Annotated in this window: 46 protein-coding genes (2 of these 46 only partly in view); 20 read left to right on the top strand and 26 right to left on the bottom strand. The window is 68.8% G+C overall.

What is annotated here, in order from left to right; all coding sequences use genetic code 11:
• Nucleotides 1-530: the 5' portion of a methyl-accepting chemotaxis protein gene (locus CDN99_RS19625; protein WP_088386581.1), read on the bottom strand. Its footprint begins 1033 nt before the window's first position; only the first 530 of its 1563 coding nucleotides appear in the window; its start codon is at nt 528-530; its stop codon lies off the left edge, out of view.
• Nucleotides 531-1134: 604 nt separating this feature from the next.
• Between CDN99_RS19625 and CDN99_RS19620 the strand changes: the two genes are divergently transcribed.
• Nucleotides 1135-2058, top strand: a complete 924-nt coding sequence (locus tag CDN99_RS19620) for a LysR family transcriptional regulator (protein ID WP_088386580.1) — start codon at nt 1135-1137, stop codon at nt 2056-2058.
• Between the two features lie 135 nt (nt 2059-2193).
• Nucleotides 2194-3006, top strand: a complete 813-nt coding sequence (locus tag CDN99_RS19615; RefSeq protein ID WP_088386579.1) for an IclR family transcriptional regulator — start codon at nt 2194-2196, stop codon at nt 3004-3006.
• Nucleotides 3007-3052: 46 nt separating this feature from the next.
• Here CDN99_RS19615 and CDN99_RS19610 read toward each other — a convergent pair whose 3' ends face one another.
• Nucleotides 3053-3973, bottom strand: a complete 921-nt coding sequence (locus tag CDN99_RS19610; protein WP_088386578.1) for a cyclase family protein — start codon at nt 3971-3973, stop codon at nt 3053-3055.
• A 322-nt stretch (nt 3974-4295) separates the two neighbouring features.
• Nucleotides 4296-4724, bottom strand: a complete 429-nt coding sequence (locus CDN99_RS19605; RefSeq protein WP_088386577.1) for an H-NS histone family protein — start codon at nt 4722-4724, stop codon at nt 4296-4298.
• 411 nt (nt 4725-5135) lie between these two features.
• Here CDN99_RS19605 and CDN99_RS19600 point away from each other — a divergent pair, with 411 nt between their 5' ends.
• The 5 genes from CDN99_RS19600 to CDN99_RS19580 all read left to right on the top strand — a co-directional run bounded on the left by CDN99_RS19600 (nt 5136) and on the right by CDN99_RS19580 (nt 11723).
• Entirely contained in the window at nt 5136-6776 is a 1641-nt protein-coding gene (locus CDN99_RS19600) for an OPT/YSL family transporter (protein ID WP_238139609.1), read from the top strand.
• Between the two features lie 10 nt (nt 6777-6786).
• The gene (locus tag CDN99_RS19595; RefSeq protein WP_238139608.1) at nt 6787-7560 is read left to right on the top strand and encodes an AroM family protein; all 774 of its coding nucleotides are present in this window, start codon (nt 6787-6789) and stop codon (nt 7558-7560) included.
• A 75-nt stretch (nt 7561-7635) separates the two neighbouring features.
• Nucleotides 7636-8691 (top strand): S-methyl thiohydantoin desulfurase domain-containing protein, encoded by a 1056-nt coding sequence (locus CDN99_RS19590; RefSeq protein ID WP_088386575.1) that lies wholly within the window; start codon nt 7636-7638, stop codon nt 8689-8691.
• 45 nt (nt 8692-8736) lie between these two features.
• Nucleotides 8737-10902, top strand: coding sequence for a TonB-dependent receptor (locus tag CDN99_RS19585; protein WP_158218893.1), 2166 nt, complete (start codon nt 8737-8739; stop codon nt 10900-10902).
• Nucleotides 10903-10958: 56 nt separating this feature from the next.
• Nucleotides 10959-11723 carry an IclR family transcriptional regulator gene (locus CDN99_RS19580; protein ID WP_088386573.1) on the top strand — a complete coding sequence of 255 codons (765 nt, stop codon included), beginning with the start codon at nt 10959-10961 and terminating at the stop codon, nt 11721-11723.
• 140 nt (nt 11724-11863) lie between these two features.
• On the opposite strand, the gene CDN99_RS19575 is transcribed toward CDN99_RS19580, so the two are convergent.
• Nucleotides 11864-15628 carry a ribonucleotide reductase barrel domain-containing protein gene (locus tag CDN99_RS19575; RefSeq protein ID WP_141100876.1) on the bottom strand — a complete coding sequence of 1255 codons (3765 nt, stop codon included), beginning with the start codon at nt 15626-15628 and terminating at the stop codon, nt 11864-11866.
• Between the two features lie 241 nt (nt 15629-15869).
• On the opposite strand from CDN99_RS19575, the gene CDN99_RS19570 reads away from it, so the two are divergent.
• Complete coding sequence (locus CDN99_RS19570; protein WP_088386572.1) at nt 15870-16538, top strand: hypothetical protein; 669 nt, start codon at nt 15870-15872, stop codon at nt 16536-16538.
• A gap of 73 nt (nt 16539-16611) precedes the next feature.
• Here the strand turns inward: CDN99_RS19570 and CDN99_RS19565 are convergent, their stop codons facing one another.
• Complete coding sequence (locus CDN99_RS19565; RefSeq protein ID WP_238139606.1) at nt 16612-17286, bottom strand: DUF1134 domain-containing protein; 675 nt, start codon at nt 17284-17286, stop codon at nt 16612-16614.
• A gap of 254 nt (nt 17287-17540) precedes the next feature.
• On the opposite strand from CDN99_RS19565, the gene CDN99_RS19560 reads away from it, so the two are divergent.
• Entirely contained in the window at nt 17541-17969 is a 429-nt protein-coding gene (locus CDN99_RS19560) for a hypothetical protein (protein ID WP_088386571.1), read from the top strand.
• Nucleotides 17970-18011: 42 nt separating this feature from the next.
• The gene (locus CDN99_RS19555) at nt 18012-18407 is read left to right on the top strand and encodes a PilZ domain-containing protein (protein WP_088386570.1); all 396 of its coding nucleotides are present in this window, start codon (nt 18012-18014) and stop codon (nt 18405-18407) included.
• A 39-nt stretch (nt 18408-18446) separates the two neighbouring features.
• Here the strand turns inward: CDN99_RS19555 and CDN99_RS19550 are convergent, their stop codons facing one another.
• Nucleotides 18447-19295, bottom strand: coding sequence for an alpha/beta fold hydrolase (locus CDN99_RS19550; protein WP_088386687.1), 849 nt, complete (start codon nt 19293-19295; stop codon nt 18447-18449).
• 121 nt (nt 19296-19416) lie between these two features.
• Here CDN99_RS19550 and CDN99_RS19545 point away from each other — a divergent pair, with 121 nt between their 5' ends.
• The 4 genes from CDN99_RS19545 to CDN99_RS19530 all read left to right on the top strand — a co-directional run bounded on the left by CDN99_RS19545 (nt 19417) and on the right by CDN99_RS19530 (nt 25296).
• The gene (locus CDN99_RS19545; RefSeq protein ID WP_158218892.1) at nt 19417-20592 is read left to right on the top strand and encodes a sensor histidine kinase; all 1176 of its coding nucleotides are present in this window, start codon (nt 19417-19419) and stop codon (nt 20590-20592) included.
• A complete protein-coding gene (locus CDN99_RS19540; RefSeq protein ID WP_088386568.1) occupies nt 20589-21863 on the top strand; it encodes a histidine kinase in 1275 nt (424 codons plus the stop codon). The genes CDN99_RS19545 and CDN99_RS19540 overlap by 4 nt, the downstream gene beginning before the upstream one ends.
• Complete coding sequence (locus CDN99_RS19535) at nt 21860-22630, top strand: LytR/AlgR family response regulator transcription factor (RefSeq protein ID WP_088386567.1); 771 nt, start codon at nt 21860-21862, stop codon at nt 22628-22630. The genes CDN99_RS19540 and CDN99_RS19535 overlap by 4 nt, the downstream gene beginning before the upstream one ends.
• Before the next feature lie 284 nt (nt 22631-22914).
• Nucleotides 22915-25296 (top strand): molybdopterin-dependent oxidoreductase, encoded by a 2382-nt coding sequence (locus CDN99_RS19530; protein ID WP_088386566.1) that lies wholly within the window; start codon nt 22915-22917, stop codon nt 25294-25296.
• A gap of 72 nt (nt 25297-25368) precedes the next feature.
• On the opposite strand, the gene CDN99_RS19525 is transcribed toward CDN99_RS19530, so the two are convergent.
• From CDN99_RS19525 to CDN99_RS19510, 4 genes are all read right to left on the bottom strand, one after another.
• Complete coding sequence (locus CDN99_RS19525) at nt 25369-26430, bottom strand: sce7725 family protein (RefSeq protein WP_088386565.1); 1062 nt, start codon at nt 26428-26430, stop codon at nt 25369-25371.
• 368 nt (nt 26431-26798) lie between these two features.
• Nucleotides 26799-28214 (bottom strand): efflux transporter outer membrane subunit, encoded by a 1416-nt coding sequence (locus tag CDN99_RS19520; RefSeq protein ID WP_088386564.1) that lies wholly within the window; start codon nt 28212-28214, stop codon nt 26799-26801.
• Nucleotides 28215-28216: 2 nt separating this feature from the next.
• Complete coding sequence (locus tag CDN99_RS19515; RefSeq protein ID WP_088386563.1) at nt 28217-31393, bottom strand: efflux RND transporter permease subunit; 3177 nt, start codon at nt 31391-31393, stop codon at nt 28217-28219.
• A 29-nt stretch (nt 31394-31422) separates the two neighbouring features.
• Nucleotides 31423-32628, bottom strand: coding sequence for an efflux RND transporter periplasmic adaptor subunit (locus CDN99_RS19510; RefSeq protein ID WP_088386562.1), 1206 nt, complete (start codon nt 32626-32628; stop codon nt 31423-31425).
• Between the two features lie 300 nt (nt 32629-32928).
• Between CDN99_RS19510 and CDN99_RS19505 the strand changes: the two genes are divergently transcribed.
• Entirely contained in the window at nt 32929-33696 is a 768-nt protein-coding gene (locus tag CDN99_RS19505; protein ID WP_088386561.1) for a TetR family transcriptional regulator, read from the top strand.
• Between the two features lie 206 nt (nt 33697-33902).
• The gene (locus tag CDN99_RS19500; RefSeq protein WP_238139620.1) at nt 33903-36338 is read left to right on the top strand and encodes a YgiQ family radical SAM protein; all 2436 of its coding nucleotides are present in this window, start codon (nt 33903-33905) and stop codon (nt 36336-36338) included.
• On the opposite strand, the gene CDN99_RS19495 is transcribed toward CDN99_RS19500, so the two are convergent.
• On the bottom strand, nt 36329-36727 hold the full coding sequence (locus CDN99_RS19495) for a hypothetical protein (RefSeq protein ID WP_088386560.1): 399 nt from the start codon (nt 36725-36727) through the stop codon (nt 36329-36331). The genes CDN99_RS19500 and CDN99_RS19495 overlap by 10 nt on opposite strands.
• Nucleotides 36727-37122, bottom strand: coding sequence for a phage holin family protein (locus CDN99_RS19490; RefSeq protein ID WP_158218891.1), 396 nt, complete (start codon nt 37120-37122; stop codon nt 36727-36729). Before CDN99_RS19490 ends, CDN99_RS19495 begins: the two co-directional genes overlap by 1 nt.
• 162 nt (nt 37123-37284) lie before the next feature.
• On the opposite strand from CDN99_RS19490, the gene CDN99_RS19485 reads away from it, so the two are divergent.
• Nucleotides 37285-39633, top strand: a complete 2349-nt coding sequence (locus CDN99_RS19485) for a GGDEF/EAL domain-containing response regulator (RefSeq protein WP_088386558.1) — start codon at nt 37285-37287, stop codon at nt 39631-39633.
• On the opposite strand, the gene CDN99_RS19480 is transcribed toward CDN99_RS19485, so the two are convergent.
• The 3 genes from CDN99_RS19480 to CDN99_RS19470 all read right to left on the bottom strand — a co-directional run bounded on the left by CDN99_RS19480 (nt 39617) and on the right by CDN99_RS19470 (nt 41951).
• Nucleotides 39617-39925, bottom strand: coding sequence for an ElaB/YgaM/YqjD family protein (locus CDN99_RS19480; protein WP_088386557.1), 309 nt, complete (start codon nt 39923-39925; stop codon nt 39617-39619). The two genes, CDN99_RS19485 and CDN99_RS19480, sit on opposite strands and share 17 nt — an antisense overlap.
• Nucleotides 39926-40141: 216 nt before the next feature.
• Entirely contained in the window at nt 40142-40471 is a 330-nt protein-coding gene (locus CDN99_RS19475; RefSeq protein WP_088386556.1) for a hypothetical protein, read from the bottom strand.
• Nucleotides 40461-41951: a C25 family cysteine peptidase gene (locus CDN99_RS19470; RefSeq protein ID WP_088386555.1), complete on the bottom strand. Its 1491-nt coding sequence runs from the start codon at nt 41949-41951 to the stop codon at nt 40461-40463. Before CDN99_RS19470 ends, CDN99_RS19475 begins: the two co-directional genes overlap by 11 nt.
• Nucleotides 41952-42116: 165 nt before the next feature.
• Between CDN99_RS19470 and CDN99_RS19465 the strand changes: the two genes are divergently transcribed.
• Both CDN99_RS19465 and CDN99_RS19460 read left to right on the top strand, forming a co-directional pair.
• A complete protein-coding gene (locus tag CDN99_RS19465; protein ID WP_088386554.1) occupies nt 42117-42584 on the top strand; it encodes a hypothetical protein in 468 nt (155 codons plus the stop codon).
• 84 nt (nt 42585-42668) lie between these two features.
• Nucleotides 42669-43115, top strand: a complete 447-nt coding sequence (locus tag CDN99_RS19460) for a VOC family protein (RefSeq protein WP_088386553.1) — start codon at nt 42669-42671, stop codon at nt 43113-43115.
• 44 nt (nt 43116-43159) lie between these two features.
• Here the strand turns inward: CDN99_RS19460 and CDN99_RS19455 are convergent, their stop codons facing one another.
• The 11 genes from CDN99_RS19455 to CDN99_RS19405 all read right to left on the bottom strand — a co-directional run bounded on the left by CDN99_RS19455 (nt 43160) and on the right by CDN99_RS19405 (nt 56696).
• Nucleotides 43160-44071 carry a hydroxymethylglutaryl-CoA lyase gene (locus CDN99_RS19455; protein ID WP_088386552.1) on the bottom strand — a complete coding sequence of 304 codons (912 nt, stop codon included), beginning with the start codon at nt 44069-44071 and terminating at the stop codon, nt 43160-43162.
• A gap of 22 nt (nt 44072-44093) precedes the next feature.
• The gene (locus tag CDN99_RS19450; RefSeq protein WP_088386551.1) at nt 44094-46082 is read right to left on the bottom strand and encodes an acetyl/propionyl/methylcrotonyl-CoA carboxylase subunit alpha; all 1989 of its coding nucleotides are present in this window, start codon (nt 46080-46082) and stop codon (nt 44094-44096) included.
• A 13-nt stretch (nt 46083-46095) separates the two neighbouring features.
• Complete coding sequence (locus CDN99_RS19445; protein WP_141100875.1) at nt 46096-47868, bottom strand: hypothetical protein; 1773 nt, start codon at nt 47866-47868, stop codon at nt 46096-46098.
• A gap of 84 nt (nt 47869-47952) precedes the next feature.
• A complete protein-coding gene (bioB, locus tag CDN99_RS19440; protein WP_088386549.1) occupies nt 47953-49035 on the bottom strand; it encodes a biotin synthase BioB in 1083 nt (360 codons plus the stop codon).
• 4 nt (nt 49036-49039) lie between these two features.
• Nucleotides 49040-49774 (bottom strand): dethiobiotin synthase, encoded by a 735-nt coding sequence (gene bioD, locus CDN99_RS19435; protein WP_088386548.1) that lies wholly within the window; start codon nt 49772-49774, stop codon nt 49040-49042.
• Entirely contained in the window at nt 49771-50976 is a 1206-nt protein-coding gene (gene bioF / locus CDN99_RS19430; RefSeq protein ID WP_088386547.1) for an 8-amino-7-oxononanoate synthase, read from the bottom strand. Before bioF ends, bioD begins: the two co-directional genes overlap by 4 nt.
• Nucleotides 50966-52345 carry an aspartate aminotransferase family protein gene (locus tag CDN99_RS19425; protein ID WP_088386546.1) on the bottom strand — a complete coding sequence of 460 codons (1380 nt, stop codon included), beginning with the start codon at nt 52343-52345 and terminating at the stop codon, nt 50966-50968. Before CDN99_RS19425 ends, bioF begins: the two co-directional genes overlap by 11 nt.
• Before the next feature lie 53 nt (nt 52346-52398).
• The gene (locus CDN99_RS19420) at nt 52399-53244 is read right to left on the bottom strand and encodes an enoyl-CoA hydratase/isomerase family protein (RefSeq protein ID WP_088386545.1); all 846 of its coding nucleotides are present in this window, start codon (nt 53242-53244) and stop codon (nt 52399-52401) included.
• Entirely contained in the window at nt 53241-54494 is a 1254-nt protein-coding gene (locus tag CDN99_RS19415; protein WP_088386544.1) for an alpha/beta hydrolase family protein, read from the bottom strand. Before CDN99_RS19415 ends, CDN99_RS19420 begins: the two co-directional genes overlap by 4 nt.
• On the bottom strand, nt 54491-55057 hold the full coding sequence (locus CDN99_RS19410) for a GNAT family N-acetyltransferase (protein WP_088386543.1): 567 nt from the start codon (nt 55055-55057) through the stop codon (nt 54491-54493). The genes CDN99_RS19415 and CDN99_RS19410 overlap by 4 nt, the downstream gene beginning before the upstream one ends.
• A gap of 31 nt (nt 55058-55088) precedes the next feature.
• Nucleotides 55089-56696, bottom strand: a complete 1608-nt coding sequence (locus CDN99_RS19405) for a carboxyl transferase domain-containing protein (protein ID WP_088386542.1) — start codon at nt 56694-56696, stop codon at nt 55089-55091.
• A gap of 238 nt (nt 56697-56934) precedes the next feature.
• Here CDN99_RS19405 and CDN99_RS19400 point away from each other — a divergent pair, with 238 nt between their 5' ends.
• A protein-coding gene (locus tag CDN99_RS19400; RefSeq protein ID WP_088386541.1) for a TetR/AcrR family transcriptional regulator crosses the window boundary here: on the top strand, nt 56935-57671 show its 5' portion. The gene runs 79 nt beyond the window's last position; 737 of the gene's 816 nt are visible here — the first part of the coding sequence; it begins with the start codon at nt 56935-56937; the stop codon falls past the right edge of the window.

Raw genomic sequence — 57671 nt, 5'->3', positions numbered from 1 at the left:
TCATGCGCCGCGGTGAACTTCGCGAAGTCCTCGGTGGCTTGCGACAGCGCCGCGAGCAGGGGGCGGCACTCGTCGTTCATCTTGACGATCGCCTCCTCCTTCTTCCCTCGCAAGGCCAGGTCGACGATGTCCAGGGCCACCGGACCGTATGACTGCTCCACCTTGTCGATGCGCGCGACCAGGTCGAGCGCCGTGGCGTCCGCGTGGCCGGCCTGCGCGGTGGCGGTCTTCAGCGCCGACAGGTACCTGCCGACGTCCGCATGCGCGGCAAGCACCAGCGCCCGCTCCATGTCACGGTCTCGCGGCTGGCTCACCAGCACGAGATTCCGGGCCGCGATGGCCCTGCGGTCGACGGCCGTGCGCACGTGCGAGGCCAGGGCCGCTCGATTGCCTATCCCCTTGACGTGATCGGTGAATCGGCCGTTCGCGCTGGCCAGCGACCTCACGGAGAGGAGCGATACAAGCAAGACGACGAATGCCAACCCGGCAAACGTCAACAGCAGCTTGCCGCGGATCGACAGGTTCTTCATCTCGGACCTCCTGCTATCGGCATACCTCGCTGGACGCGCGATTCGCGGGGTCCACACGCTCGGGCCACGTCGCCGGAGTGGCGACATCGACCGTCTGCGACGGACTCTCCTCCGACCGCGTCGCCGATACAGGTCAGCGAAGGATGCTTCTCCCCCTGGGTGTCAATCAGATATACATCGGGACACTTTGCACCGACGTTCGCCGTCGATCCACCGGCGATCGGAATAAGCTGCTTGCGGTTCTGTTTGAAAGTGGGTGGAAAGATTGACCCGCCTCTTTCACCGGAAGGTCAGAGGGCAGTAGGCATCGAGCCTGCCGCTCGTTCGTTGGTTCGCGCACATGTCCAGCGCTGTCATACGAGATAAGGCCATTCCACCAATCTTGAAAGTATGAGCATCGGGCCGACAATCCATTTCCAGCCGGACGCCGGCCAGGTATCTGACAAGTTGTCAGGCTTTCGAAAGACCCCTTTGTCAAAATCACCAGAAAGCGCTTTCAACGATTTTTGGAAACTCACTTGAAGCATCAGGCAGCGAGGCTCGGCGCAATTGCCCCTACTGCGTCCAGCGCCTCCAGAGCAGTGTTTCGACCAGAAGGTGATTCATGAAGGCGTTCAGTGACCTCCGGCTGTTTTTCAGGGCGGCTCGCTGCACGAGTCTGTCGGAGGCGGCTCGCTCTCTGGACCTGACCCCGGCCTCCGCGAGCGCGGCCATCCAGCGGCTCGAGGACGAAATCGGCGTCCCCTTGTTCGTCCGCTCGACCCGCAGCCTGCGGCTCACGCCGCAAGGCGAGCAGTTCCTCAGCACATGCGAACCCGCGCTGGACACGATCGTCAGCGCCGTGGAGGAGCTGGAGGTCGGTCAGAACGCGCTGTCGGGCACGGTGAACCTGGCGATGCCGTCCGACCTGGGACGGAACGTGGTGCTCGGCTGGATCGCCGAGTTTCAACGGCTCAATCCTGGCGTCCACGTGAAGGTGCATATCTCCGACCATCTGGTGGGGATGTACCGCGACCAGGTCGATGTCGCCCTGCGCTACGGCGCGTGCCCGGACTCCAGCCTCATCGCGCTGCCACTGGCGTCCTCCAATCGACGCGTGTTGTGCGCCGCGCCGAGCTACATCGAGAAGCACGGGGCGCCGCTGACGCCCGGGGCGCTCGTCGAGCACAACTGCCTCTGTTTCATGCTCGGTGACCGCATGCACAACCGCTGGTCCTTCAGGCGCGGGGAGGAGCAACTGAGCATCGACGTCAGCGGTCGATTCCAATCGAATGACGGAGACGCCGTCCGCCGTCTCGCACTCGCCGGCGAGGGGGTCGTGTACAAGTCCGAGATCGACGTGATCGCCGATCTCAACACCGGTGCCCTCGTCCGCCTGTGCCCGGACTGGGAAACCGAAGAATCGCCCCTGTTCATGATGTGCGCCGACCGGCGCATTTTGCGACCCCTCGTGCGCGGCCTGTGGACCCATCTGCTGCAGCACTTCCAGAAGCTTTCCACCTCGTGTCCGAGGATCGATGGACGATAGTTCTCGGGATAGTGCGCCAGTCCTGTCGTCATCAGCTTACGGACTCGGTTGAAAGTGTTTTCGCCTTCGGAAACAGGTGGTCCTTTGCTGAAACGGTCATGATCGTCTGGACAGCATTGCAAGAGAGATGACGCCTTGAAGAGTCCTCCGACCGCCGCTCCCGCGCCAGCGCAGGCGAAGCGTCCGCAGCAGTTGATCGGCTCGTTCGACAAAGGCCTTCAGATCCTCGATCTGGTCGTGACGGCTGGGCAGCCGCTTCGGCTGCAGGACATCGCCAACTCGATCCGAATCGACAAGAGCTCGGCCTCTCGTTTCATGGCGACACTGCAGAAACACGGCCTGGTGGACCGCGACCCTCGCGACAAGACTTTCAGCGTCGGCACCCGGCTGCTGATGTGGTCGAGCAACTTCAAGGCCGGGAACACGATCGTCGCGAAGGCCCGTCCCCACCTTCTGCGGCTGACGCAGATGACTCACCAGACGTCGCACCTGGCCATGCTCAGGGACGGCCGCGTGGTCCTGATGGATGGCGTGTCGTCCGACAGCGCCATTGCGGTGCGGCAGCCCCCCGGGGACTCGGTGCCCCTGCATGCCTCCGCCGTGGGCAAGGCGATCCTCGCGTTCCTGCCGCTGCCGGAGCAGCAATTGCTTCTCGAGCGAATCGACGCACGAGAGGTCGCGCATTCCAGCCCGGGGTCTGGCGATCGATTGCGTGACGAGCTTCGACAGGTGATGCGGGCCCGGCTCGCCTACGACGAGGCCGAAACCATTCCGCATGTGAGCGGCATCGCCGCGCCCGTCCTCGACCGGTCAGGATATCCCGTCGCCTCGATCGGTATCGCCACCATCGCCGCGTTGTATCCGCGAGGCATCAGGCATGAGAAGGCGCTGGCAGATGCCGTGCGACAGATCGCCGACGAGGTCTCGCAAGAGATCGACCCGCCCTGATCACGCCGTGCGCGAAGTCCAGGGCCGGTGGCCAGCGAACCCCGGCTCAGGTCAACGCGACCGGGTTGACGTTGACCTGGGTCGACCCCTTGTACAGCGGGTGGCCGAGCACGAACAGGAACTCGTGGATCCCGTCGCGCAGCAGCGCACGGGTATCGATCAGCTCCAAGTTGTAGATGCCGCGCTTGGCGAGCATGAACTGGTTCACCGGGAACTCCTCGCCGGTCTTGTTCGGATAGATCTCGGAGGCCCAGGTATCGCCGCCGAAGGCCACGATGCCCCGATCCGCGAGCCATCGCGCCGCCTCCATGCCGATGCCGGGCTCGACGCTCAGGAATCGCTCGTTTTCCTTGCCGATCAACCCGAGCCACCCGGTGTTGAAGAGCACCACGTCGCCCTTGCGAATCTCGATGCCCTGTTTCTCGCAGACCGCCTGGAGATCCGCGACGCTGAATTCCTTGTCGTCATCGACCACGTCGGCGCCATAAAACTCGGCCATGTCCAGCACGACGCCCCGCGTGACGATCGGTGGCACCTTCTCCACGCCGAGCTTCGTCACCCCTTCGACCGTGACGAAGTCCTTGGCGTGATGACCGTTGTAGTAGACGTTGTCGATGCCGATGTGCCCGATGCCGTTGAGCTGCGTGCCGACGCCTGTCCATCCTTCGACCAGCTCGTCGTTGAATGTGAACTTGTTCGGCCCCTTGCTGCCGCCCTCCTGCTGACCGGGCTGTATGTTGTAAAGGTGGAAGCTGCGATGACGAAACGCTGGCAGGTGCTTGTCGATGGGCACCGCCAGGGGATACACCTTTCCGGTCTTGACCAGCTTCACTGCGTCGAGCACGACGGAGGGCCCCAGCAGATTAACGGCACCGATCTCGTCATTCGCGCCATAGGCGGAGGGATACCAGGCCTCGTCATTCGGCGCGGATTGTGCTGACGGGGGGAGAGACGATTCTTTGGACATTCGAACTCCTTGTAAGGTTCAAACATCCAGGCAAGCGTTGTGCCGCGATGCCATCGGCCGCAAGGCAGGACCCTCCACGATGTGTTCGACGACTGCAGCGACAACGTCGTTGACATTGAATCAACGCACAAGTCGTTCTTCGCTGCCGAATCCCTGAGCCCTTATCGATAGGTCGTCGATCCATGGATTGACTATCGATGGCCAGAGACGAAGCGGCCCGTTTCGCCTCCGCGGCTCGAGAACTCGGCGGTCGGTCAGGTCTCCCGTGGCGAGGGGTGGGGAGCGGCCTGACGAGGCCCATCCATGCCGGCGCTCAGCCGACCTAGGACCGGATGCCGCGGATCAGGAAGTCCTCCAGGCTCCTGCCCGATTCGATCGCTGCCCGCAGCCAGCGAGGCTGACTACCGCGGCCGGTCCAGCTGTTGCCGGCATCGTCTTTGTATTTGGCGGCCAGCTTCGTGCCTCTGGGGACGCTGGCGTGCCTCGCGGGCGTCGATCCGGCAATCGCACCTTTCGACGGCTTGGATCCCGTGCGCGCCTCGGCTTTCACTCCATGGGTCTTTCTTCCAGGCGCTGCCTTTGTCTTGGAAGCGGCTTTGCCTCCAAAGATGTGCTCCGGCGTCAAACCGTAATGCGCGACGGCAATCCTGATCTTCGCGACAACACCATCGATCTCCTTCGCGAGCAAGGCCTGCTCTTGCAACTGCAACTTGGCGATTTGCTGTCGAATCTGATCAACGGTTTTGGCCATCAGGACGCTCCGGAGGTTGACGATAGATCAACAGTTTATGCGCAGGGAGCCCCCCGTCATGCCCGGTCCGTCAGGTCGATTCGCTCATGAAAAAGGGCATCTCCGGCGCCGTACCCCGCACTCGTCCGAACGACGGGCAGGCAAATTGACTGCAATCAATCCCGGGCCTGTATTTTCTTTCGACCGACGCCATCGACCTGCGCGATTCGGCCTTCGCGGAGCCATGCGAATGGAGCTCGCCAGTTCCAGTGGAATGGCCGCAACTATCCAGGCTCAGGCGGATGCTCGTGCCTTGCAGTGTGCACACAACGTGCGGGTGAGCCCGCTTGACAAGCCCATCCTGCCGACTAGCATTGAACAACATTATTGAACTAGGTTCCATATTTTGGAACCAACGAAACGGGACCAAAAGTGAAGCGCCTTGCGGAGCGGGAACTGAATGCCGGGGGCAGGGCAGCCTCTGCTGGCGTTCGCACGGAAGCATCCAGCCATGAGGCTCATCCAAGAGCGCTGGCGCCTGCCAACCTCGTACTGACAGTGCTGCTGAGCGTCATCGGCGCGATCGTCGGCATCCACATGGTTGTGAGCCTCGGTATTACTCCGAGCACGTCGCTCGTGGGCGCCCTGGCTGCGATGGCGCTTGCCCGGGTACCGCTGAAGGCGTTTCGCGAGTTCCGCTCGCCCCACGCCCAGAACCTGGCTCAAACGAGCATCTCGTCGGCGACCTTCGGAGCAGCAAACAGCTTGTTCCTGCCAATCGGAATCCCCTTTCTGTTCGGACTCCCGGAGATGGTGGCGCCAATGCTGATAGGCGTCAGCCTGGCGATGCTGCTCGATGGATGGCTGCTCTACCGCTTGTTCGGTTCCGAGATTTTCCCAGCTCGCAACCCTTGGCCCCTGGGAGTCGCAGCTGCAGAGGCCATCAAGGCCGGGGATAGTGGTGGGCGCGATGGCCGTCTGCTGCTCGGCGGCCTGGCCGTGGGTGTCGTCGGTTCAATCTGTGCCCTGCCGATGGCAGCATTCGGTGTTGCGCTGATCGGCGGACTGGCGGCGATGACGGCCTTTGGCGTGGGCTTGCTGGTCAAGTCATATGCCCTGTCGTACCTGAACATCGACCTCGCGCGCCAATACATCCCACACGGTTTGATGATGGGAGCCGGCGTCACTGCGCTAATGCAGGTTACGTTCCTCGTCTTCAAGCGCTCTTCACCGTCTCCCCGTAGCGACGTAACGGAAGAGCCTGTCGCACCTGTTGGCAGAACACTTCGGTTCGGCGCCATCGGCTACCTGCTCATCATGGTTGTGTTGGCCCTGGCGACCGGCGTGTACATGGGAATGTCACTCGGCATGCTGGCGTTCTTTGTCCTGTACGGAGCGTTCGCAGCCTTCGTGCACGAGATCATCGTGGGCATCGCCGCCATGCATGCCGGCTGGTTCCCCGCGTTTGCCGTGGCGCTCATCACGCTGCTGGTTGGCATCCTTCTTGGTCTGCCACCGCAAGCCTTGGTCGTTCTCGCCGGATTCTCAGCTGCCACTGGTCCAGCATTTGCCGACATGGGATACGACCTGAAGGCTGGGTATCTCCTTCGCGGAGAAGGTGCGGACAGGGCTTTCGAGCGTGAAGGACGGCTGCAGCAGACGATTGCTGGCATGGTGGGTTTTGGCGTCGCCATCGTTGTTGTCGCGCTCACGTACCAGACATTCTTTTCCAATGGTCAGACGGCACCCATCAACGCGGCCTACGTCGCCGCGATCAAGGCAGGGATCTCTGGCGACACCGCAAGGAACCTGCTGGTCTGGGCGATCCCTGGCGCGCTATTGCAGCTGGTCGGAGGTTCGCGTCGGCAGCTCGGCGTGTTGCTCGCAACTGGATTGCTGATTGGAAACCCCCTTGCCGGGTGGATGGTCGCGGCGGGGCTAGCGACGCGGCTCTTGGCAGCCAAAGTCGGCAAGGCATCTGGCAAGAGCCTGGAGGTATTTGCCGGCGGGGTCATCGCAGGCGATGCACTCCACGGCTTCGTCCATGGCCTGTACGCGACAACGCGGAAGTGAAGGCCGTGCAATGACACCACTGTCGCTAGCCGGCCGTCCTCCTGCCGATGCAGGTTCATCAAGGCACGCCACCGCATCGATCGGCCCAAGAGAAACGTTTCGCGAAGCGCCAATGCTAGGAACGATAACTCTTGGTCAGGCACCGCGCGACGACATCGCTTCCATGCTGCGACAGCATCTGCCGGCACATGTGCAATGTATCCAGGCGGGAGTGCTCGACGGGCTCTCGCTAAGTGAGGTTCGCCAGAGCTATTCCCCGGACATCGACGATCCACAGCTGGTGACCCGCATGCTTGATGGTTCCGCGGTGGTGCTCGGGAAGAGCAAGGTCCTGCCGCTCATTCAAACCCTGATTCGCTCGCTTCGGAGTCGCGGATGCACGTGCATCTTGTTGCTCTGCACGGGTGAGTTTGAGGGCCTCCACTGCGAGAACGCATGGCTTATCGAACCTGACCGTCTTGTCGCGCCCTGTGTGGCAGCCATTGCAGGGAGACGCCAAGTCGGGATTCTCTTCCCCCTCGAGTCCCAGATGCACAGGGAGGGCGACAAGTGGAGCGTGCTTCAAAAAAGGCCGCTTTGTGAGGCGGTGTCCCCGTATGAACCAGAAATCGAGCTACTTGAGCGAGCCGCAAGTGCCTTGCGTGAGCGAGGCGCGGAACTGCTCGTCATGGACTGCATGGGCTACGGAGAGGCGCATCGCGAAGCGGCCTCACGAGCTTCAGGGCTGCCGGTGATTCTTTCCAACTCGGTGGTCAGCCGCATGACCGCAGAACTCCTTTCCTGACCGCCCCGACCAGGGCGCAACCTATCAATCACCTCGCGCTTTAGAGCGCGAGTAGGACCACTTTTTGCCAAAAACATGAAACGAAAACTCACTGAAGACGATGTGCTCGCCGCCGTCTGGGGCGGCGCAATCCTGGGTGGTGGTGGTGGTGGCTTCGCCGAAGACGGGGAGCGAATGGCCCAACTGGCCCTCCAACTCGGCACCCCCGAACTGTGGACGGTCGACGAGTTCAACCAAGACGATCTCACGGCCACCGTCGCCTACGTTGGCGCCCCGGGCGCCCCTGACTTCGAGGTGCTTCCTGCCCACTTTGTCCGGGCCTTGGAACTGCTCCGCGGTCTACTGCCGACAGGCCTGAAGTTGATGGGACTGCATACCAACGAAAACGGCGCAGAGACGACCGTCAACGGATGGGTCCAGTCGGCGCAACTGGGGCTCCCCGTGTTGGATCTGGCCTGCAACGGCCGCGCCCATCCCTCCAGTCTTATGGGAGCACTCGGGCTGCACCGGCAAGACGACTACGTCTCGCTTCAAGCATTCGCAGGTGGCGCGCCTTCCCGATATGTCGAGGGCACAGTTCGCGGACGACTTGACGGTGCTTCAAGCGTGATTCGCCACGCGTCTGTGGCCGCGGGCGGCGCAGTCGCGGTTGCACGAAATCCGGTAACCATCGGATTCGCTAGCCGCAACGGAGCGCCTGGCGCGATCAGCCATGCCATCAAGCTTGGGCGTGCGTACCTTGACGGTGGTCTCGATGCCGTATCTAGCCTGCTGAAGGGAAGCATCGTGGCCGAGGGTGTCGTCACCGAGTACCGCTGCGAGCAAGTCGCCGGCCTCGACGTCGGCGTAGTGGGCCTCGACGACAGTCAAAAGACATCGTTGCCGCTGATCAACGAATACATGTTGCTGGAACGCAATGGGCGCCGCGTCGCCGCCTTTCCAGACCTGATCACAACGTTCTCAGAGGACGGCAAGCCGGTGCCATCAGCGCGGGTTCGCTTGGGGGACCGCATCCGTGTCCTGCACGCTCCAGCCTCAAGCCTGCTCCTATCCCGAACGATGTTCATGCCTGAGCTCTACGCACCTCTCGAGGCATCGCTCGGAGAACCCTTTCACTTTCAGACCCGATAGATCAACTGGCCCCCTGAGGCTCTCACAACCCCGATGGAGATGATCATGACCAGAATTCTTCCCCTTACCGCCGTCGCGGCTGCCATCGCCCTTGTCGGCGCTTCAACTGCCAACGCTCAAGAGGCGCCCGCGCCGGCACCTGCGCCGCAGGCTGCAGCAGCCAGCGAGGCCGGCGAATCCAGCACAAAGCTGGAGGCCGTCGTTGTTACGTCGCAAGGCCGTCGAGAACTGCTGCAGAAGGTGCCTGTCGCCGTTAAAGCCTTCAGCGCGACTCAGATTGAGAACGCCGGCATCAAGAGTACGCAGGACTTCGTCAACCTGACACCCAACATGTCCTTCGACAACTCGTTCACGTATGGGAACTCGTTTGTCGTCATCCGTGGCGTCTCCCAAATCAACAACGCCGACTCGCCCGTGGCCGTTGTCGTCGACGGCGTCCCGCAGAGCGACCAGAAGCAGCTCAAGATGAACCTTGTCGATGTTGCCCGCATCGAGGTTCTCAAGGGTCCGCAGGGCTCTCTCTATGGGCGCAATGCGATTGGCGGAGCCATCGTCATCGACACCAAGGCGCCAACGAACGAGTTGCACGGGTTCGCAAAGGCCGACTACAGCTCCGGAAACACCAGGGAAGTCTCCGGCGGAGTGAGCGGCGCCCTTGTGCCGGACAAAGTACTGTTCCGCGTGGCGGGTCAGACCAAGAGTTCCGACGGTCTGATCAACAACAGTTTCCTGGACAAGAAAGTCGACTTCATTGACCACGACAACCTCTTGCGCGCCAAGGTGATGGTGGTCGCTTCGGAGGATGTCCAGCTCGACTTCCGGGCAAGCACAAACACCTTCAAGGCTGGCGCGACCTGGGACAACCTCATTCGAGATGGCAATCTGAACGCGCACTATGACCCTACCTCGAACTTCCTCGGTCAGACAGAAGGCTCCAACGACGAGTTCACGTTCAAGGCTGACGTCGAGACATCGCTGGGCACGCTGACGGCCATCACCAATCGGACCAAGCTCCGCGAGAAGTTCGCTGGTGATGCCGACTTCACGAATCCGCAGGACACGCTTGGTGGCCTTGCGGGCACACTGAGCCGAGGCCAGGGCAAGGACCGCCGCACGACGCTGACAAGCCAGGAACTGCGTCTGACGTCGCCAAGCAGCAAGCCGCTCCGCTGGATTGCGGGACTCTTCTACATGGACAAAACCATGGACCTCGAGGAGAAGTCTTTCGCAGACATCAACGGTCAAGCCTCGCAGTACGACGCCGCTGCTGTCACCAGGCACAACGTCTTCAAGAACACCGCAAGCGCCGCGTTCGGCCAGGTCGAATACGACTTCACCCCGGCCACGAAACTCTCGGGCGGCCTGCGATATGACCGCGATGCTCGAGTCCGTGATGACACCATCACAGCGGCTCACGCCGAGAAGACCTTCAGTGCCTGGCAGCCCAAACTGACGTTGACGCAGAAGCTCGATGCAGACGCCATCGGATTCGCGACTTACAGCACCGGCTTTCGGTCCGGCGGGTTCAACACGACCGCATCCGATCAGCCAATCTTCAAGGATGAGAACCTGAAGAACTTCGAGCTGGGCTACAAGGGCTCCTTCGCCGATGGTCGCCTGACCTTCAACGCGGCGGCGTTCTACTCCAAGTCCGACGACCTGCAGTACTTCTACATCAAGGTCTTGCCAGGAAACATCCTGTCCGGCCGTATCGGCAACATCGACAAGGTGACGATCAAGGGGGTGGACGTTGACTTCCGCTACACACCGGTCAAGGGCCTCGAGTTCGACGGCGGTCTGGGCATCACCGACAGCCGCATCACGGCCAATGCCGCCGAGCCCGCGACCGTTGGCAACCGTACGCCCAAGGCGTCGCCGTGGAAGGTGACATTCGGTGCGCAGTACACCCGAGCCGTCGCCAGCGGTATCAACGGCTTCGCGCGCCTGGACATCGAAGCGCGCAGCCGCAAGTACTGGCTGCCGGACAACCTCCTTGTGTCCGATGGAATGACCCTCGTTGGGCTGCGCCTGGGCATTCAAGATGCCAAGGACCGATGGGCACTTAACCTCTACGGTCACAACCTGACCAACGAGCGATACTACGCGGACGTCAACGGCAAGACCTATGGCGGTTGGGGGGGCCCGATCCAGGCGATTGGCTCGCTGGCAACGCCTCGCGTCGTCGGAGTCGAGTTCGTCTACAAACTCTGAGCCCACCAGCACCTATCATGCTGCGCCGCATAGACCGGAACTAGGAACCTGCTGCTTTGAGTACGCTCGCGAACGCAATGGATGTGTTGAAGTTGATCGTCCGCTTGCGTCGCGACATCACGATGACCGACCTGGTTGCAGAGCTCGACTACCCGAAAAGCTCTGCGTCACGCACGCTCAGTCTGATGGCTGAGCACGGCTTTCTAGAGCGGGACGCCGTCACCAAGGCCTACCGTCCCGGTTCGGTTGTGATGGAGGCCTCTTTCCACTTTCGTTCAAGCACCACCGTCAGCTCCCTGCTTGAGGACGCCCTTGACGCCTTGGTCGCCGACACGGGTTTCACGGGCTACTTGGATGTGCTGCGCGGTAATGAGTCCGTCGTTCTGCAGATGCGCCCGGGCAAGCATCCTCTGCAGGTCTACACCCCACCGGGGACAGGTGGCCCGGCCTATGGAAGTTCCATGGGCCGAGCTCTGCTATCAAGGCTGACGGATTCAGAAATCCTTGAGCTGGTAGGCAACGCGTTCGATGACGCCCGAGGATTGGCGCCGAAGACGCCGAAGGACCTGCTCAAGCGCATCGCCCAGACACGGATTGAGGGTGTCGCTGAATCTCGGGGTGAGCTTGTTCCGCATGTCGCTGGCATCTCGGCCGCGGTGTTGGATTCCGCGACGGGCCAGATTTTCGGGATCGGTATAGCGGTACCCGAACAAGAGGTGTCCGATGCGTTGTTCAAGCGCTTCGCAGCGAGGGTGCGCGAGGCGGCCTTCTCGGTGGGCAAGCGTGTGGGTGACCCCTACTGGCTTCAGTTCGCGGGCTGACAGCGCCCCTTCACCGCCGAGCTCTTGAGCTCAGTGTGACTCGTAGCCGCGCCGGATACGCGTTCAGTTTTCTAGCGTTCTTGTGACGAGAACTTGCGTTGAATGCGTTCGACCTTGCGGCACGGGTATCGTGGACAACTTCACCCGCACTGCCCCACGAACCCACACGCCGTGCAGAACTCGCACCCATCCCGATGGATCAGCGTCGAGTTGCCGCACTCCGGGCATTTCTTGCCGGCCATGGCGATGACTCCGCCTTGCGACGCGGCGGCGCGCGCCGCGCCCGCCCGCGCAGGCGCCTGCTGCAGCAGGCCCATGTCCACGAGCGGATAGCCCTGTTCATCGAGCACGCCCAGCATCGCGTACCGATGGATCACCAGCCGCGCGACATACGCCACCGTCGACGGCCACACCTGCTGGCGGCGCTCGCCTGACAGCGTCGGCACCGGCGCCATGAAGTGCCCCAGCGGCTCGCCGACGTTGAGCAGCTTGCGCAGCTTCATCCCGATCCAGCCGGGATCCAGCACCCGCATGTCCAGCGACAGCAACCGCGCCAGCCCGTCCAGCGCCTTCGGGTAGTTGCCAGAGAACCCCATCGCGCAAGGCCGCGTGACGCTGCCGCCGTCGGGCGTGGGCAGGCTGACTTCCTTCAGTGTCAGCGTGAACAGCTCGCCGGTGGCGGGGTTGTCCACGTCGACGGCCCAGGCCAGCGTCCCCGCGGTGCTGGTGCGCGGCTCCTCGCGCGAGAACATCGCGTCGAGCACCGGCGTCGGGCCGCCCTCCTGCAGCGCGCCCAGTTGCTCGCAGCGCCAGCGGATCACCGCCGCCGTCGCCGCGACGACGCCGGGGAACAGCCGCGGCTCGCCGAGCGGCGGGATGGGCATCTCGAAGGCACGTTCCTCGGCCACGGTCGCGAGCGCGTCCAGCTTCAGCCGCAGCCAGGCGGCGTCGTTGGCCCGCAGGTCCATCGACAGCGTCTTGGCCATCGCGCTCAGGCCGCGCGGCTGCTCGGCGCCGTTGACCCAGACCTCGAACGGCAGCGTCCGCCCGAAGAGCCCGGCCTCCGGCCCCTCCGCCGGCAGCTCGCCGACGAACAGCGCGAAGTCCCCATGCGGGTGGCGGATCATGGTCGACCAGGCCGGATTGCCGCCGGGCAGCTCGGGCCGGCTGGGCCAGCGCAGCGAGGCGAGCACCGGCTTGGGCAGGCGCTCGACGCGCAGCCGTTGGTTGGGGCCGATGTCGGCCTTCAGCGGCTCCGGCTTCGCGACCGGCTCCACGCTCAGCACCGCCCCCAGCACGCTGTTGGGCCGGTAGGTCGCCAGCCCCTTCAGCCCGCTTTTCCATGCCAGGGCGTAGAGGTCCTGGAAGTCGCCATAGGGATAGTCCGCCGGCACATTGACGGTCTTGGAGATCGACGTGTCGACATAGGGCGCGACCGCCGCGACCATCGCCTCGTGATCGGCCGCCTGCAGTTCGAGCGCGGTGACGAACGCCTCGGTCAGCGGCGCGTCGGTGCCGAAGAGGTGACGGTAGAGGCGCCAGGCGTGGTCCTCGACGGCGTACTCCTTGAAGCTGTTGTCGGGCATCCGCTTCTTGCGGGTGTAGCTCCAGGAGAAGGCGGGCTCGATGCCGTTGCTCGCGTTGTCCGCGAAAGCCAGCGAGATGGTGCCCGTCGGCGCGATCGACAGCAGATGCGAGTTGCGCAGGCCCTGGGCCCGGATCTTGTCCTTCAGCCACGGCGGCAGCCGCGACGCGAAGCTGCCGCCTGACAGGTACAGGTCGGCGTTGAACAGCGGGAAGGCGCCGCGCTCCAGCGCCAGGTCCGCGGAGGCCTCGTAGGCCGCGTCGCGCATGACCTCGCTGATGCGCCGCGCCATCGCCCGCGCCGGCTCGCCGTCATAACGCAGGCCGAGCATCACCAGCGCGTCCCCCAGGCCCGTGAACCCGAGGCCGACGCGCCGCTTGTTGGCGGCCTCCTGCGCCTGCTGCGGCAGCGGCCAGGGGGTGACGTCGAGGACGTTGTCGAGCATGCGGGTGGCGACCTTGCAGATCTCGGCGAACTCCGCGTCGTCGAACGCCGCCCTGGCCGAGAAGGCGTCCTTCACGAACGTCGTCAGATCGATGGAGCCCAGACAACAGCAGCCATAAGAAGGCAGAGGCTGCTCGGCGCAGTTGTGGACCATCAGACCATTGGCGTCGAAAGCGTGCACCTGCTCGACGGTCACATCAAAGACCGGCTCGATGCCATCGGGCTCGACCGAGGCCACCGTCGCGACGAAGCGCTCGCGGTTGGGGCGCCGCTTTTGAACAGCAAGTCGTTCGGCCAGTCGCCGCGACTTGCTGGTGTCCGCGAAGCCGATACGGTCGGCGAAGACTTGGAGGTTGTCGAGGGCGATGACGAGTCGCCTCCCTCGCGGAGAGCCTTGAAGCGCACTCGCAATACCAAATCGGAGCAGCATTCGCTGCACGCGCTCTTGATCTTCGGAAGAGAGGCCAGGCAATGCAATCGTGCAATCACTGCCGCCATCGCTGTCCATCACGGCGATGTCGCCGAACAGACGCGCCAGGCGCACGGCCTGAATCGCCGACGATGCCATTTCCGAGGACGGCGCTATCGTGCGGACGGCCTCGGCGAAGCCGTTCGCGACGGCGAGTGGCTCCACTTCCTGGACCTGGGATTGGCCCCATCCTTCAAACGCGCGATGGTTGTGCAGCACGACCTCGTCCCCAGGCTGCAGCGCGCCTGCCTGCACCCAGTCCATCTCGACGGTCTCGACGGTGCGCTTCAGCACCCGCCTCACCAGATGCTCCGCCGTCAACCGCAACGCGTGTCCTTCGGTGGTCCGGAGCGCCAGCACCGGCTTCGTCCCGGTCGGAAAGAACCCGGCCGACTCCGTTCGGTACGCCTTGCCATCGACCATGGCCAGGAACGGCGTGCCGATCAGATCGGTCACCTGCCGCGGCCCGTCGCTCGTCAGCACCCACGTGTCCGCGGTCACGCAAGGATTCGTCGCGCTGATCGTCTCGCAGTAATGCAGGTTGTTGTCCGCGTTGATCCGGTCCAGGAACAGCACGCCCGGCTCCGCGTGGTCGTAGGTGGACCGCATGATCTGGTCCCACAGCTTGCGGGCCCGCATGCGTCGGTAGACCCACAGGCCGTCGGCGCGCTGCGTCGCTCCGGCCGCGCGCTGCTTGGCGCCGGGCGCGGCCTTGTGGACCAGCTCGATGTCCGCGTCCGCCTCCACCGCCTGCATGAACACGTCGGTCACGCCGACCGAGATGTTGAAGTTGCGCAGGTCGCCCTCGTCCTTCGCGTGGATGAACTCCTCGATGTCCGGATGGTCGCAGCGCAGCACGCCCATCTGCGCGCCGCGCCGCGAGCCGGCGGACTCCACCGTCTCGCAGCTGCGGTCGAAGACCCGCATGTAGCTCACCGGCCCGGAAGCGCTCGACTGCGTCGACTTCACGTAGGCGCCCTTGGGACGGATCCGCGAGAAGTCATAACCGACGCCGCCTCCGCGCCGCATCGTCTCCGCGGCCTCGGTCAGCGCGGTGTAGATGCCGGGCACGCCGTCTTCCATCTCCGCGATCGCGTCGCCGACCGGCTGCACGAAGCAGTTGATCAAGGTGGCCGAGAGCCCCGTCCCCGCCGCCGAGGCGATCCGCCCCGCCGGCACGAAACCGCGCCGCTGCGCGTCCAGGAAGCGCCCCTCCCAATGCGCGCGCTGCTCGGGGGACTCGGCCTGCGCCAACGCCCGCGCCACCCGCGCCCGGACTTCCTCCAGGCTGCGCTCGCCCCCCTTGGCGTATTTCTCCAGCAGCACCTCGGCGCTGATGTCCTGCGGCGGCAAACTCTCCGCGGTGGCCTGCACGGGCAGGGACAAGGGGACGGTCGGCTGGTTCATGCGGAACTCCATCGGACGACGCGGTCCATCCTAGTCCCGTCCCGTCGCCGCGGCCCGACCGGTCCCTCGAATCCGTCATGGCCACGTCACGATCGGTCAACGCGGTATCCACAGGTAAACGGTAAGCACGCACTTGCCGGCAAATCCCGCGCCGGATGGGTACTTTTGGCCGTATTCATGGCGTTTTCCGCTGGCAAGCCCCTATGGGCTGGTCGCATTGCGGACGCTATTCTTTTTGGTTATGAACCCTGACAAGGTCTTGCGCTCCAGCCCCGGAACCCTGGGCGATCTGGAACAAGGCTGCGCCGATGCCCGCCGTCTGATCGCCGACGGCCAGCCGGACGCGGCGCGCTCGCGCCTGGACGAGCTGCGCAAGACCCACGGCGACGAGCACGCGCCGTTGCAGGAGGCGCTCAGCGCGATCGCCGAGGCGCATGGCGACCTGGCCGCCGCGCTGGCGCATTACAAGCGTTTCCATGCGCTGGCCATCCAGGCCGGCGTGTCGTCGCCGCTGGCGTCGCGAGACCAGTTGCTGGCCCGGCTGGTGGAGCGCCAGCAGCAGCACGCCCCGGACATGACCTGGTGCCTGGTGGCGCTGGCCGCGGCGCGGGCGCCGGCCGGCGCACTGCCGCACATGCTGCGTCAGCAGTGCCGCGCGCAGGACGTGCTGGCGCTCGGCCAGGGCGAGGCGATGCTGATGCTGCTGCACGACGTCGACCTGCCCACCGGGCGCAAGGTCTGCGAGCGTTTCCGTGCCGTCTGGATGCAGCAGCAACCGACCGCCGGTCCGCTCAGCATGGGCCTGACCGCCTGGCGCGGCCCGGGCGATACCGGCAGCGGCCTGCTCGGCCGCGCCGAAGGGGCGCTGGCCCGTAGCCAGCGCGAAGGCGCGCCGTTCCGGACCGGCTGACCCGACGCACCGTCGGACGCCCCCGACCGGTGCGCCGAGCTCGAGGCCGTCGAGCCGGGCGGGATCGCGGCGATCAGAACGGATTGACCGACTTCTCGCGCCGATAGTGGATGTAGCCGACGCTCGCCCCGGCGCGCAGGCCCACGCCCAGCCGGATCGGCGCCAGCGTGATGCCGTCGGCGCGCTGGTAGTTGATGCCGGCGCCGCCGATGTAATACAGGCTGCCGTCCACGCCGGGAAAGCGGCGGTAGATCGCGCTCGCCTTCGGCAGCTTGTAGACCAGCGTGAAGACCTTGGACGCGTTGGCGCCCAGGTCGAAGCCGACCGACGGCCCCGCCCAGTACACCTGCGCGCTGCCGCCGCGCTTCATCATCAGCGTGCCGTCGCCGTAACGCAGGCCCACGGTGATGGCGGCGCCGGCCTCCTGGCCCTGGATGTAGGCGTTGGGGCGGCCCTGCTCCTTGAAGGCCTTCTCGATCACCTTGGCCAGGCCCTCGGTGGTCTCGCCGAAGAAGTCGGTCGCGGCCTTCAGCACCGAGTCCTGGTCGTAGGTGTCGTCCTCGCTGTTGGCGGCAAGGGCCGGCAGCGCGGCCAACCCCGGCGGCAGGATCAGGCCGGCGGCGGCATACCGCCCCAGTCGACCCAGCGCGTCGCGGCGGGCCAGCGCCGCGCCGATCGCGGCATCGGCCGTGGCATCGGCGGGGGACGTTTCGTTCATCGACAGGCGGTCGTCATCGAGGCGGTTCATGCGCATCTCCGGGTTAGTCTGAATGGCGTCGGACACTCGTGCCGCGGCCGGCAGTGCATGCCGGTGGGCAATCCAGGTGCCCGCACTTCGAACACGACGAATGCTACGCCTGCGCGTGACAAACGGCGTGCGCGTCGTCACCTGGCCCCTATACACTCGCCGTCACGCCGTCAGAGAGGGATCCCGAGACCAAGAAGGAGCGGCGATGCATGCAAACAGCAGTCGTGACAAGAGTGCGTCAAGGAGGACATGCAGTGAGCAGTGACCTGCCCCGTCTGGCCCGTGCGCTGGAATACCTGGACATGGCGTCGGCCCTTTACCTGGCTGGCGGCGCCGATCATTCCGCGCAGCTGCTGGCCGCCGCCGGTGAACGCCTGCTCGGCGACCTGGCCCGGCTGATCCAGTCGCCGGAACACGGCCACGAGGTCCAGCAGTTGCTCGCGCGCCTGGCCCAGCACCACGTGAACCAGCCTGTGCCCGAGGTGTCCGGACACAACCAGTCCCGCCAGCTCCAGGCCATGCTGTCCCGCCAGGAAACCCCCGAATCGACCGAGTTGCGCCAGGCCACGTCCGCGTTGCTGCGCGCCGCCTGGTACCTGCTGGAAACGATGGGCCTGGAGCCGCTCGCCCCGCCGCGTTTGCATCAGGCGATCGAGAAGAGCACGATTTACGCCGAGCTCTGATTCCGGCCCGCGGCCGGCCTCCCACCTCGAGAGCGCCCTCCCATGAGCAACGACTCCTCCGCCGGACCCGCCGACCGCCGGCACTTCTCGCGGATCGCGTTCGCCGGTCCGGCCCAGTTGGTGACCGTCGACCAGCGCCTGCCGGTCCAGGTGCTGGACCTGTCGCTCAAGGGCGCGCTGCTGCTGTTGCCGGAAGCCTCGGACATCGAGGCCGGCTCCTTGTGCCTGCTGGACCTGCCGCTGGCACCGCACGAGGGTCGCATCACGATGGCCGCCCAGTTGGCCCACGTGAACGGCGACCGCGCCGGACTGCTCTGCCTGGGCATCGACATCGAGAGCATCACCCACCTGCGCCGCGTCATCGAGTTGAACCTGGGCGACGTCGCGCTGGCCGAGCGTGACCTGAAGGCGCTGGTCGCGCCCGCGGCCCTCGCCTGACCGCCGCCGCGCGCGGCGCGGGCAAGAGCCTTCTTCCCCTTACTCGGCGATGAAGCGCCGCAGCACCGCGAACGCCGCCGCCGGATCGTCGCGCCACGCGCCGTGGCCCACGCCGGGGAATCGCGCCAGCTGACGCCAGCGCTCGGGCAGCGCGTCATGGATCTCCAGCGCATCCTCCAGCGGGCAGACCGGGTCTTCCTCGCCCACCATCACCAGCACCGGGCATTGCGCCTTGTCCAGGCCCTGCAGCAGGCCCAGGTCCTGTTTCTCGCCCGAGACGAAGTGCAGCAGGATGTCCAGGTTGACCAGCGTGCGCGAGCCCGCCTCGGCATCCGCCGCGGGCTGCGTGTTGTAGAGATGGCGCACGCCGGCCCAGTAGGCATCGAAGGTCTCGACCGTCGGCCGGCTCCAGAAGGCCTGCGCCAGCGCGCGCGCCTCGGGCCCGCCGCGGCGCTCGAAGGCGGCCAGCTTGCGTTCCAGCCCCATGTGATGCGAGGTGCTGGACAGGATCACCTTGCCCGCGTGGCCCGGGTGGCGGGCGATGTAGCGCTGCGCGACGAAGCCGCCGAAGGACTGGCCCAGCACGATGGGCTTCTCGATGCCCAGCGCGTCGCTCAGGCGCACGATGTCGTCGGCCCAGGTGTCCAGCGTCCATTCCGACGGTGGGCGCGCATCGCTGCGGCCGTGGCCGCGGTGGTCGTAATAGACGATCTGCGCCAGGTCGGCCAACTGGTTGAACGCCGGCTTGAAGGCCGCGTGGTCGAAGCCGGGGCCGCCATGCATGCAGATCAGCGTGGGTTTCTCGCGCATGCGCGGGCCGTCCGGCACCAGGCCCGCCCCTTCCACGTCCACGAACAGGCGTACGCCGCCACCGAGATGGATCTTCATGGGCGGCGAGTATGCCGCCTGCGCGGACCTCCGTCTCCGGGGGGCGGGACTCGTCCCGCCCTGGCCCGCTTCGTCGCATGCCCGCTGGCGGGGGCGCCGGCCGACGGCCAGAATCGCGACCATGTCCGATGCGTCCCCGCCCTTCCCCGGCCCCCTGGCCGGGACCTCGCCTGCCCGCGCGCCCCGGTCGCCGTGGGACGCCGCGCTGCAGATCTTCAACCTGCGCATGATCGCGATCGCGTTCTACTTCTGCCTGGCCATGGCGGGCGCCCGCTCGCTGACCTGGATGACCGGCGACATGACCGCCGACGCCTGGGCGCTGTCCTGGCTGGCCTTCACCCGGCAGACGCTGCTGACGGCGCTCAGCGTGCTGGCGATGCTGGCGCTGGCCGAGGCCTGGCTGGCCCGGCCCGGCGCGCGCGGCGCGATCGCGGTGCGCGGCGTGGCCATCGCCGCCGGTGCCACGATCGGCTCCATGCTGCGCTACTGGGTCGCCAATCTGGGCAACCCCGGCGCCCAGCTGCATTGGGACTGGATGCTCTCGACCACGATGCTGTGGCTGCTGCTGGGCAGCTTCTCCAGCGCGTTGCTGCAGGGCATGCGCGAGGAGCGCCAGGCCCAGGCCCAACTCGCCGAGCTGGTGCGCCAGCACGAGCAGTTGCAGGCGCGCCAGATGGAGGCCCAGTTGTCCGCGCTGAACGCGCAGATCGAGCCGCACTTCCTGTTCAACACGCTGGCCAACGTCAAGCGCCTGTATGAGACCGTCCCCGAGCGCGGCCGCGACATGATGACCAGCCTGATCGCCTACCTGCGGGCGGCGCTGCCGAGCATGCGCCAGGGCGTTTCCTCGCTGGGTCAGGAGCTGGAACTGGCGCGCAGCTACCTGACGATCCTGCAGATGCGCATGGGCGACCGGCTGCGTTTCGACATCGAGACCGATGCCGCGCTGCTGGCCACGCCGTTGCCGCCGATGGTGCTGCCGACGCTGGTGGAGAACGCCATCAAGCACGGCCTGTCGGCGCTGCCCGAGGGGGGCCGCATCGACATCGCGGTGCGCCGCGAGCCGGCCGGCGACGGCCTGACGCTGGAGGTCCGGGACACCGGCCAGGGCTTCGCCGGCAGCGGCGGCAGCGGCGTCGGGCTGGCCAACACGCGCGCGCGGCTGACCGCGATGTACGGGCGCGAGGCCTGGCTTGAGCTCGAGGCCGTCCAGCCTCACGGCGTCGCGGCGCGTATCCGCGTGCCCATGGCCCAGGGCGCGCGCCGTCCCGCGCCGACGGCGAGGGCCGCCGCATGAGCGCGGGAACGACGGCGCGGTCCGACGCGGGCAACGCGGCCCACGGGGTCCAAAGGGTCCAGGCGAGCCATGCGGCCAACGCGGCCCAAGCGGCGGACACGGCCGATGGCGCCAGCGCGCCGCGAGGCGCCGCCGCGCCCGCTGCCGCCGCGCCTCCCGCCACCGCGTCCATCGGCCTGGCCGGCCTGCCGGGCCATGTCTGGCGCTCGTGGCGGTCGCTGCGTGGCGAGGAGCTGTCCTGGTTCCTGCTGATGGGCGTGTTCTACGGGCTCGTCGACGCCAGCAGCATCTTCTACGTCATGGACAACCCGCGCTGGCCGGCCGCGCTGGCCAACCAGATGCTGACGCCGCTGCTGGTGGCGATGGTGATCCTGTCGCTCTGGCTGCCGACCAACCGCGGCGCGCCGGACGATCGCTGGCGTTTCGGCTGGCTGGCGCTGGCGGTGCTGGTCGGCGCCTTCCTGTCCAAGTTGATCTACGACGCCGTCATGCCGGCGCTGCACCTGCCGTCCATCGCCGACCTGGCCCGCGAGCGCAAGGAGGAGGCCGACTTCCGGCCGATCCGCTGGGTCACCTTCATCGGCGAATGCCTGTCCATCTTCGTCACCTCCATCCTGTCCGTCGCCTGGTACGAGGTGATGCAGCGCCGCCGCCGCACCCGCGCGCGGCTGGAGCGCATGCTGCACGAGCAAAGCGCGATGCAGCGCCGCGCGGTGTCCTCGCGGCTGGCCGCGCTGCAGGCGCAGGTGGAGCCGCAGTTCCTGTTCGACACGCTCGTCGACGTCGAGCGCGCCTACGATCGTGACGAACCCGGCGCCGGCGAGCAGCTGGAGCGGCTGATCCGTCACCTGCGCGTCGCGTTGCCTCGCCTGCGCGACAGCGGCGTCACGCTCGAATCGGAAGCCGCGCTGCTGGACAGCTACCTGGCCGTCATCGCCGGCCGACAGCGTCGCACCTTGCCCTTGACCACCGACTGGCCGGCCTGGCTGGCGTCGCGACCGCTGCCGCCGATGCTGCTGCTGCCGCTGGCGCAGGCAATGCTGCGCGACGCGACGCGGCTGCCGTCGCAGGCGCGTCTGACCGCGAGCGAGTTGCCCGGCGGCGGCTTGCGCCTGCGGCTGGCCTTGGACGGCGGCGGCCTGTGCGGCGAGGAGAGCGCGCTGCGCGCGCTCAGCGAGCGGCTCGAACGCCTGGACGGCGCCACGCCAGCCCGACTGCATTGCCGCAGCAATGCCGGCGATACCGAATTCACCCTGGAGCTGCCCGCATGAGCCGCCATCACGCCACCCCGACCGCGGTCGTCGCCGAGGACGAGGAAACCCTGCGCCATGAACTGATCGACCGCCTGGAGCAGCTCTGGCCCGAGCTGAGCATCGTCGGCGAGGCGGCCGACGGCGTGCAGGCGTTGCGCCTGCTGCACGAGTGCCAGCCGGACGTGCTCTTCCTGGACATCCAGATGCCGGGCGCCACCGGCCTGGACGTGGCTCGCCAGGTGCAGGGTCGCAGCCACGTGGTCTTCGTCACCGCCTACGACCAGTACGCCGTGTCGGCCTTCGATGAAGGCGCGGTGGACTATCTGCTCAAGCCGCTGGAGCCGGCGCGGCTCTTCACCGCGATCAACCGTGTCAAGCAGCGCCTGGCGGGGCCGCCGGCGGATCTGGGCGCGGTGCTCAGCCAGCTTGGCGCGCAGGCCGTCGCCGCACCGCAGCGCCAGTTCCTGCGCTGGATCAATGCCTCGGTGGGGCAGTCGCTGAAGCTGATCACCGTCGACGAGGTCCTCTACTTCCAGTCGGACAACAAGTACACCCGCGTCGCCACGCGCCAGGGCGAAGCGCTGATCCGCAAGCCGCTCAAGGAGCTCGTCGACGAGCTCGACCCGCAGCAGTTCTGGCAGATCCATCGCTCCACGCTGGTCAACGCCGCCGCCGTCGCCAGCGTCAGCCGCGACTTCCGCGGCCGCATGCAGGTCAAGCTCAAGGAACACGACGACGCCTTGATCGTCGCCGAGAGCTACACGCACCTGTTCCGCCAGATGTAAGAAGGAAGCTGCGGGAGGCCCAGGCCCCTCCCACAGTCCTCGGCACCAGACGGCTGAAGGACGGCGATGGTTCGGGACGGCGGGGCATGGGGTTTTGGCGCTTGCCGCCAAGGCCCCACGCCCCGGCGGCAAACGCGCCGGTCGTTGCAGGTGGGCGGTCGCCCCTTGTCGCCAACATGACCCCGGCGCCGCGTTCGGCCTTCCACAATCGTTCACCCGGGCACCAGCCAGCCCGGCACCGATGCGTCAAGGAACGCGTTGGGTGAACGATTTGGAGACATGCCATGGCCCTCACGGACGCCACAGCCACAGCCGCCCCCGAAGGCACCGACGCCTCGTCCGACGAGGACGCGACCGAGCAGCGCCACTACCGCATCTGCCCGCTCTGCGAAGCCTGCTGTGGCCTGGAAATCCGCACCCGCGCCACGCCGGGAGGCCGCGCGGTCGTCTCGATCCGGGGCGACGCGCAGGACCCATTCAGCCGCGGCTACCTGTGTCCCAAGGGCGTCGCGCTGAAGGACCTGCACGAGGACCCCGACCGACTGCGGCAGCCGATGCGCCGCCGCGACGACCGCTCCGGCTTCGATCCGGTCGGCTGGGATCAGGCCTTCGAAGAGATCGCGCGCCGCCTGCCTCCGCTGCGTGACCGCCATGGCGCCGACGCCGTCGCGCTGACGATCGGCAATCCCGCCTCGCACAAGATCGGCCTGTTCAGCTACTTCCCGCACCTGGCGCGTGCGCTCGGCACGCGCAACCTCTTCTCCGCGTCGACGCTGGATCAGATGCCCAAGCAGCTCGCCTGCGGGCTGATGTACGGCCACTGGCTGAGCGTGCCCGTGCCCGACCTGCCGCGGACCGATCTCATGATCATCCTCGGCGCCAATCCGATGGTCAGCAACGGCAGTCTCTGGACCGCGCCCGACTACCGCGGCAAGGCCAAGGCGCTGCGCGCGCGCGGCGGCCGCATCGTCGTCATCGATCCGCGCCGGACCGAGACCGCGCAAGCCGCCGACGAGCACCTCGCGATCCGCCCCGGCGGTGACGTCTTCCTGCTGCTGGGCCTGCTGCACACGCTGTTCGACGAAGACCTTGTGCGACTGGGTCGGATCGCCGATCACGTCGAAGGACTGGAGGCGCTACGCACCGTCGCCGCCGACTACGCGCCCGAGCGTTGCGCGTCCCACTGCGGCATCCCCGCGGCGACCGTGCGGCAGCTCGCGCGCGAGTTCGCCACCACCGAGCGGGCGGTGCTCTACGGCCGCATCGGCACCTGCACGCAGCGCTTCGGCTCGGTCAACAGCTGGCTGATCGACGTCCTCAACATCCTCACGGGCCACTTCGATGTCGAGGGCGGGTTGATGTTCCCCAAGGCCGCCGCCTTCGCCGCCAACACGATGGGCCGCGCCGGCCAGGGCAAGGGCGTCGCCACCGGACGGCGCCACAGCCGCGTCAGCCGCGCGCCCGAGGTGATGGGCGAACTGCCCATCAGCTGCCTGGCCGAGGAGATCGAGACCCCCGGCGACAGGCAGGTCCGCGCGCTGATCACCGTGGCCTGCAATCCGGTGCTGTCGTCGCCGAACGGCGCGCGTCTGGCCCGGGCGCTCGACGGGTTGGACTTCATGGTCAGCCTCGACCCCTACCTCAACGAGACCAGCCGCCACGCCGACTTCATCCTGCCGCCGCCGTCGCCGCTGGAGGACTGGCACTACGACATGGTGTTCGCGCAGCTCTCCTGGCGCAATCACGCGCGCTGGTCGGGACCGGTGCTCCCGGCGGCCTCGGGTCGGCCAGATGCCGATACCGCTACCGATCCCGATGCAGACCGCACCCGCGACGAACCGCCTGCCCCGCGGGCCGAGTGGGAAACCTTGCTGCGACTGGCCGCGATCCTCAACGGCCTGCCGCCGGACGCCGACCTGCAGGCTGTCGACGACGCAGCGCTGCGCGCCGAGTTGAAGCGCCAGGCCGGAGACAACGCCGACGCCGTCTTCTCGGCGCTCGAAGGCGGCGCCGGCCCGTCGCGATGGCTGGATCTGGGCCTGCGCTCCGGCCCCTACGGCGACGCGTTCGGCGCCCGGCCGGACGGACTCACGCTCGCCAAGGTGAAGGCCGCTCCGCACGGCATCGACCTGGGCGAACTGCAGCCCCGCATCCCGGAGGTGCTGCGCACGCCGTCAGGCCGCGTCGAGCTCGCGCCACCGTCCTTGCTGGACGACCTGACCCACGTCGACGCGGCGCTGCGACGGCCCACCGGCGACGAGCTGCTGCTGATCGGCCGCCGCGAGACCCGCAGCAACAACAGCTGGATGCACAACCTGCCGGTGCTGGCCAAGGGCCGCGAGCGCTGCACGCTGCTGGTCCATCCGGACGACGCCGCGCGCGCCGGCCTCGGCAACGGCCAGACCGCGCGGCTCAGCAACGCGCGCGGCAGCCTGCTGGCACAGGTGACTGTCAGCGCGGACATGCGTCCCGGCGTCGTCAGCCTGCCGCACGGCTGGGGACACGACCTCGCCGGCAGCCAGTTGTCCGTCGCGGCCCAACATCCCGGGGTCAACATGAACCTGCTACTCGACGAGGAAGCGCGCGACCCGGTGTCCGGAACGTCCGTGCTGAGCGGCATTCCGGTGCGGCTCAGCGCGGCGGCGGAGCCGCTGGCGCACGGCTGAACTGCGAGCGCGGCGCGGCACCGCACCGCATCGCCACTCGCCGCATCACCGGACTACCACAAGCATCCGCTCCTAGTCGCCTTGAGGCGCGACCACGGCCTCCACCTGCGCCTGCGCGCTGCGCGCCAGCAGCGCGGCGGGCACCAGCGCCGGGAACGCCGTGGGGAAGCGCCCCGCCAGCACGCCGCTCATCAGCTCCAGGTGGTGCATCACCTCCCACTGCTTGCTGAGCGCGCGTGACGGCGGCGTGCGGTCGATCATGCTGCTGAGGTAGCGCCGCACCGCCTCGGTCGGACCGAAGCACGAATCGCGGCGATCGAGCGCCTTGCGGAACGACTGCAACGCGTGCTGGAAGCGCGCGTCGGCCCCTCGCTCGTCGGAGGCGAACCGACCGCCCATGAAATGCTCGATCCACACCGCGCCCGGCTCGGGCCGGTCGCGATGGAGGTAGCTCAGGCGGAAGGACACCGTCCGCGACGACAGCTCCGGCACATCGGGCCGCGACGGCAACGTCGTGTAGTCCGAGAACCCGACCTCGCCGTTGGCACCGAACCCCAGATGCCGGTCGGAAAAGAAATGCCGCTCCTGCGTGCGCAGTTGCTGCGCTTCCGGCAGCCGCCGTTCCTCGATCCAGACGCACCCGGCGTCGCCGGCCGCGGCGCGCGCCAGCGGCGCCGGCGCGGAGTCCTTGAAGAACACACGCCGCACCGGCACGCGGGCCAGCAGCGCCATCACGTCCGCCAGCGGCGGCGCGTCGCTGCCCACCACCACGCCCACCGGCCGCGTGCCGAAGATATGCACGAAGCGCCGCACCACCTCCGGCGTCAGCGCCGGCCCCAGCATCAAGGTGGGATGGATCCACTGCCGCTGCGGCAACGAGGTGAACAGATTGCGCCCCCAGTCCAACGCCTGCAACGGCGGCAGATGCTCGAAGTCCTGCCGCAGCGGATTGACCACCAGCCAGACCTGCTGCCGATGCGCCTCGCAGGCTTCGAGCGTGTGCCGCAGCGACGTCACCGCCTGCCGCACCGGCTCGACGATCGGCTGCACCTGCCCCTCCGGGCCCAGCGTCGGCGCCAGGTGCCGCAGGGCCAGCACCTCCTTCTGTTTGCCGTGGAGATATGGGAAATACATGGTCAGGACCTCAACGCAGTCAATGGGAGGGAACGGATCATGCGGAGCCCTCGCTCATTCGTCTGCAGTGATCGCCTCCATGCATGAGGCAAGTCAAAGGACTCGCAAAAATGACGCGAAGTTCACTTCTGAAAACCGCACCGTTCCAGAGGACCTCGCCACTGATCCGCCCCTTTCGCGGGACCGTTTGGCGTCCAGGCAACACCTGACCCTCGATGCGAACTTCACGGGCCGCGTCGACGCATCGAGCGATGCACCAGCCCCCTGATCGGGCCACGTCGCGCGCATGAAAAAGGCGCCGGCCGCTTGTCGCGGACCGACGCCTCGGGGCGCGGGCGAGCGGGCCGATGGCCCGCGCCGATGCGGGATCAGGACGGCTGACGCGACGCGTCCAGGCCCCCGCCCAGCACCTTGTAGAGCTGCACCTGGTTCTGCAGTTGCGCCAGGCGCACCTGCAGCGCGAGCTGCTGCGCGGCGAAGCTGGAACGCTGCGCGTCGAGCAGGTCCAGCGTCGACGCCGCACCATTGCGGTAGCTCAGATCCACCAGTTGCAGACGGGTCGCCTCGGCGGCGGCCTGCGCATCCTGGGCGCGCAGTTGCTCGTCCAGCGTGGCGCGACCGGCCAGCGCGTCCGAGACCTCCTTGAACGCCGTCTGCACGACCTTCTCGTACTGCGCGATCGCGATCTCGCGGTTGGCGCGAGCGGCCTCCACGTTGTTGCGCACGCGGCCGGCGTCGAAGATCGGCATCAGCGCGGACCCGGCGATGCTCCAGGCGCTCTGGCTGAACAGGTCGGACAGCGCGCTGCTGGCCGTGCCCACGCTGGTCGTCAGCGTGATGCTCGGGAAGTAAGCCGCGCGGGCGACGCCGATGTTGGCCTCGGAGGCCACCAGTTGCTGCTCGGCCTGACGCACGTCGGGACGGCGCACCAGCACCTCCGACGGCATGCCGGCCAGCAGCGCACCCATGGTCTGCGCGCTCAGCGGCTGCGCCGCCGGCAGCGTGTCCGGCAGGCGCTGGCCCACCAGCAGCGTCAGCGAGTTCAGGTCCTGCTGGCGCGTGCGCTCGGCTTGCGCCAGCGTGGCGCGGGCCGATTCGTAGGACGACTTGGCGGTGCTCAGGTCGAGGTTGGACGCGGCGCCGTTGTCGAACTTCAGCTGCATCAGCTTGAGGCTGTCCTCGCGCGTAGCCAGCGTCTGGCGGGTCAGCGCCAGCAGTTCCTCGTCGGCCTGCACCGCCAGGTAAGCCGACGCGACGCCGGCCACCAGGCTGATCTGCGCCGACCGCGCCGCCTCGCCCTGCGCCATGTAGGTGGCGAAGGCCGCGGCGCTGCTGTTCTTCACGCGGCTGAACAGGTCCAGCTCATACGACGTGATCTGCAGGCCGGCCTGGTAGACGCTGACGATCTGGTTGCCGCCGTTGGCCGTCGCCTGCGGGCCGCGCTGGCCGGACAGGCCCAGGTTGACCGTGGGCCAGCGGCTGGCCGCCGCGACGCCCGCCTGGGCGCGCGCCACGTCGACGTTCAGCAGCGCCATGCGCAGGTCGCGGTTGTTCTTCAGCGCGAGGTCGATCAGCTGCTTGAGCCGCTCGTCGCGGAAGAACTGCTGCCATTGCAGCTCGGTCGCAACCTGGGCGTCGGCCGCCTCGGCGCCCGGGCCTTGCGGCCACTGCGCCGCCACCGGCGCCTCGGGACGCTGGTGCTCGGGCGCGAGGTTCACGCAGCCCGCGAGCAGCACCACGGCCGCCGCCGCGGCGCCCAGCAGGGAGAGTTTTCTTTTCATCATGTTCAGACTCCGTCGACGTTCTTGGCCGCGGTGCTCGCGTCCGGGCCGTCGAGTTCGTGCGTGTACATCTTGCGCTGGCGCTCGCTGCCCTTGAAGAAGCGGCGCACCACCAGGAAGAACACCGGCACGAAGACCACCGCCAGCAGGGTCGCCGTGACCATGCCGGACAGCACGCCGGTACCGATCGCGCGCTGGCTGGCCGAGCCCGCGCCGTTCGCGAAGAACAGCGGCGTCACGCCCAGGATGAAGGCCAGCGAGGTCATGATGATCGGACGGAAGCGCAGGTGCGCCGCCTCCAGGATCGCCTCGACCAGCCCCTTGCCCTGCGCCTGCAGGTCCTTGGCGAACTCGATGATCAGGATCGCGTTCTTCGCCGACAGGCCGATGATGGTGATCAGGCCGACCTTGAAGTACACGTCGTTGGGCATGCCGCGCAGCGTCGCCCCGGCCAGCGCGCCCAGCAGGCCCAGCGGCACCACCAGCATCACCGACAGCGGGATGGACCAGCTCTCGTACAGCGCCGCCAGGCACAGGAACACCGCCAGCAGCGAGAACGCCAGCAGGATGGTCGCCTGCGAGCCCGACAGCTGCTCTTCACGCGACAGGCCGGTCCACTCGAAACCGATGCCGGGCGGGAGTTGCGAGATCATGCCCTCGAGCTCCTTCATCGCCTGGCCCGTCGAGGCGCCGGGCGCCGCGTCGCCGGCCAGGCGCATCGCCGGATAGCCGTTGTAGCGGGTGGCCTGCATCTGGCCGGTGATCCAGCGGCTGGACGCGAAGGCGGACAGCGGCACGTTGGTGCCCGAGGCGTTCGTGACGTTGATCGCCAGCACGTCCTCCGGCGTCATGCGCTTGGGCGCGTCGGCCTGGATCACGACACGCTGCATGCGGCCAGCGCTCGGGAAGTCGTTGACGTACGACGAGCCCAGCTGGATGCCCAGCGTGCGCCCGATCGTGTCGTAGCTGACGCCCAGCGCCTGCGCCTTGTCGCGGTCGATGTCGACCTGCAGTTGCGGCGCGTCTTCCAGACCGTCCGGACGCATGCCGGTGATGATCTTGCTCTTCTGCGCCATGCCCATCAGCTGGTTGCGGGCGTTCAGCAGCGCCTCGTGGCCGAGGCCGCCGCGGTCCTGCAGGCGCAGCGCGAAGCCGGTCGCCGTGCCCAGCTCGGGGATGGGCGGGGGCGACAGCGGGAAGATGAACGCGTCCCGCACGCCCACCATCATCGCGCCCATCACCCGGCCGGCCAGCGCCTGCGCGCTGTGCTCGGCGCCCTTGCGCTCGTCCCACGACTTCAGCGGCACGAACACCAGCGCGGCGTTCTGGCCCTGGCCCGAGAACGAGAAGCCGATCACGCCGATGGTGTCGGCCACTTCCGGCTGCTTGTGCAGGAACTGCTCGACGGCGGCGACGGCGGCCTCGGTCCGGTTGGACGTGGCGCCCGGCGGCAGCTGGACGTTGACGATCAGGTAGCCCTGGTCTTCATTGGGCAGGAACGACGTCGGCATGCGCACGTACAGCCAGCCCACCACCGCGACGACCGCCACGAAGGCGATCATCATGCCGCCGCTGCGCTTGAGCAGCTTGGCCACCCAGCCCTCGTAGCCCTTGGCGGTGCGCGAGAAGCCGCGGTTGAACCAGCCGAAGAAGCCGCGCTTCTCGTGGTGGTGACCGGCGTCCACCGGCTTGAGCAGCGTCGCGCACAGCGCCGGCGTCAGGGACAGCGCCATCAGCGCCGACAACGCCATCGACGCCACCATCGCCAGCGAGAACTGGCGATAGATGTTGCCCACCGAGCCGGAGAAGAACGCCATCGGGATGAACACCGCGATCAGCACCGTCGTGATGCCGATGATGGCGCCGGAGATCTGGCCCATCGCCTTCTTGGTCGCCTCGCGGGGGCTCAGGCCCTCCTCGCTCATGATGCGCTCGACGTTCTCGACGACGACGATCGCGTCGTCGACCAGGATGCCGATCGCCAGCACCATGCCGAACAGCGTCAGCACGTTGATCGAGAAGCCCATCGCCAGCATCACGCCGAAGGTGCCCAGCAGCGCCACCGGCACCACCAGCGTCGGGATCAGCGTGTAGCGCCAGTCCTGCAGGAACAGGAACATCACCAGGAACACCAGGATGACGGCCTCGACCAGGGTCTCGACGACCTGCGAGATCGAGATCTTTACGAACTTCGACGAGTCGTACGGGATCACGTAATCGACGCCGGCCGGGAAGTACTTCTTCAGTTCCTCCATGCGGGCCTTGACCGCGGTCGCCGTGCCCAGCGCGTTGCCGGTGGGCGAGAGCTGCACGCCGATGCCGGTGGACGGCTTGCCGTTCAAGCGGGTATAGGTGCTGTAGCTCTGGCCGCCCAGCTCGATCCGGGCGACGTCCTTCAGGCGGACCGTGGAGCCGTCGGTATTGGCACGCAGGACGATGTTCTCGAACTGGTCCTTGTTCTCCAACTGGCCCTTGACCACGATGGTCGCGGACATGGTCTGGTCGGTGGTGTTCGGGCGGTCGCCCAGCACGCCCGCCGGCACCAGCGCGTTCTGCGCCGAGACGGCGGCGTTCACTTCAGCCGGGCTGAGGTTGAACGACTGCATCTTGGCCGGATCCAGCCAGATGCGCATCGCGCGCTCGGAGCCGAACAGCTGCGCCTGACCGACGCCGGCGATCCGCTGGATCTCGGGCACGACGTTGCGCGCGGCGTAATCGCCCAGCGCGATCGGGTCCATCGAGCCGTCCCTGGACGCCATCGTCACGAACAGCAGGAAGTTGGAGCGTGACTTGTCGACGCGCACGCCCTGCTGCGTGACCGCCGCCGGCAGGCGCGGCGAGGCGCGCGAGAGGCGGTTCTGGATCTCGACCTGCGCCAGGTCGATGTTGGTGCCCGATTCGAAGGTCACCGTGATCGAGCCGGTGCCGTTGGCCTGGCTGATCGATTCCATGTAGGCCAGGCCGGGTGCGCCGTTGAGCTCCTGCTCGATGACGGAGACGACCGCTTCGTCCAGCGTCTTGGCCGAGGCGCCCGGATACGCCACCGAGATCACCAGCGAAGGCGGCGCCACGGTCGGGTACTGGGCCACCGGCAGCTGGGTGACGGCCACCCCACCGAAGACCAGGATGAACAAGGCGATCACCCACGCGAAGATGGGGCGATCAATGAAAAAACGAGCCATGTCTTGGTTCCTTCCCGAGCGTCAGGCGCTCAGCGGCCCGCCGCGGCGGACGCGGCGGCACCACTTGCGGCCGGAGCCGAGCCCGAGGCGCCGCCAGCCGGCGCGAAGGGCACCGGGTTGACGGGAGCACCCGGGACGAACATCTTCTGGAAGCCGTCGGCGATGACTTTCTCGCCGGGCTTGAGACCGTCCAGCACCACCCACTGGTTGCCCACGGCGTTGCCGATCTTGACCTTGCGCGGCGCCGGCTTGTTGTCCGGGCCGACGACCAGGACGGTGTCGCCGGCGGAGCCGCGCGTCACCGCCTGCTGCGGCAGCATCATCGCGGCCGGCAGTTCGGCCTGGGCGACGCGCACGCGCACGTACTGGCCCGGCAGCAGCAGGCCGTCGGGATTGGGCACCTCGGCGCGCAGCGTGACCTGGCCGGAGGTCGGATCGACCGTCAGGTCGGTGAACAGCAGCTTGCCCGGACGGGCATAGACGGTGCCGTCGTCGCCGACGATCTGCACCTGCGCGGCATTGGCGCCGGCACTGCGCAACTGGCCCGCGGCCAGCGCGCGGCGCATGGCCTGCACGTCGTTGGCGGACTGGGTGAAGTTGACGTAGACGCTGCTGACCTGCTGGATCAGCGCCAGCTGGGTCGCGTCGGCGGCGCCGACCAGCGCGCCCTCGGTCACCAGCGCGCGACCGATGCGACCGGAGATGGGCGCGTAGACGTGCGCGTAGTCCAGGCTCAGCTTGGCCTGCACTGCGGCCGCCTTGGCGGCGGCGACGTCGGCCTCGGCCGACTTGGCGGCGGCCACGGAGGTGATGTACTCCTGCTGGCTGATCGCCTTGGCGTCGGCCAGCGGCTTGTTGCGCTGGGCCTGCGCCGCGGCCTGGTTCAGGTTGGCCTGCGCCTTGGCGACGGTGGCGTTGGCGCTGTCCAGCGCGGCCTGGTACGGCGCGGGGTCGATCAGGAACAGCGCCTGGCCGGCCTTCACTTCCGAGCCCTCGGTGAACAGCCGCTTCAGCACCACGCCGTTGACCCGGGCGCGGACCTGCGCGACGCGCAGCGCCTCGACGCGGCCGGGCAGCTCGGTCTGCAGCGCCACCGGCTGCTCACCCACCGTGACGACCCCCACGTTGGCCGGCGGCATGCCGCCGCCGTGGGCGCCGGCCGCCGCCTTCTCGTCCTTGCCGCAGGCGGTCAGCACCGCGGCCAGGGACACCAGCAGCGGCAGCAGGTACAGCATGCGCGCGCCGGCCTTCAGGCCTGGGCGCTCCGACCCCGGCAATTCTTGTGACAGAGGGGTAGACATCACGATGGGATTCCTCTCGCAGTACGGGTAAGCAGATCCAGAAACCGAAGATGCGCAATGCGACGCATCTTCTGGCAATACACAGGTTCTCCGCAACGACGCGCGGCGTTGTCGCGAATCGACACGACCCCGCCCCGCGAACGGCCACGGCGCGGCCGGTCGCCTTGAAAAGCGCAGAGTATATACATACATTCGTGCATGTATGTTTATTGACTTCTTCTAGAATCCAGCCCCATGGCACGCCGAACCAAACAAGAAGCCCAGGAGACCCGTGAGCGCCTGCTCGACGCGGCGGAGATGCTGTTCCATGAGCGTGGCGTGTCGCGCACCTCCCTGCAGGACATCGCCCAGACCGCGGGCGTCACGCGCGGCGCGGTGTACTGGCACTTCGAGGACAAGGTGCAGCTCTTCAACGCGATGATGGAGCGGGCCACCATGCCGCTGGAGGAGGGTTTCGACGCCGAGCCGTCGGCCTCCGTGGACCGGCCGCTCGAGGACCTGCGCCTGCGCCTGTTGAATGTCATGCATTGCGCGGTACACAACGCCCGCACGCGGCGGGCGTTCGAGATCGCCAACCTGCGGGTGGAGTTCGTCGGCGAGATGGCTTCCATCCACGGCCGCAAGGTCGCCGCGCACCGCGAGTGGACGGCCCGCAACCGCGACACCTTCGAGCGGGCGATCACCCTGGGCCAGATGCCCAAGGACTTGGACACGCACCAGGCGGCCATCGGCCTGATGGCGCTGATCGGCGGGCTGCTGCATCACTGGATCATGGACCCCGAGGCCTTCGACCTGATCAAGGACGGCCAGGCGCGGCTGGAGCATTACCTGTCCAGCCTGACCATCCCGGTGCCCAACCGCTTCGGCCCGATCACCGACGCGGAACGCCGCGCGCTGGGCCGCCAGGCGCTCTGCGACGCCCCTCGCAAGGACGAGGACATCCCCCCAGAAGCGCTCCGCACACCGCCCGTCAAGCCTCGGGACTCGTCAAATCCGGGCTAAAGCCCTGCAAATATGTGGTCTCCCCTGAGGGAAATCCCAGGGGGAGGCGACAATAGAGGGTTGCCCACGCCCGAGCCGCCGCCGTGTCCGTCACCGTTCCGCCCCCTACTCGTCCGCTGTCCGATCTGAAGAAGACCGGCCAGAAGGCGCTGACCGCGTATCGCCCCTTCTGGGCGAAGCGCTTCGGCCCCGCGCCCTTCCTGCCGATGAGCCGGGAGGAGATGACGCAACTCGGCTGGGACAGCTGCGACATCATCATCGTCAGCGGTGACGCCTACGTGGACCATCCCAGCTTCGGCATGGCGGTGATCGGCCGGACGCTGGAGGCGCAGGGCTTCCGGGTCGGCATCATCGCGCAGCCGGACTGGAACTCGCCGGACGCCTTCCGCGCGCTGGGCAAGCCGAACCTGTTCTTCGGCGTGGCGGCCGGCAACATGGATTCGATGATCAACCATTACACGGCGGACCGAAAGATCCGGTCGGACGACGTGTACACGCCGGGCGGCGGCGCCGGCAAGCGGCCCGACCGCGCGACGCTGGTCTACACGCAGCGTTGCAAGGAAGCGTTCAAGGACGTGCCGGTGATCATCGGCGGCATCGAGGCCTCGCTGCGCCGCATCGCCCATTACGACTACTGGCAGGACAAGGTCAGGCGCTCCATCCTGGTGGACTCCAAGGCCGACCTGCTGGTCTACGGCAACGCCGAGCGCGCCATCATCGAGATCGCCCACCGCCTGGCGCAGAAGAAGCCGATCGAGTCGATCACCGACGTGCGCGGCACCGCCTTCATGCGCCGGCCCGACGATGCGTCGCTGGACGGCTGGTTCGAGATCGACTCCACCGATGTCGACGCGCCCGGCAAGATCGACGCGCTGCTCAGCCCCTACATGACGACCGAGGAAGCGGCGGCCGACCAGGGCACCGACTGCTCGAAGCAGAAGGCCGGTGCCGCCGAGGCGGCTTCCGGCGCATCCGCCGCCGGCGCTCCCGCCGAAGCGGGCATGGCCGAGGTCAAGCCGATCAGGATCGTCCGCCAGACCCTGGCCCGCACCGGCGGCGACGGCCGCGCGCTGGTCACGCCGCGCGATCGCACGGTGATCCGCCTGCCCGCCTTCGAGCAGGTCCGGAGCGACCCGGTGCTCTACGCCCACGCCAACCGCGTGCTGCACCTGGAGACCAACCCGGGCAACGCCCGCGCGCTGGTGCAGCGGCACTCGTCCGGCGGCGTCGACCGCGACGTCTGGCTCAACCCGCCGCCGATCCCGCTGACGACGGTCGAGATGGACCACGTCTTCGACCTGCCCTACGCCCGCAGCCCGCATCCGGTCTACGCGGACGAGCACGGCAGCCACGACGACAAGACCAAGATTCCGGCCTGGGAAATGATCCGGTTCTCGGTGAACATCATGCGCGGTTGCTTCGGCGGCTGCACCTTCTGCTCGATCACCGAGCACGAGGGCCGCGTGATCCAGAGCCGCAGCGAGGACTCGGTCATCCGCGAGATCGAGGACATCCGCGACAAGGTCAAGGGCTTCACCGGGATCATCTCGGACCTGGGCGGGCCGACCGCCAACATGTGGCACATCGGCTGCAAGAGTCCGGAGATCGAGGCCGCCTGCCGCAAGCCGAGCTGCGTGTACCCCGGCATCTGCCCCAACCTGCACACCGACCACGGCCCTCTGATCAAGCTGTACCGCCGCGCCCGCGCGCTGCGCGGCGTGAAGAAGATCCTGATCGGCTCCGGCCTGCGCTACGACCTGGCGATCGAGTCCCCGGAGTACATCCAGGAGCTGGTGACCCACCACGTCGGCGGCTACCTCAAGATCGCGCCCGAGCACACCGAGGGCGGCCCGCTGTCCAAGATGATGAAGCCGGGCATCGGCACCTACGACCGCTTCAAGCAGCTGTTCGAGCAGGCCAGCGCCGCGGCCGGCAAGAAGCAGTTCCTGATCCCCTACTTCATCGCCGCCCACCCGGGCACCGCCGACGAGGACATGATGAACCTGGCCCTCTGGCTCAAGCGCAACGGCTTCCGCGCGGACCAGGTCCAGACCTTCTATCCCAGCCCGATGGCCACGGCCACGGCGATGTACCACTCCGGCAAGAACCCGCTGAAGAAGGTCACCCGCGACAGCGAGCCCGTCGACATCGTCAAGGGCGAGCGCCGCAGGCGCCTGCACAAGGCCTTCCTGCGCTATCACGACCCCAACAACTGGCCGCTGCTGCGCGAGGCGCTCAAGGACATGGGCCGGGCCGACCTGATCGGCAACGGCAAGCACCACCTGATCCCGACCTTCCAGCCGGTGACGGATGGCGGCTATCAGTCTGCGCGCCGCAAGAACTCCACCGACGCCGGCGCCAAGGTCGCGCCCAACAAGCCGCGGGCGGGACAGCTGCTGACGCAGCACACCGGCCTGCCGCCGCGGGAAACCGGCGCGGCCCGGGCACCGCAACGCCCGGCGGGCGTGGGTGCGCGCCCGCAAGCGGCCGGCCAGTCGTCAAACGTGAGCGCGCTTCCGCAAGCGGCAGGCAAGCCGTCGGGCGCACGCCCGAACGGGCGGCCCGATGCGCGGCCGAACAGCGGCACGAGCGGCTCAAGAGGCCCCGGCGGCCGCCCCGCCGCCAAGCGCGGTCAGCGCTGAGGGGCGGCGGGATCCGGAGGCCGTGAGGCCTCCGCCGCCGGCGCCGGCTTCATCCATCGCCAGAGCCGCCATCCCAGGCTGACCCAGGTCCAGAGCCTGGCGATCCGTCCCGCGCCGGACCCCTCCGTCGCGCCGTCGCCGGACCGCCCTTTGCGGCGGAAGGCCCGGAACAATCCGGCCAAGCCGCCCGCGGCGCCGAGCGCCCCCAGCGTCCGCCACGCGCGCGGCGCGCTGCCGAGCAGCCGCCACAGCGCATGGCCGCGCTCGGCCCATTGCATCGGGCGCTCGAGCGCCTGCGCGTCATGGATCAGGCCGAGCCTGAGCTCGGCGCTGCGCAGTTGAAGCTCCAGTTGCCGCAGCCGGAGCCGTTGTCGGGCGGCGTGCCACATCACCGCCGCTCCGTGTCGCTGGACTCGGGATCGAGCGCGCGCCGGTCCCGCGCCAGCTCGGCGACGCTCGCCGCGAAGGGCCGCCCCGCGGTCAGTTGCAGCCTGGCCCAGCGCCAGCACAGCCCGGCCCCGAGCAGGAAGGCCGCACCGAGCGCCGCGCCCAAGGGGGCTCGCCATTCATCGGGCACCCACAGCAGCGCCGCGAAGACCAGCATCAGCAACGCGGCCACGCCCAGCAGCAGCGCCAGCAGCAAGGCGGTCAGCGCGCCGAAGAGCCGCAGCAGCTCCGCCTGCAGCTCCACGCCCAGCAATTCCAGCCGCACGCGCGCCAGTTCCAGCGCCCGTTCGGCGATCCGGCGCAGCCGGTCCGCCAGGCTCAGGTCCTGTGAGTCCATCGATTGTTTCTCCTCTGTGTCCATGCCCTCGTGTTGCGAAAGCTATCACTGAATCGGGGGAAACGAGGGCGTTCTTTCGCAATGCGGTCCAGGAGCGTTGGGCTACAGTGCGCGGTAACGCTTGGTTGCGCTCCGCGCCGCCGGCCAGACAAGGTTCATTCAATGCCTGATCGCCAGCACACGCCGCATCCTGCCGTCGTCGACGACGACGACCTGCTGCAGTTCCTGGACGACCACGATGCCACGCGGGAAGACGCCTCCTCGACACGCCCGCCCTGGCGGGTGCTGATCGTCGACGACGACACCGACGTCCACAAGGCCACCGAGCTCGCCATGCAGGGCCTGCAGGTGGAAGGTCAGCCGCTCGTCTTCCTGCACGCCCGTTCCGCCGCCGAGGCCCGCACGCTGCTGGTCGGCGAGCCCGACATCGCCGTCGTGCTGCTGGACGTGGTGATGGAGTCCGACGACGCCGGCCTGCAGCTCGTGCGCCACATCCGCGAGGAACTGCGCCAGCGCGCCGTGCGCATCGTGCTGCGCACCGGCCAGCCCGGCTACGCGCCCGAGATCGAGACGGTCCAGGCCTACGACATCAACGACTACAAGACCAAGTCGGAGCTGACCCGCACGCGGCTGTACACGGTGCTGACCGCGGCGATCCGTTCATACCGCCAGATCCGCGCGCTGGAAGCCAACCGGCAGGGCCTGGAGATGATCGTCGAGGCCAGCACCGAGCTCGGCCGCCAGCATGGCCTGCACCGCTTCGCCGAGGGCGTGGTGACGCAGCTGTGCGCGCTGCTGGGCACGCTGCCCGAGGGCCTGGTCTGCGTGCAGGCGCAGGACGACGCGTCCGGCGACGCCCGCGTCATCGCGGCCGCCGGCCAGTACAGCTCGCTGATCAACCGGCCGTTGCACACGGTGCCGGTGACCAAGGTGCGGGACCTGCTGGCGCGTTGCCTGGCCGCCGGGACCCACCTGCACGAGGACGGTTGCACCGTGCTGCACTTCGGATTGCCCAGCGGGCGGGCGATGGCGGCGCTGGTGGAAGTGCCGCGCGAGCTCGACGAGCTCGACCGCCAGCTGCTGCGCGCGTTCTGCTCCAACATCGCCGTCGGTTTCGAGAACGTCATGCTCTACACGCAGCTGACGGACCAGGCCTACAACGACCCGCTGCTGCAGTTGCCCAACCGCACCCGGTTCATCGAGCTGCTGGAGCACAACCTGAAGTCGCCCGAAGGCATCACGCTGGCGCTGATCGACCTGGACGATTTCGCCGACGTGAACGACGCCTTCGGCCACCGCTTCGGCGATCAGATGCTGCAGGCCGTGGCGCAGCGCATGGCGCAGCGGCTCGGCTTCAACACCGCGATGGCGCGGATCTCGTCGAACGCGTTCGGCCTGCTCGGCCCCGACGAGATGGTCAATGGCCATCGCATCGGCGGCGTCTTCGACGACCCGTTCACCGTCGCTGGCGAGCGCCTGCAGCTGTCGGCCACGACGGGGCTGGTACGACTCGCGCAGTCGCGCGCGCTGGGCTCGGAGCTGCTGCTCGACGCACAGATCGCGCTCAAGCGCGCGAAGGCGCAGAACCGCGGCGCGTCGCAGTACTTCTCGCCGGAGATGGGGGTCGACGCCCGCGAGCGCTTCAAGCTGCTCAAGGGCTTGCGCGCCAGCTTCGAGGAGCGCCGGCTGTTCGTCGTCTACCAGCCGCAGGTGGAGCTGGCCACGCAGCGCGTCATCGGTGCCGAGGCGCTGCTGCGCTGGCGCACCGCCGAGGGTCAGTTCGTGCCCCCGGACCAGTTCATCCCGCTGGCGGAGCAATCCGGCCTGATCGTGCCGATCGGTGAATTCGTGCTGAGGACGGCCTGCCACCAGGTCCGTCAGTTGCGCGACGCCGGCTTCGACGACTTCCGCATCGCGGTCAACATCTCGCTGGCGCAGTTCCGCCATCCGGCCTTCATCGACACGGTGCGGCGCGCGCTGGCCGACGCCGAGGTGCCGGGTTCGGCGCTGGAGCTGGAGATCACCGAATCGATGGCGATGGAAGAGGTCTCGGCCGTGCTGCGCGTGCTGGCGGAAATCCGCGGCACCGGCGCGTCGGTCGCGATCGACGACTTCGGGACCGGCTTCTCGTCGCTCAGCCAGCTGCGTCGGCTGGACGTGGAGCGGCTCAAGATCGACCGCGCCTTCGTGCGCGAGGCGCAGAGCTCCGCCGCCGGCGCGACGATCGCGCAGATGGTGGTGAACCTGGGTTGCAGCCTCGGCATGCGTGTCGTCGCCGAGGGCATCGAGACCGAGGAGCAGCGCCAGCACCTGCTCGCGCTGGGCTGCCACGAGGGCCAAGGCTGGCTCTTCGCCCGGCCGATGCCGGCCGAGGACCTGGAGCGCTGGCTCGCGGCACCGAAGCCCTGGGAACAGGGCGACGGCGCCACGGCGGCGCCCGCGAGCGCCGCTCAGACCACCGCGTCGGCGTGCGGCACGCCGACGGCGGCGCCGGTCAACGCCCGCGGCTGATCAACAGACCCAGCAGCAGGCCGACACCGGCGGCCACGCCGATCGATTGCCACGGGTTGTCATGCACATAGTCGTCGGTCGCCTTGGCGGACGCCTTGGCGCGCTCGACGGCGGCCGACTGGAAATCACCCAGGCTGGTCTTGGCGCGGTCCAGCGTGGACTGCACGCGGGCGCGCAGTTCCGACGCGCCGGCGCTGGTCTGGTCGGCGGTGGCGCGCAGCAGCGATTCGGCATCGGTCACCACCTGGTGCAGGTCGGACAACAGGCGATCGGAGGGAGAAGACTTGGCCATGGGGGCACTCCTTTTTCGGGTTGGTGATCGAAAGTCTGGTCGGCGCTGGGTCACGCCGTCACAAGGTCGCAGGTCCGGTTGTACGTCTGTCGAGCGCGAGCGGGCAAGTCCGCCGCTGATTCCGACCGGATCGCGCGGTCTTGCGCCAGGGTCGAGGTCTGCTCGACAGGGCACATGGCGCTCCCGCCAGGGGTCGGACGGGGGGCTGCGCGCGCGTCATGGGTCGATCGACTCATCATCGCCGCACACGGCATAGCGGCGCACCAGGAAATAGCTGGCCCGCCGTTCCCCTTCGACGATCAAGACCTGACCCTCCAGCGCTTCCAGTTCCGGGTCGCGGAATGGATGGGCCCCGGCACGGCGCAGCACGAGGCGTTCGCCGTCGCTCAGCGCGAGCAGCACCGCGACGCGGTCGCTCTTGCTGCCGGTATCGACGCGATCGCGGCAGAGCGTGCCGCGCAGGCGCTCGGGCGTCGCGCCGGACGGATCGAGCCCGGCCTCGTCGGCCTTGCCGCGATGTTGGGGATCGATGGGATCAACGGGCATGCATGCGCCTCACGTGCAACAAACGTCCTTCCTGTTCCGTCGCGATCAGCGCCAACAGCCGCCGATCGACCCAGCCCTTGTACACGTGCACGGACCGGTGGCCGGGCGCGCCGACGATGCGGTAGCTGATCCGCTCGCAGCGATCCGGCGCGAGGCCGGACTCGCGCAGCATCGGCAGCACCGCGGCCACGACGGCCGGCGCCGGCGGCGCCTCGCTGGGCTTCAGCCGGGGCAAGGAGCGTGCCAGATTGCGCCCCTCGCGTTCCAGGCGCTCGCGGCGCAGGCCGCGCACGCCGCGGTCCTCCACCGTGGCGAACGCCTTCTTGAAGGCCTTGGTGCGCGCCAGCGCGTGGGCCTGGGCGCTGACCGGCTGCAGCGACGGATCGCCGACCAGGTAGAACTGGCCCAGCGTCTTGAGGTCCATCGGATCGAGGTGCGTGCGCTCGCCGGCGAATCTCTGGCGCGCTTCCAGCAGCGCCCGTCCGGTCGACGCGCCCGCCAGCACGCGCTGCAGGAAATACTGGCAGATCAGGTCGGCCGAGCCGTTGCCCTCGCTCGGACCGTAGGCCACGGTGGTGCTGCCGAGAAAGGCGCAGGCCCCGTCCGCCAGGTAGCGCAGCGCCATCGGCCACTGGCCGTCCGCGCGGGCGGGGTCGAAGAGTTGCGCGCCATAGCAGCACTCGGCCGCCACGACGGTGCCGGCGGTGATGCGGTCGCGCAGCAGCGCCGATCGCATCGAGACCGGATAGTCGTCGCCGTGCTGGCCGTAGTACTCCGGCATGTCCTCCGCCCCGTGGCAGTTGATGAAGTGCATGCGCGGCGCGAGGTCGGCCTTCGTCCACTTCGGGCCGCCGGGCGGCGAGAGCCGCAACTGGTCCGCATGGCCGAAGGTGTTGGTCAGGCTCTGCCGGGTCGAGGCCTGCCAGACCTCGGCGGACAGCCCGAAGCTGTCGAGGAAGGCGTCGCGCGGCAGCGGCTTGTGGCGCGACGCGGCGCGGATCAGCTGCAGCAGCAGATCGGGTTTCCGGGCGGCCGGCAGGTCGGGCAGGCGGCCGACGACACGTGTCGGACCGAGGAAGCGGTTGGGGTCGGTGCCGTAGGCGCCCTCGCAGGCATAGGGCAGGTCGCTGGGCACGACCGGGTCGCTGTCGCCCAGCTCGCCGCCGTGCGCCGGATTCTTCAGCAGCACCATGGGCAGCACGTCGGGTCCGCCCAGCAGCACGAAGTAATGCGGGTTGCGCGCCTTGGCCAGCGCGTCGATGGCGGTCTTGAGCGATCGGGCGTCCGGTCGCGCGGGCACCGCCGTCGCGGCGTAGGCCTTCATCGTCGACGCCAGGTCGACGGGAACCACCGCCGTGTCGATGCCGCGCCGCTTGTCGGCGGTGACCAGCGCCTTGAGCGCCGCGTCGATCTTCGCCAGCGCCGTGGCGCCGTACTTGGCGCGCAGGGCGCCGCGGTGAACGATGACGAGCTTGTCCATGACGATCTCCTCCCTCGCTGTTGCCGGCGACGCCTGACGGCGTCGGACGGCGTTCGAAGGGACCGATTGTGGGCAGTCGCGCCCCGTGCGGCAATGCACGGATTGGGGAGAGCGACACCGACGTGTCATCAAGCCTGAACGGTGGCTGGGGAACATGCGCCGACCATGCAAGCCCCCGCCACCCCGCCCCGCAAGACCGACCTGGCGCGCCAGATGCTGGCGCCGGGCCAGCGCCAGTTGCCCGCGGCGCTGCGCGCGCTGCTGATCACCGTCGACGGCAAACGGGACGCGGACGAGCTGCGCAAGCTCGGCCGCGGTCTGGGCCTGGGCGACGAGGCCCTGACGCAACTGGTCGATCAGGGGCTGGTGGAGATGCCGCGCGCCGTCGACACGCGGGCGACGATGGAGCGGGCGCGACGCCTGGTGTCGTCGAAGTTCTTCGCACTCGACCTGGTGACGCGCATGCTGGCCGGCCGCGAGGGTGAGCTGCGCGATCTGGCCCGCCAGGTCGACACCGAGAGCCGCTTCATGGCCTGGGTCGAGTTGTGCTGCGAGCGGATCGAGGCGCAGTCGGACGCCGAGCGGGCCGAGAAGTTCCGCGCCAGCGTCGCATCGACGCTGACCCGCGACTGAGCCGCGGCCGTCCCCGGAACCCACGTCTTGCGAGGGGCCGGAGGCGGCGCCTATGCTGGCGGCCTCATCCGCCCAGGAGCCGCCATGAAACCCACGCCCGCCGGCTGGCCGCGTTTGTCCAGCGCCGTGTTCTACACCAGCGCCTCGCGCGCGATCCCGTGGTTGTGCGAAGCCTTCGGCTTCGAGGTGCAATTGCGCGTCGACGGCGAGCACGGGGAAGTGGTGCACAGCCAGCTTACCTACGGCGAGGCGCTGATCATGGTCAGCGAGGGCGGCGAGGGTGAGCGCTCCCAGCGCTTCGGCATTCCGCTGCGCAGTCCGCAGGGCGTCGGCGGCGCCAACACGCAGAGCCTCATGATCTACGTCGACGACGCCCAGGCGCACTGCGAGCACGCCCGCCAGGCCGGCGCCCGGATCGTCCACGAGCCCAAGGTCGAGGACTACGGGCCCGAGTACTGGGCGGACAAGAGCTACGGGGTGCTCGATCTGGACGGGCACCTGTGGTGGTTCGTGGAACGGGTCAGGGGCTGATTCCCGCCGCGCGCGGTTGGCGTGGCGGGTCCGCCCGGTCCCGCTCAGCCCTTGCGCTTGGCCAGGATCGCCCGCCCCACCCGCGCCACCGGCTGCCGGCCCAGCACGCCGGAGATGAACGCACCCGCGTCGACCAGCTTGTCCAGGTCGATGCTGGTCTCGATGCCCAGTCCGTTGAGCATGAACACGACGTCCTCGGTCGCCACGTTGCCCGTCGCGCCCTTCGCGTAGGGGCAGCCGCCGAGTCCGGCGACGCTGGCATCGAAGGTGTGCACGCCCATTTCCAGGCAGGCATAGATGTTGGTCAGCGCCTGGCCGTAGGTGTCGTGGAAATGCCCGCTGACCTCGACCAGCGGATAGTGCTTGAGCGCCCGCTCCATCGCGGCCCGCACCTGGCGCGGCGTGCCGACGCCGATGGTGTCGGCCACGCCCAGGTGGTCGACGCCGATGGCCTTCATCAGTCGCACCACGCGCTCGACCTCGTCCGGCGACACCTCGCCCTGGTAGGGGCAACCGACCGCGCAGGACAGCGCGCCGCGCACCTTCAGCCCGGCCTCGTGCGCCGCCGCCACGACGGGGGCGAAGCGCTCGATGCTCTCGGCGATCGAGCAGTTGATGTTCTTCTGCGAGAAGGCCTCGGACGCGGCCGCGAAGACGACGACCTCGTCCGGCTTCGTCGGCAACGCGGCCTCCAGGCCCTTCATGTTGGGCACCAGCACGCTGTGCCGCACGCCGGGCCGGCGCTCGATCGCCGCCATCACCGCGGTGTTGTCCGCCATCTGCGGCACCCACTTCGGCGAGACGAAGCTGGTGACCTCGATCTCCTTCAGCCCCGCGTCCTGCAACAGTGACACCAGCCGCGCCTTGTCGGCCGTGCCGACGTTTTCCTTTTCGTTCTGAAGGCCGTCGCGCGGGCCGACATCGACCAGCGTCACCCGGTTGGGCAGATTCGTCATCGTGGACTCCTTGTGGGGACGATCAGGCCGCGGCCCGCAGGCGCAGCAGCTCGGCGCCGTCGCCGACCTGGTCGCCGATGGTGAACAGCAGTTCCTCCACCACGCCGTCGCGCGGCGCGGTGATGGTGTGCTCCATCTTCATCGCCTCCATCACCGCCAGCGGCTGGCCCTTGGACACGGTGTCGCCGGCCTGCGCCAGGAACGCCACCAGTTTGCCGGGCATCGGCGCAGTCAGGCGGCCGCCTTCGGATCCCCCTTCACCGGCATGGGCGATGACGTCCACCTCGGTGACCAGCGCGGAGCCGTCGGCGCCGAACACCGCCACCTGCTCGCCGACCTTGTAGGTGGCCACCGCGACGCGGCGGCCGTCGAGGTTCAGCTCGTGCCGATCCAGCCCTGTCGACCGGATCGCCAGCGTGATCGCGCGGCCCTGCACCGTCAACGACAGGCCGCCGTGATGGTGGCGCGCCAGCAGGACCTGGTGATGCTCGCCGTCGAGGTCCAGCTCGAAGCGGCGCTGCGCCGCGCCGTACAGGCGCCAGCCGTCGCGGCGGCTCCAGGGATCGGCGGATTGCGTCGTGCCCTCCTGCGCCAGCGTGTGCGCGACGACGGCCGCGGCGGCCTCCGCCAGCGGCAGACCGGGTTGGCCGAACAGTGCAGCCTTCTCGCGCTCGATCAGCGCGGTGTCGAGCTCGGCGTTGGTGAACGACGCCGTCGCCGCGCAGCGGCGCAAGAACGCGACGTTGGTGTGCAACCCCACGATGTGCGTGTCCCGCAGCGAGACATCCAGCAGCGCCAGCGCCTGCTCGCGCGTCTCGCCCCAGACGATCAGCTTGGCGATCATCGAGTCGTAGAACGGACTGATCTCGTCGCCCTCGCCGACGCCGGAGTCGATGCGCACGTCGGAGCGACGGAACGCCGCATGCGTCGGCCAGCGCGCCACCGACAGGCGACCGGTCGCGGGCAGGAAGCCGCCCTCCGGGTTCTCGGCGCAGAGGCGGGCCTCGATGGCGTGGCCGTGCATGCGCAGCTCATGCTGCTTCAGCGGCAGCGGCTCGCCGGCGGCCACGCGCAATTGCCACTCCACCAGATCCTGGCCCGTGATCGCCTCGGTCACCGGGTGCTCGACCTGCAGGCGCGTGTTCATCTCCATGAAGTAGAACCGACCCTCCTGCTCGGCGATGAACTCGACCGTGCCCGCGCCCTGATACCCGACCGCCTTGGCCGCGGCCACCGCGGCGGCGCCCATCTCGGCGCGGCGCTCGGCCGTCATGCCCGGCGCGGGCGCTTCCTCCAGCACCTTCTGATGGCGGCGCTGCACCGAGCAGTCGCGTTCGAACAGATAGACGCAATCGCCGTGGCTGTCGCCGAAGACCTGGATCTCGATGTGGCGCGGGCGTTGCACGTAGCGCTCGATCAGCACCGCGTCGTCGCCGAAGCTGTTGATCGCCTCGCGCTTGCAGGACGCGAGCGCGGCGTCGAATTCCTCGTCCGCCAGCACGGCGCGCATGCCCTTGCCGCCGCCGCCCGCGCTGGCCTTGATCAGGACCGGGTAGCCGATGCGCTGCGCCTCGCGACGCAGCAGCGCCGGATCCTGGTCGGCGCCGTGATAACCGGGCACCAGCGGCACGCCGGCCTGCTCCATCAGGCGCTTGGATTCGGCCTTCAGGCCCATCGCCTGGATCGCCGACGGCGGCGGGCCGATGAACACGAGGCCCGCGTCGGCGCAGGCCTGCGCGAACTCCTCGTTCTCGCTGAGGAACCCGTAGCCCGGATGGACCGCCTCGGCGCCGGTGGCCTGGGCCGCCGCCAGGATGCGCTGCCATTGCAGGTAGCTGTCGCGCGGCGCGGGGCCGCCGATGTGGACGGCCTCGTCGCAGACCTGGACATGACGCGCGGTCGCATCGGCGTCCGAGTAGACGGCGACCGTCTTCACGCCCAGTCGGCGCGCGGTGGCGGCGACGCGGCAGGCGATTTCGCCGCGATTGGCGATCAGGATCTTCTTGAACATGGATGGTGTCTCCTCAAGGTCCGAGACCCAGCCGCGCCAGGGCTTGTGGCCGCACGCGCAGGATCTCGTGGATGGGCATGTCCGGCACCGGGGCCGGGCAGGCGAGCGACATGGGCTCGCCATCGGTGGTTAGCTCGATCGGCCGCCCCGCGGCGCAGGCGGCGCGCAGGGCCTGCCAGGCGCCGACCGGATCGTCGAACGGCGAGACGCCCGCCACGCGGCGGACGTTCGGGTTCCCGCGCAGCACGCGGCAGGCGGGCTGGGAGTCGATGCGGAAGTGGTCCGCCTGGGTCCAGAAACTGATGGCGTCGTCGCAGTCGGCGGCCATCAGCGGCCGCATCAAGGCGCTGACGAGGCGACCTTGCGCGTAGGCCGGCAAGGGCTCGCCCGGCTTCAGCGGCGTGGCGTCGATCAGGTCGCTCCAGTCGCGCAGCAGCGCGCCGCGGAACCCCTGTCGCGGATCGAGCAGCAAGGTGTGCATCGCGCCGGCCGGACCGCCGTCGGCCCAGCGCGCCACCGCCTCGGCATCGATGGGCGCGGTGCTGTCGCGCAGCAGGCTCGCGGCGGCGTCCACCGGGGACCCGGCACGCGGCCGCGCCGACTGGGCCAGCAGCATCAGGACCTGCCCGCACGCATAGGGATCGTCGCCGCGGCCGAAGCCCGTGGGCAAGGTCGCGGACGGCTTGTCGCCACGCACGATCTGGCAATTGTTCAGCGCGATGTCCAGGCGCTCGCGCCAGCGCTCGGCATCGAGCTGGCCGCTCTCGCGCATCAGCAGGCCCGCCATCCAGTCGGCATGGCCCTCGTGGATCCAGGGGCGGTCCTGGTCGGTGCGATAGATGCCGGTGTCCCACCAGTGCGTCAGCTCGTGCGACACGAACAGCCGCGTCTGGCGCAACGCCCCCTCCACGTCCTTCGGCGTCGCGTCGTTGAAGCGCAGGCTCATCATCCGGCCGGCGGTCACATCGCCGTGGAAGTTCGGCACCGCGGGCGATGCCGCCGCCACCACGGCCCAGGGCCCCGCCGGCACCACGCCGTAAGCGCGTGCCAGCCGCTGCGTGACGCCTTCCAGGGTCGAGCGCACCGCGCCCAGGCGCGGCGCGTCCAGCGCGCCGTCGTGGATCAGGACGCCGCCCGGCATCGCGGTGACGTCGGCCTTGCCGACGAAGACATATTCATTGGCGGCCAGCGCGGACCAGCCCGCCGCCGTGCCGCCTTCATCCTTCAGCGCGAGCGCGACCTCGTCGACGCCGATGACGCGGTCGACCGATTGCGACGAGATCCTGCCCGCCACCACCGCGTGCGCGCCCTCGCCGGGTGTCCAGCGCCAGCGCAGCGCATGGCCCGGCACCGCCGCCGCGTAGTAACCGGTGTAGCCCATCACGGCGGTCGGACCGACGGGGAAGGCCGGCTCATAGGTCGCGCTGCGGCTCAGCACGCGCGGCGTGACGCGAAAGGCCACCGACGCGCAGCCTTCGGCGAGCGTGATCGTCGGGCGCGGCTTCAGCGCCACCGTCGCGCAACGATCGACGGGCGCGACCATCTCACCCCAGACCGTCGCCATGGCGCTTGAGCGATTGAACAAGGGCAGCTCGCGCACGCCGTCCGGCGGCGTGTAGCGCACCAGCAGCGTGCCGTCGGCGGCGACGCCCTGCTCGATCAGCAGCTCGCCCGCCGAGGCCGGCCCGGCCCCCGCCAGCGCGAGCAGCGCCACCGGCGCCGCCGGGATCGCCCGCGCGACGACGCGACGCCATCCGCTGAGATCGACCTTCTTCATTCGCGACATGGGTCCCCTCCCTGAACGAACGCGGCGCCGGCCCTGGTCTTGTTGTCTGGCCGGCGCCCCCTTGTCATCGCAGCCGCGCGCGGCTCAGTGACGGTGGCCGCAGGACGCCGGGGCGCCCTCGCCGGCCGGCGCGCAGCCCGCGGCGTCGGCGCTCAGCTCGGCCTCGGTGGCGCAGTGCATGCCCAGGCGGTCGATCAGCTGGCGGTCCTTCTCGGCCTGCGGGTTGCTGGTGGTCAGCAGCTTGTCGCCGTAGAACATGCTGTTGGCGCCGGCCAGGAAGCACAGCGACTGCATGGTCTCGGGCATCTCCTCGCGGCCGGCGGACAGGCGCACCATCGCGCGCGGCATCGTGATGCGGGCCACCGCGATCGTGCGGATGAACTCGAACGGGTCCAGCGCCTGCGTGCCCGCCAGCGGCGTGCCCTCGACCTGCACCAGGTTGTTGATGGGCACCGATTCCGGATACGGATCCAGGTTGGCCAGTTGCGCGATCAGGCCGGCGCGCTGGCGGCGCGTCTCGCCCATGCCGACGATACCGCCTGAGCACACCTTCAGGCCGACACCGCGCACGCGCTCCAGCGTGTCCAGGCGGTCCTGGTAGGTGCGGGTGGTGATGATCTGGCCGTAGAACTCCGGCGAGGTGTCGAGGTTGTGGTTGTAGTAGTCCAGGCCCGCCTCGCGCAGCTGCTCGGCCTGGCCGTCGCCCAGCATGCCGGCGGTCAGGCAGGTCTCCAGGCCCATCGCCTTGACCTCGGTGATCATCTCGCCGATCGCCTCCAGGTGGCGCTCCTTGGGCGAGCGCCAGGCGGCGCCCATGCAGAAGCGGGTCGCGCCGTTGGCCTTGGCGGCGCGGGCGGCTTCCATGACTTCCTCCAGCGGAATCAGCTTCTCGGCCTTCAGACCGGTGTCGAAGTGGGCCGACTGCGGGCAGTACTTGCAGTCCTCCTCGCAGCCGCCGGTCTTGATGGACAGCAGCGTCGACAGTTGCACCGCGTTCGGATCGAAGTGCTCGCGGTGCACCTGCTGCGCGCGGAACAGCAGGTCGTTGAACGGCAGCTCGAACAGCGCGGCGATCTCGTTCACCGTCCACGGGGTGGCGTTGCGGCGCTGCTCGTCGTTGGTGGGGGTCAGCGTCTGGATCTGGTTGACGGTCTGCTTCATCGTCATGCTTTCAAGCCTTCAAGGCATTCAAGGCGCTCAGCAACTGCGGCGGCGCCAGATGCGCGGCCACGGCCGCGGGAGAGGGATCGGTGAGCCGGGGCACATGGCCCCAGCAGGGTGCGCCCACGGCATCGTCGATGCGCGCGCGCAAGGCGGCCAGATTGTCCGCCACATGGGGTTGATGGGGGTCGGCGGTGTTGGCGACCCAGCCGGCCAGCCGCAGACCGCGCGCCAGCACGGCCTCGACGGTCAGCAGCGCGTGGTTGATGCAGCCCAGCCGCAGGCCGACCACCAGCACCACCGGCAGGCCCAGGTCGACCGCCAGGTCGGCGGTGTCCCAGCCGTCGGTGAGCGGCACGCGGAAGCCGCCGACGCCCTCGACCAGCGCCAGGTCGCCCTTGGACGCCGCGCCGCGGATCGCGGCCAGCAGCGCGTCGCGATCGATCGCGCGGCCTTCGAGCCTGGCGGCGATGTGCGGCGCGCAGGGCTCGCGGAACTGCAGCGGGCCGACCTCGTCCAGCGTCATGCCTTCCGACTGCGCGGCGTGCAACAACGCGACGTCCTCGTTGACCCAGACGCCGTCGGCGCCGCGGACCTGCCCCGCCGCGAGCGACTTGATCGGCGTGACGTGCCGGCCCAGCGCGTCGAAGGCGCGCGTCAGGCCGGCGGTGACGCAGGTCTTGCCGATCTCGGTGTCGGTGCCGGTGATGAAGAAGCCGTGGAGCGGCATCGGGATCGCGGTCATGCGCAGGCCTCCAGCGCGGCCACGAGCCGATCCACATCCGCCTGCGCATGCGTCGCGCACAGCGTGATCCGCAAGCGGGCCTCGCCCTTGGGCACCGTCGGCGGGCGGATGCCCGGCACGCGCAGGCCTTCGCGCTCCAGCGCCGCCGCCAGCGCCATCACCTCGGCGTTACCGCCGACGATCAGCGGCTGGATCGGCGATTGCGAGTCGGCCAGCCGCCAGGGCAGCGATGGATGGCGGTCCAGCAGCGCCGCGATGCCCGCGCGCAGCCGCGCCTGCAGCGCGCGCAGGTGCATGCGGCGCTCACGGCCCAGCTCGCCGCGCATCAGCGCCAGGCTGGTCAGCAGCGCATGCTCCACCGCCGGCGGCGACGCCGTCGAGAAGATGTAGTTGCGCGCCGCCTGCAGCAGATAGTCCGTCACCGTCTCGTGCGCCACGACGAAGGCGCCGGCCAGCCCCGCCGCCTTGCCCAGCGTGCCGACCACGATCAGGCGCTCGCTGCGCAGGCCGAAGTGCTCCAGCGAGCCGACGCCCAGCTCGCCCAGCACGCCCAGGCCGTGCGCGTCGTCGACGATCAGCCAGGCGTCGAAATCCTCGGCCAGCGCCAGCAGCGCGGGCAGCGGCGCGATGTCGCCGTCCATGCTGAACACGGCATCGGTGACGATCAGCTTGATGCGCGCCGTGCTGGCGGCCAGCAGCGCGCGCAGCCCGTCGACGTCGCAGTGGCCGTAACGCGTGACCGGCGCCTTCGCCAGCCGCGTGCCGTCGATCAGGGAGGCGTGGTTCAGCGTCTCGCTGAAGATCTCCGCGTCGCCGTCGCCCAGCGCGGTGACCACCGCCAGGTTGGCCATGTAGCCGGTGCAGAAGCCGATCGCGCGGGCATTCGGGATGTGGGGCTCGAACCAGCGGCCCAGCAGCGCCTCGACCTCGTGGTGCGCGCGCGAATGGCCGCTGACCAGCGGCGACGCGCCGGAGCCGCCGCCGTAGCGCCGCGCGCCCTCCGCCAACGCGTCGGCGACCGCCGGATGCGCGGCCAGGCCGAGGTAGTCATTGCTGCAGAACATCAGCAGCTCGCGCGCCGTGCCGTCGGAACCGCGCACCGTCTGGCGCGGCGCGGTGCCGGTCTCGGCGATGCGGGTGAAACGCGTCAGGTCCTGCGCGCGGATCGCATCCAGCTTGGCCTGCAAATGCTCAAGCAGCATGGAGCACCTCCTGCAGCGTCGCGCGCACGGCATCGGCGAGGAAACGTGCCGCCGCCGCGTCGATCAGGTACGGCGGCATCAGGTACACGGTCTGGCCGATCGGGCGGATCAGCAGTTCGTGGCGGCGCGCCGCCAGGTGGAATTTCTCCGCGAAGCGCTCCACCGGCGGCGTCTTCGGATGGAGGTCGAAGGCCAGGATCATGCCGCGCTGGCGCAGATGCGCGACACGCGCGTCGTCGGCCAACGGCGCGAAGGCCTCGGTGAGCCAGGCGGCCTGCTGCTGGTTGCGCGCCAGTTGCCCCGCGTCGAATCGATCCAGCACCGCGTTCGCCGCCGCGCACGCCAGCGGATTGCCGGTGTAGCTGTGCGAGTGCAGGAAGCCCCGCGTCACGTCCTGCGACCAGAAGGCCGCGTACACCTCGTCCGTCGTCAGCACCAGCGACAGCGGCATCGTGCCGCCGGTGATGCCCTTGGACAGCAGCAGGAAGTCGGGCCAGTCCCCCGGGCCGGCGCCGGGCGTCCCGCTCGTCTGCGATGCCCCGGCGCCGGCGGGCGCCGCGCCGGGCAGCGTCTGCTCCCACGCGAAGAAGGTGCCGGTGCGGCCGCAGCCGACCGCGATCTCGTCGGCGATCAGATGGACGCTGAACTCGGTGCACAGCGCGCGCAGCGCCTTCAGGTAGGACGGCGCGTACATCGACATGCCGGCGGCGCCCTGCACCAGCGGCTCGACGATGACCGCGGCGATGTGGTCGTGGCGCGCCGCCAGCAGCGCGCGCATCTCGTCCAGCGCCTGCGCCTCGTTGCCCAGCCGCTGGTCGGGCGAGGCCACGATGTGGCTGCGCATCAACAGCGGGTCGTAGGCGTCGCGAAAGATCGCCACGTCGGTGACGGCCAGCGCGCCGATGGTCTCGCCGTGATAGCCGTTCTTCAAGCAGACGAACTCGCGCTTGTCGGCACGGCCGCGGTTGCGCCAGCTGTGGAAGCTCTGCTTCAGCGCGATCTCGACCGCCGAGGCGCCGTCGCTGCCGAAGAACAGATGCCCCAGCGCGCCGCCGGTGCGGGCGGACAGGCGCTCGGCCAGGCGCACCGCGGGCTCGTGGGTGCAGCCGGCCAGCATGACGTGCGGCAGCGTGTCGAGCTGGTGCTTGATCGCATCGTTGAGGGCCCGGTCGGCATGGCCGAACAGGTTGACCCACCAGGAGCTGTTGGCGTCGAAATAGCGCCGGCCGTCGTGGTCGAAGAGCCAGGGGCCCTCGCCGCGGGCGATGGGCAGCGGCGGCACGTCCTGCGCGCGCGCCATCTGCGTGCACGGGTGCCAGACGGCCGCGAGGCTGCGGCGTTGCCAGTCTTGTCGTACTGCTTCAGACATGGGGATGACGGGAGGAACGGAAGAAGCGGAAGACGGACGGCCGACGCGGTCCGTCAGGCCAGCCACGAGGGCTTGCCCTTCGAAAGGAAACTCTGCACGCCGTCGCGACCTTCCGCGCTGGCGCGGATGTCGGCGATGCGGCGCGCGGTGTCGTCGCGCAGCGTCGGCGTGATCGGCGCATGGGCCACGTCCTGCACGAGCCGCTTGCAGGCGCGGACCGCCATCGGCCCGTTGGCCAGCAGCGCGGCGACGAAGGCATCGACCGTGGCGTCGAGCTGGTCGGCGGCGGCGACCTCGTGCACGAGTCCGAGGCGGTGCGCGTCGGCGGCGGAGAAACGCTCGGCGGTGACGAAGTAACGGCGCGACGCCTGCTCACCCAGCGCGCGCACGACGTAGGGGCCGATGGTCGCCGGCAGCAGGCCCAATCGGGCCTCGGACAGGCAGAAGCCGGCGCCGTCCGTCGCGACGACGATGTCGCAGACCGACACCAGGCCGACGCCGCCCGCGTAGACATCGCCCTGCACGCGCGCGATCACCGGCACCGGGCAGCTGTAGATCGTCCACAGCATCCGGGCGAGGCGTCCGGCGTCGGCGTGGTTCTCGTCCCAGCTGTAGCCGGCCATCGCCTTCATCCAGTTCAGGTCGGCGCCGGCGCAGAAGGCCTTGCCCTCGGCGCCCAGCACGATCGCGCGCAGCGAGGCGTCGCGGCCGAGCGCGTCGAAGACCGCGGTCAGCTCGCCGATGACGGTGTCGTTGAAGGCGTTGCGCACGTCGGGGCGGTTCAGCGTGACACGGGCCACGGCGCCTTCGCGCGTGACGCGCAGCGTGGTCGGGACCGGGAAATCCGTCGCGGTCGCGGCACCATCGGCGATGGCGGCGGAAGAATCAGCGGGAATCATGGCTTGCTCCAGACGACGGTCCGGTTGACGGCATAGAGGCGGCACGGCTCCTCGGCCTGGGCGTTGCGCTCGCACAGCGCCAGCGCGCGCGATTGCGCGTCGTCGCCGAAGGCATACCCCCAGCGCCGGCCGTTGGTGGCGAAGGCGCGCGGCTCCTTCGCCGCGAGGAACTTGCGATACCCGTCGCCCAGCCGGCTGCTGGGCAGCGCGCGCAAGTCCTCCACGTCGACGTCGCCGCCGGTGGGGAACGGCAGCGCGCCGGGGATGTCGAAGCCGATGGGCTTCAGGAAAGCGTCCACCAGCGGCTGCCACAGGTCGTTGCCCTTGCCGAAGAGCTGGTGGCCGTCCTCGCCGAAGGCCGGCAGCTGGCGGGTCTCCACCAGCCCGCCCGCGGCGCGGTAGGCCTCGGACCAGCGGCGTTGATGGCGCGGCGAGAAGTAGCGGTCGTTCTCGGTGAAGACCCACAACGTCGGCACCGGCTGAGGGCGCTGCGCCGCGCGGCGGCCGAAGTCGCTGAAGCGCCGCTGCAGCTCGTCGGGCCGGCAGGGCTCGCCCGGATGCAGGTCGGGATCGCCGCCATGGCCACCGGCGAAGTCGATCGCGGCGACCTCGCCGTCGATCTGCTCCGCGGTGGCCGCGATCGTCGCGAAGCCGCCGACCGACTGGCCGACCAGCAGCACGCGCCGGGCGTCGATGTCGGCGGTCGTCGAGAGTTGCCGCACCACCGCGGCGATCTGCGTCGCCGCGGCCTTGGCGGCGCTTTCGTAGCGCGGCGAGTCGCAGCGCACGCTGGCCTCGGGGTCGCCGAGCGCGGCCAGTTCGCCATAGCCGATGCGCAGCGGCACCGCCACCGCGAAGCCCTTGCGGACGAAGAAACGCGCGGCGGACTCGAAGCGCTGGCGCTTGTACTCGGCGCGCGTCTTGGAGGCGCGGCCATGGCTGATGACCACCAGCGGGAACGGCCCCGGGCCAGGCGGCCGGAAGGTGGTCACCAGCAGGTCGCCGCTGATGTCGCGGCCGAACGCATCCTCGACCGTCACCGGCACGCGCACGACCGCCTCGCGGATGTCGGCGGCCAGGCGCTCCGGCGGGGCCTGCAGTTCTTCGGTAGGCGCCGGGGCGGACGCGCTCTGCGCCCACGCGGGCGTGAAGGCCGAGGCGAGCACCGACGCGAGCGTCAGCAGCAGCGCCCCCCGCACCGAGGGCGCGGGCAAGGGCGAGGAAGGCAACACGCGACGCAGGCAGATCATGCGGACACCTCACGGGAGATGACGGCGCGGTCCGGTGGCGCCGTCAGGGTCTTTCTCATCAGCACGCTGCGGTAGGTTTTGCCGGCCCACTGCACGTCGCCGATCGTCTCGTAGCCGCGGCGCTCGTAGCGGCGCCGCAGCGCCTCGGCCGGCACCGCGGTGTCGAGCGCAATGTGGGCATACCCCTGCCCGCGCGCCCAATCCTCGGCGATGTCCATCAGCCGCTCGGCCAGGCCCAGGCCGCGCTGCCCCGGATGCACCGCGAGCTGCGCCAGGATGGCCGTGTCGGGCCGGGTGTAGCAATCGGGCACGGGGTCGCTCAGGTAGCGACCGTCGGCCGGTTTCGGCGGCGCGACGGTGACGGTGCCGACCAGCACGCCGGCGCGCTCCACGACGAAGGCCTGCCCGGTGGCGACGCGCTCCCGTGTCGTCTCGGCGCTCTGGTCCACGGCGGTGAAGTTCCAGCCCTGCGCAGCCAGCGACGCGTAGGCGGCGTGCAGCAACGCGGTCAGCGCCTCGATCGAGTCATCGGCGTGGAGCGGGCGCAGGGTCAGGTCGTTCATGGGCGTGCGAGACGTCGCGGGCAGTGCCGCGTCACATGCGGAAGACGCCGAACTTCGTGTCCGGGATCTCGGCGTTCAGCGCGGCGGACAGGCCCAGCGCCAGCACGCGACGCGTGTCGGCCGGGTCGATGACGCCGTCGTCCCACAACCGGGCGCTGGCGTAGTACGGATGGCCCTGGTCCTCGTACTGCTGGCGGATCGGCGCCTTGAAGGCCTCCTCCTCGTCCGCGGACCACTGGCCGCCCTTGCCCTCGATACCGTCGCGCTTGACGGTGGCCAGCACCGACGCGGCCTGCTCGCCGCCCATCACCGAGATGCGGGCGTTGGGCCACATCCACAGGAATCGCGGCGAGTAGGCGCGGCCGCACATGCCGTAGTTCCCCGCGCCGAAGCTGCCGCCGATGATCACGGTGAACTTGGGCACCTGCGCGCAGGCGACGGCCGTGACCATCTTGGCGCCGGCGCGGGCGATGCCCTCGTTCTCGTACTTGCGGCCCACCATGAAGCCGGTGATGTTCTGCAGGAACACCAGCGGGATCTTGCGCTGGCAGCACAGCTCGATGAAGTGCGCGCCCTTGTTGGCGCTCTCGGCGAAGAGGATGCCGTTGTTGGCGACGATGCCCACCGGCATGCCCTCGATGTGCGCGAAGCCGCAGACCAGCGTGTTGCCGTAGCGGGCCTTGAACTCGTCGAACTCGCTGCCATCGACGACGCGGGCGATGACCTCGCGCACGTCGAAGGGCTTGCGCGTGTCGGTCGGGATCACGCCGTGCAGTTCGGCGGCGTCATGCAGCGGCGCGCGCGGTGGCTGCGTCAGCAACTGGCCCTGCTTGCGCCAGTTCAGGCGCGCCACGGACTGGCGCGCGATGGCCAGCGCGTGCGTGTCGTTCTCGGCCAGGTGGTCGGCCACGCCGGACAGACGCGTGTGCACGTCGCCGCCGCCCAGGTCCTCGGCGCTGACGACCTCGCCGGTGGCGGCCTTCACCAACGGCGGGCCGCCCAGGAAGATCGTGCCCTGGTTCTTGACGATGACGGTCTCGTCGCTCATCGCCGGCACGTAGGCGCCGCCGGCGGTGCAGGAGCCCATCACCACCGCGATCTGCGGGATGCCCTTGGCCGACAGGTTGGCCTGGTTGAAGAAGATGCGGCCGAAGTGGTCTCGGTCGGGGAAGACCTCGTCCTGGTTGGGCAGGTTGGCGCCCCCGCTGTCGACCAGGTACAGGCAGGGCAGCCGGTTCTGATCGGCGATCTCCTGCGCGCGCAGGTGCTTCTTGACGGTGATCGGGTAGTAGGTGCCGCCCTTGACGGTCGCGTCGTTGCAGACGATCACGCACTCCACGCCCGCGACGCGGCCGATGCCGGCGATCAGGCCGCCGCCGGGCGCGGCGTTGTCATACATGTCCAGGCCCGCGAGCGGGGCCAGTTCCAGGAAGGGCGTGCCGGGATCCAGCAGCATCTCGACGCGATCACGCGGCAGCAGCTTGCCGCGGCCCACGTGCTTGGCGCGCGCGGCCTCGCCGCCGCCCTCGGCGATCTTCGCCAGCCGGGCGTTGAGGTCGTCGATCAGGCCGCGCATCGCATCCGCGTTGGCCTTGAAGTCGGCCGAGCGGGCGTTGAGCTTGGTGGACAGGGCGGGCATGGAGTCTCCTGGGCGTTCTGTTCTGCGGTTCGGCGCGGATGGCGGCCGTTCCCGGCATCAGGCGCGGAATCGAAGCCGTAGCGCGCATATGAGCCGCGCTCAACTCGATGCCCGGACGCCCGTCCGGCAGGCCGGGACGGGATCGCCGCCCGGCGCAAGGCGCGAAGCATACGGCAGAAGCGGACGTCCGCCAAGCCGACTTGAGCTTCACTCAATAAATGCGGAGAATGCGCCCCTCATGAGCCCGCCCGCCCGGATCGCGTCGCGATCGACCGCCCTGCCCGCCCTCGATCCGGAACCCCGGTCGAAGGCGGAGCCGTCGTCCGCGGCGCTGCCCGCGCAGCGGCGCTCTCCGGTCGGCGCGAAGGCGGAGCAACGCGTGCGGGACATCCTGCGCGAGAGTCGCGCGGTCTTCGCCGAGCGCGGCTACGAGCGCACGACGACCACGGAGATCGCGCTGCGGCTGGGGATCTCGGAAGCGACGGTCTTCACCTATTTCCGCGGCAAGCGCGAGCTCTGCATGCGCGTGATCGGCGACTGGTACGACGAGATCATCGACGCCATCGAGACCGGACTGCCACGCGAGCGCTCGATCCGGGACCAGCTGGAATTCGTCGTCCACACCCATCTGCGGTTGTTCCTGATCCAGGGCACGGGCTTGTGCGAGCTGGTGCTGTCCGAGGGCCGCCGGCGCGACGCGCCGGTGACGCGCGGCGAAGGCCAGGACTTCGGCACCGCCTTCGTCGATCTGCAGCGGCGCTACACCGCGCCGCTGATGGATCTGCTGGCGCGCGGCCAGGCCAGCGGCGAGGTGCGGCAGGACATCTCGCTGCGGCTGCTGCGCTCGCTGGTGTTCGGGCCGATGGAGCACATGCTGTGGGAGGTGATCATCGCCGGCCGGCAGATCCAGGTGGACGAGGCGGCGCGCGATCTGGTCGCGCTGCTGTGGCCGGCGCTGCAGGCGCCGGACCAGGA

The organism is Roseateles aquatilis (assembly GCF_002205645.1).
Taxonomy (GTDB): domain Bacteria; phylum Pseudomonadota; class Gammaproteobacteria; order Burkholderiales; family Burkholderiaceae_C; genus Roseateles; species Roseateles aquatilis.
This window is presented reverse-complemented; position numbering and strand designations above follow the sequence as displayed.

Excerpts from the sequence above, each read along its gene's own strand:
- bioD (WP_088386548.1), bottom strand. The coding sequence starts at position 49,774 with ATGACCGCGATCCCGATGCCGCTCCACGGCTTCTTCATCACCGGCACC.
- CDN99_RS19455 (WP_088386552.1), bottom strand. The coding sequence starts at position 44,071 with ATGACGAATCTGCCCAACCGGGTGACGCTGGTCGATGTCGGCCCGCGC.
- CDN99_RS19405 (WP_088386542.1), bottom strand. The coding sequence starts at position 56,696 with ATGCCCGCCCTGTCCACCAAGCTCAACGCCCGCTCGGCCGACTTCAAG.
- CDN99_RS19545 (WP_158218892.1), top strand. The coding sequence starts at position 19,417 with ATGTCCGATGCGTCCCCGCCCTTCCCCGGCCCCCTGGCCGGGACCTCG.
- CDN99_RS19555 (WP_088386570.1), top strand. The coding sequence starts at position 18,012 with ATGAGCAACGACTCCTCCGCCGGACCCGCCGACCGCCGGCACTTCTCG.
- CDN99_RS19510 (WP_088386562.1), bottom strand. The coding sequence starts at position 32,628 with ATGCTGTACCTGCTGCCGCTGCTGGTGTCCCTGGCCGCGGTGCTGACC.
- CDN99_RS19505 (WP_088386561.1), top strand. The coding sequence starts at position 32,929 with ATGGCACGCCGAACCAAACAAGAAGCCCAGGAGACCCGTGAGCGCCTG.
- CDN99_RS19500 (WP_238139620.1), top strand. The coding sequence starts at position 33,903 with ATGAGCCGGGAGGAGATGACGCAACTCGGCTGGGACAGCTGCGACATC.
- CDN99_RS19465 (WP_088386554.1), top strand. The coding sequence starts at position 42,117 with ATGCAAGCCCCCGCCACCCCGCCCCGCAAGACCGACCTGGCGCGCCAG.
- CDN99_RS19415 (WP_088386544.1), bottom strand. The coding sequence starts at position 54,494 with ATGATCTGCCTGCGTCGCGTGTTGCCTTCCTCGCCCTTGCCCGCGCCC.
- CDN99_RS19530 (WP_088386566.1), top strand. The coding sequence starts at position 22,915 with ATGGCCCTCACGGACGCCACAGCCACAGCCGCCCCCGAAGGCACCGAC.
- CDN99_RS19590 (WP_088386575.1), top strand. The coding sequence starts at position 7,636 with ATGAAACGAAAACTCACTGAAGACGATGTGCTCGCCGCCGTCTGGGGC.
- CDN99_RS19425 (WP_088386546.1), bottom strand. The coding sequence starts at position 52,345 with ATGTCTGAAGCAGTACGACAAGACTGGCAACGCCGCAGCCTCGCGGCC.
- CDN99_RS19520 (WP_088386564.1), bottom strand. The coding sequence starts at position 28,214 with ATGATGAAAAGAAAACTCTCCCTGCTGGGCGCCGCGGCGGCGGCCGTG.
- CDN99_RS19605 (WP_088386577.1), bottom strand. The coding sequence starts at position 4,724 with ATGGCCAAAACCGTTGATCAGATTCGACAGCAAATCGCCAAGTTGCAG.
- CDN99_RS19610 (WP_088386578.1), bottom strand. The coding sequence starts at position 3,973 with ATGTCCAAAGAATCGTCTCTCCCCCCGTCAGCACAATCCGCGCCGAAT.
- CDN99_RS19470 (WP_088386555.1), bottom strand. The coding sequence starts at position 41,951 with ATGGACAAGCTCGTCATCGTTCACCGCGGCGCCCTGCGCGCCAAGTAC.
- bioB (WP_088386549.1), bottom strand. The coding sequence starts at position 49,035 with ATGACGATGAAGCAGACCGTCAACCAGATCCAGACGCTGACCCCCACC.
- CDN99_RS19460 (WP_088386553.1), top strand. The coding sequence starts at position 42,669 with ATGAAACCCACGCCCGCCGGCTGGCCGCGTTTGTCCAGCGCCGTGTTC.
- CDN99_RS19595 (WP_238139608.1), top strand. The coding sequence starts at position 6,787 with ATGACACCACTGTCGCTAGCCGGCCGTCCTCCTGCCGATGCAGGTTCA.
- CDN99_RS19540 (WP_088386568.1), top strand. The coding sequence starts at position 20,589 with ATGAGCGCGGGAACGACGGCGCGGTCCGACGCGGGCAACGCGGCCCAC.
- CDN99_RS19420 (WP_088386545.1), bottom strand. The coding sequence starts at position 53,244 with ATGATTCCCGCTGATTCTTCCGCCGCCATCGCCGATGGTGCCGCGACC.
- CDN99_RS19585 (WP_158218893.1), top strand. The coding sequence starts at position 8,737 with ATGACCAGAATTCTTCCCCTTACCGCCGTCGCGGCTGCCATCGCCCTT.
- CDN99_RS19550 (WP_088386687.1), bottom strand. The coding sequence starts at position 19,295 with ATGAAGATCCATCTCGGTGGCGGCGTACGCCTGTTCGTGGACGTGGAA.
- CDN99_RS19495 (WP_088386560.1), bottom strand. The coding sequence starts at position 36,727 with ATGTGGCACGCCGCCCGACAACGGCTCCGGCTGCGGCAACTGGAGCTT.
- CDN99_RS19475 (WP_088386556.1), bottom strand. The coding sequence starts at position 40,471 with ATGCCCGTTGATCCCATCGATCCCCAACATCGCGGCAAGGCCGACGAG.
- CDN99_RS19570 (WP_088386572.1), top strand. The coding sequence starts at position 15,870 with ATGAACCCTGACAAGGTCTTGCGCTCCAGCCCCGGAACCCTGGGCGAT.
- CDN99_RS19565 (WP_238139606.1), bottom strand. The coding sequence starts at position 17,286 with ATGAACCGCCTCGATGACGACCGCCTGTCGATGAACGAAACGTCCCCC.
- CDN99_RS19525 (WP_088386565.1), bottom strand. The coding sequence starts at position 26,430 with ATGTATTTCCCATATCTCCACGGCAAACAGAAGGAGGTGCTGGCCCTG.
- CDN99_RS19515 (WP_088386563.1), bottom strand. The coding sequence starts at position 31,393 with ATGGCTCGTTTTTTCATTGATCGCCCCATCTTCGCGTGGGTGATCGCC.
- CDN99_RS19620 (WP_088386580.1), top strand. The coding sequence starts at position 1,135 with ATGAAGGCGTTCAGTGACCTCCGGCTGTTTTTCAGGGCGGCTCGCTGC.
- CDN99_RS19410 (WP_088386543.1), bottom strand. The coding sequence starts at position 55,057 with ATGAACGACCTGACCCTGCGCCCGCTCCACGCCGATGACTCGATCGAG.
- CDN99_RS19445 (WP_141100875.1), bottom strand. The coding sequence starts at position 47,868 with ATGTCGCGAATGAAGAAGGTCGATCTCAGCGGATGGCGTCGCGTCGTC.
- CDN99_RS19575 (WP_141100876.1), bottom strand. The coding sequence starts at position 15,628 with ATGAACCAGCCGACCGTCCCCTTGTCCCTGCCCGTGCAGGCCACCGCG.
- CDN99_RS19450 (WP_088386551.1), bottom strand. The coding sequence starts at position 46,082 with ATGTTCAAGAAGATCCTGATCGCCAATCGCGGCGAAATCGCCTGCCGC.
- CDN99_RS19535 (WP_088386567.1), top strand. The coding sequence starts at position 21,860 with ATGAGCCGCCATCACGCCACCCCGACCGCGGTCGTCGCCGAGGACGAG.
- CDN99_RS19490 (WP_158218891.1), bottom strand. The coding sequence starts at position 37,122 with ATGGACTCACAGGACCTGAGCCTGGCGGACCGGCTGCGCCGGATCGCC.
- CDN99_RS19485 (WP_088386558.1), top strand. The coding sequence starts at position 37,285 with ATGCCTGATCGCCAGCACACGCCGCATCCTGCCGTCGTCGACGACGAC.
- CDN99_RS19480 (WP_088386557.1), bottom strand. The coding sequence starts at position 39,925 with ATGGCCAAGTCTTCTCCCTCCGATCGCCTGTTGTCCGACCTGCACCAG.
- bioF (WP_088386547.1), bottom strand. The coding sequence starts at position 50,976 with ATGCTGCTTGAGCATTTGCAGGCCAAGCTGGATGCGATCCGCGCGCAG.